At 70.6% G+C, this 57,671-nt stretch carries 45 protein-coding genes (1 of these 45 running past the window's edge); 13 read left to right on the top strand and 32 right to left on the bottom strand.

The window, feature by feature from the left end; translation table 11 throughout:
- Both rpsO and eccD read right to left on the bottom strand, forming a co-directional pair.
- Window positions 1-190, bottom strand: partial view of a 30S ribosomal protein S15 gene (rpsO, locus tag FCH28_RS37465; protein ID WP_128511718.1) — the 5' portion only. The gene continues 98 nt to the left of window position 1, outside the view; the window shows 190 of its 288 coding nt (coding positions 1-190); its start codon is at window positions 188-190; its stop codon lies beyond the left edge, outside the window.
- A 158-nt stretch (window positions 191-348) separates the two neighbouring features.
- A complete protein-coding gene (gene eccD, locus FCH28_RS37460) occupies window positions 349-1,812 on the bottom strand; it encodes a type VII secretion integral membrane protein EccD (protein ID WP_136744910.1) in 1,464 nt (487 codons plus the stop codon).
- 254 nt (window positions 1,813-2,066) lie between these two features.
- Here eccD and eccCa point away from each other — a divergent pair, with 254 nt between their 5' ends.
- On the top strand, window positions 2,067-6,023 hold the full coding sequence (eccCa, locus tag FCH28_RS37455; RefSeq protein WP_136744909.1) for a type VII secretion protein EccCa: 3,957 nt from the start codon (window positions 2,067-2,069) through the stop codon (window positions 6,021-6,023).
- An 86-nt stretch (window positions 6,024-6,109) separates the two neighbouring features.
- On the opposite strand, the gene FCH28_RS37450 is transcribed toward eccCa, so the two are convergent.
- Entirely contained in the window at window positions 6,110-6,790 is a 681-nt protein-coding gene (locus FCH28_RS37450) for a WXG100 family type VII secretion target (protein WP_136744908.1), read from the bottom strand.
- Window positions 6,787-7,098: a WXG100 family type VII secretion target gene (locus FCH28_RS37445; protein ID WP_136744907.1), complete on the bottom strand. Its 312-nt coding sequence runs from the start codon at window positions 7,096-7,098 to the stop codon at window positions 6,787-6,789. The genes FCH28_RS37450 and FCH28_RS37445 overlap by 4 nt, the downstream gene beginning before the upstream one ends.
- A gap of 259 nt (window positions 7,099-7,357) precedes the next feature.
- Here FCH28_RS37445 and FCH28_RS37440 point away from each other — a divergent pair, with 259 nt between their 5' ends.
- The 3 genes from FCH28_RS37440 to FCH28_RS37430 all read left to right on the top strand — a co-directional run bounded on the left by FCH28_RS37440 (window position 7,358) and on the right by FCH28_RS37430 (window position 11,853).
- Entirely contained in the window at window positions 7,358-7,765 is a 408-nt protein-coding gene (locus FCH28_RS37440) for a hypothetical protein (protein ID WP_136744906.1), read from the top strand.
- Between the two features lie 486 nt (window positions 7,766-8,251).
- Window positions 8,252-10,537 carry an ATP-binding protein gene (locus FCH28_RS37435; protein WP_136744905.1) on the top strand — a complete coding sequence of 762 codons (2,286 nt, stop codon included), beginning with the start codon at window positions 8,252-8,254 and terminating at the stop codon, window positions 10,535-10,537.
- The gene (locus FCH28_RS37430) at window positions 10,534-11,853 is read left to right on the top strand and encodes an SUKH-4 family immunity protein (RefSeq protein WP_136744904.1); all 1,320 of its coding nucleotides are present in this window, start codon (window positions 10,534-10,536) and stop codon (window positions 11,851-11,853) included. Before FCH28_RS37435 ends, FCH28_RS37430 begins: the two co-directional genes overlap by 4 nt.
- A gap of 274 nt (window positions 11,854-12,127) precedes the next feature.
- Here the strand turns inward: FCH28_RS37430 and FCH28_RS37425 are convergent, their stop codons facing one another.
- Window positions 12,128-12,445: a hypothetical protein gene (locus FCH28_RS37425; protein ID WP_136744903.1), complete on the bottom strand. Its 318-nt coding sequence runs from the start codon at window positions 12,443-12,445 to the stop codon at window positions 12,128-12,130.
- Window positions 12,446-12,822: 377 nt separating this feature from the next.
- On the opposite strand from FCH28_RS37425, the gene FCH28_RS37420 reads away from it, so the two are divergent.
- Both FCH28_RS37420 and FCH28_RS38600 read left to right on the top strand, forming a co-directional pair.
- On the top strand, window positions 12,823-13,158 hold the full coding sequence (locus tag FCH28_RS37420; RefSeq protein ID WP_169314354.1) for a hypothetical protein: 336 nt from the start codon (window positions 12,823-12,825) through the stop codon (window positions 13,156-13,158).
- Window positions 13,159-13,305: 147 nt separating this feature from the next.
- Complete coding sequence (locus FCH28_RS38600; protein WP_187364021.1) at window positions 13,306-14,322, top strand: WXG100-like domain-containing protein; 1,017 nt, start codon at window positions 13,306-13,308, stop codon at window positions 14,320-14,322.
- Window positions 14,323-14,440: 118 nt separating this feature from the next.
- On the opposite strand, the gene FCH28_RS37410 is transcribed toward FCH28_RS38600, so the two are convergent.
- The 9 genes from FCH28_RS37410 to FCH28_RS37375 all read right to left on the bottom strand — a co-directional run bounded on the left by FCH28_RS37410 (window position 14,441) and on the right by FCH28_RS37375 (window position 23,727).
- On the bottom strand, window positions 14,441-15,595 hold the full coding sequence (locus tag FCH28_RS37410; RefSeq protein ID WP_246103509.1) for a S8 family serine peptidase: 1,155 nt from the start codon (window positions 15,593-15,595) through the stop codon (window positions 14,441-14,443).
- Window positions 15,561-15,839 (bottom strand): hypothetical protein, encoded by a 279-nt coding sequence (locus FCH28_RS39610; protein WP_246103508.1) that lies wholly within the window; start codon window positions 15,837-15,839, stop codon window positions 15,561-15,563. Before FCH28_RS39610 ends, FCH28_RS37410 begins: the two co-directional genes overlap by 35 nt.
- A 177-nt stretch (window positions 15,840-16,016) precedes the next feature.
- Window positions 16,017-17,357 carry a S8 family serine peptidase gene (locus FCH28_RS37405; RefSeq protein ID WP_136744902.1) on the bottom strand — a complete coding sequence of 447 codons (1,341 nt, stop codon included), beginning with the start codon at window positions 17,355-17,357 and terminating at the stop codon, window positions 16,017-16,019.
- A gap of 96 nt (window positions 17,358-17,453) precedes the next feature.
- Window positions 17,454-19,061 carry a hypothetical protein gene (locus FCH28_RS37400; RefSeq protein ID WP_136744901.1) on the bottom strand — a complete coding sequence of 536 codons (1,608 nt, stop codon included), beginning with the start codon at window positions 19,059-19,061 and terminating at the stop codon, window positions 17,454-17,456.
- Between the two features lie 63 nt (window positions 19,062-19,124).
- Window positions 19,125-19,430, bottom strand: coding sequence for a hypothetical protein (locus FCH28_RS37395; protein ID WP_136744900.1), 306 nt, complete (start codon window positions 19,428-19,430; stop codon window positions 19,125-19,127).
- A gap of 2 nt (window positions 19,431-19,432) precedes the next feature.
- Window positions 19,433-20,701, bottom strand: a complete 1,269-nt coding sequence (mycP, locus tag FCH28_RS37390; RefSeq protein WP_246103507.1) for a type VII secretion-associated serine protease mycosin — start codon at window positions 20,699-20,701, stop codon at window positions 19,433-19,435.
- A 213-nt stretch (window positions 20,702-20,914) separates the two neighbouring features.
- Window positions 20,915-21,208 (bottom strand): WXG100 family type VII secretion target, encoded by a 294-nt coding sequence (locus FCH28_RS37385; RefSeq protein ID WP_136744898.1) that lies wholly within the window; start codon window positions 21,206-21,208, stop codon window positions 20,915-20,917.
- 125 nt (window positions 21,209-21,333) lie between these two features.
- On the bottom strand, window positions 21,334-21,657 hold the full coding sequence (locus tag FCH28_RS37380) for a WXG100 family type VII secretion target (RefSeq protein ID WP_136744897.1): 324 nt from the start codon (window positions 21,655-21,657) through the stop codon (window positions 21,334-21,336).
- 396 nt (window positions 21,658-22,053) lie between these two features.
- A complete protein-coding gene (locus FCH28_RS37375; protein WP_136744896.1) occupies window positions 22,054-23,727 on the bottom strand; it encodes a type VII secretion protein EccB in 1,674 nt (557 codons plus the stop codon).
- Between the two features lie 184 nt (window positions 23,728-23,911).
- On the opposite strand from FCH28_RS37375, the gene eccE reads away from it, so the two are divergent.
- From eccE to FCH28_RS37360, 3 genes are all read left to right on the top strand, one after another.
- Window positions 23,912-25,279, top strand: coding sequence for a type VII secretion protein EccE (gene eccE, locus FCH28_RS37370; protein WP_425472078.1), 1,368 nt, complete (start codon window positions 23,912-23,914; stop codon window positions 25,277-25,279).
- Window positions 25,279-26,115, top strand: a complete 837-nt coding sequence (locus FCH28_RS37365; protein WP_136744895.1) for a hypothetical protein — start codon at window positions 25,279-25,281, stop codon at window positions 26,113-26,115. The genes eccE and FCH28_RS37365 overlap by 1 nt, the downstream gene beginning before the upstream one ends.
- Window positions 26,116-26,468: 353 nt before the next feature.
- Complete coding sequence (locus tag FCH28_RS37360) at window positions 26,469-29,129, top strand: SCO5717 family growth-regulating ATPase (protein ID WP_187364020.1); 2,661 nt, start codon at window positions 26,469-26,471, stop codon at window positions 29,127-29,129.
- Window positions 29,130-29,206: 77 nt separating this feature from the next.
- Here the strand turns inward: FCH28_RS37360 and FCH28_RS37355 are convergent, their stop codons facing one another.
- Window positions 29,207-30,154, bottom strand: coding sequence for a bifunctional riboflavin kinase/FAD synthetase (locus tag FCH28_RS37355; RefSeq protein WP_136744893.1), 948 nt, complete (start codon window positions 30,152-30,154; stop codon window positions 29,207-29,209).
- 201 nt (window positions 30,155-30,355) lie between these two features.
- The gene (locus FCH28_RS39605; protein ID WP_246103506.1) at window positions 30,356-34,252 is read right to left on the bottom strand and encodes a serine protease; all 3,897 of its coding nucleotides are present in this window, start codon (window positions 34,250-34,252) and stop codon (window positions 30,356-30,358) included.
- A gap of 290 nt (window positions 34,253-34,542) precedes the next feature.
- On the opposite strand from FCH28_RS39605, the gene FCH28_RS37345 reads away from it, so the two are divergent.
- Window positions 34,543-35,799: a hypothetical protein gene (locus FCH28_RS37345; RefSeq protein ID WP_136744892.1), complete on the top strand. Its 1,257-nt coding sequence runs from the start codon at window positions 34,543-34,545 to the stop codon at window positions 35,797-35,799.
- 90 nt (window positions 35,800-35,889) lie between these two features.
- Here FCH28_RS37345 and truB read toward each other — a convergent pair whose 3' ends face one another.
- The 7 genes from truB to rimP form a co-directional block, all read right to left on the bottom strand.
- On the bottom strand, window positions 35,890-36,816 hold the full coding sequence (gene truB / locus FCH28_RS37340) for a tRNA pseudouridine(55) synthase TruB (RefSeq protein ID WP_136744891.1): 927 nt from the start codon (window positions 36,814-36,816) through the stop codon (window positions 35,890-35,892).
- A complete protein-coding gene (gene rbfA / locus FCH28_RS37335) occupies window positions 36,813-37,268 on the bottom strand; it encodes a 30S ribosome-binding factor RbfA (protein WP_136744890.1) in 456 nt (151 codons plus the stop codon). Before rbfA ends, truB begins: the two co-directional genes overlap by 4 nt.
- A 70-nt stretch (window positions 37,269-37,338) precedes the next feature.
- On the bottom strand, window positions 37,339-37,638 hold the full coding sequence (locus FCH28_RS37330; protein WP_136744889.1) for a DUF503 domain-containing protein: 300 nt from the start codon (window positions 37,636-37,638) through the stop codon (window positions 37,339-37,341).
- 178 nt (window positions 37,639-37,816) lie between these two features.
- Window positions 37,817-40,906, bottom strand: coding sequence for a translation initiation factor IF-2 (infB, locus tag FCH28_RS37325; protein ID WP_136744888.1), 3,090 nt, complete (start codon window positions 40,904-40,906; stop codon window positions 37,817-37,819).
- A gap of 182 nt (window positions 40,907-41,088) precedes the next feature.
- Window positions 41,089-41,367: a YlxR family protein gene (locus FCH28_RS37320; protein WP_136744887.1), complete on the bottom strand. Its 279-nt coding sequence runs from the start codon at window positions 41,365-41,367 to the stop codon at window positions 41,089-41,091.
- 130 nt (window positions 41,368-41,497) lie between these two features.
- The gene (gene nusA / locus FCH28_RS37315) at window positions 41,498-42,490 is read right to left on the bottom strand and encodes a transcription termination factor NusA (RefSeq protein WP_136744886.1); all 993 of its coding nucleotides are present in this window, start codon (window positions 42,488-42,490) and stop codon (window positions 41,498-41,500) included.
- 2 nt (window positions 42,491-42,492) lie between these two features.
- Window positions 42,493-43,044 carry a ribosome maturation factor RimP gene (rimP, locus tag FCH28_RS37310; protein WP_136744885.1) on the bottom strand — a complete coding sequence of 184 codons (552 nt, stop codon included), beginning with the start codon at window positions 43,042-43,044 and terminating at the stop codon, window positions 42,493-42,495.
- A gap of 118 nt (window positions 43,045-43,162) precedes the next feature.
- Between rimP and FCH28_RS37305 the strand changes: the two genes are divergently transcribed.
- The 3 genes from FCH28_RS37305 (at window position 43,163) to FCH28_RS37295 (ending at window position 45,395) form a co-directional block, all read left to right on the top strand.
- Window positions 43,163-43,744 (top strand): hypothetical protein, encoded by a 582-nt coding sequence (locus tag FCH28_RS37305; RefSeq protein WP_246103505.1) that lies wholly within the window; start codon window positions 43,163-43,165, stop codon window positions 43,742-43,744.
- Window positions 43,745-43,901: 157 nt separating this feature from the next.
- A complete protein-coding gene (locus tag FCH28_RS37300; protein WP_136744884.1) occupies window positions 43,902-44,417 on the top strand; it encodes a DUF4439 domain-containing protein in 516 nt (171 codons plus the stop codon).
- Window positions 44,418-44,483: 66 nt separating this feature from the next.
- Entirely contained in the window at window positions 44,484-45,395 is a 912-nt protein-coding gene (locus tag FCH28_RS37295) for an aminoglycoside phosphotransferase family protein (protein ID WP_136744883.1), read from the top strand.
- A gap of 336 nt (window positions 45,396-45,731) precedes the next feature.
- Here FCH28_RS37295 and FCH28_RS37290 read toward each other — a convergent pair whose 3' ends face one another.
- From FCH28_RS37290 to FCH28_RS37250, 9 genes are all read right to left on the bottom strand, one after another.
- Complete coding sequence (locus FCH28_RS37290) at window positions 45,732-47,441, bottom strand: proline--tRNA ligase (protein ID WP_136744882.1); 1,710 nt, start codon at window positions 47,439-47,441, stop codon at window positions 45,732-45,734.
- A gap of 134 nt (window positions 47,442-47,575) precedes the next feature.
- A complete protein-coding gene (locus FCH28_RS37285; protein WP_136744881.1) occupies window positions 47,576-48,112 on the bottom strand; it encodes a GNAT family N-acetyltransferase in 537 nt (178 codons plus the stop codon).
- Window positions 48,113-48,152: 40 nt separating this feature from the next.
- Window positions 48,153-48,998 (bottom strand): GNAT family N-acetyltransferase, encoded by an 846-nt coding sequence (locus tag FCH28_RS37280; protein WP_136744880.1) that lies wholly within the window; start codon window positions 48,996-48,998, stop codon window positions 48,153-48,155.
- A 173-nt stretch (window positions 48,999-49,171) separates the two neighbouring features.
- The gene (ispG, locus tag FCH28_RS37275) at window positions 49,172-50,329 is read right to left on the bottom strand and encodes a flavodoxin-dependent (E)-4-hydroxy-3-methylbut-2-enyl-diphosphate synthase (RefSeq protein ID WP_136744879.1); all 1,158 of its coding nucleotides are present in this window, start codon (window positions 50,327-50,329) and stop codon (window positions 49,172-49,174) included.
- A 171-nt stretch (window positions 50,330-50,500) separates the two neighbouring features.
- Window positions 50,501-51,802 (bottom strand): M50 family metallopeptidase, encoded by a 1,302-nt coding sequence (locus FCH28_RS37270; protein ID WP_136744878.1) that lies wholly within the window; start codon window positions 51,800-51,802, stop codon window positions 50,501-50,503.
- Window positions 51,799-53,064: a 1-deoxy-D-xylulose-5-phosphate reductoisomerase gene (gene dxr / locus FCH28_RS37265; RefSeq protein WP_136744877.1), complete on the bottom strand. Its 1,266-nt coding sequence runs from the start codon at window positions 53,062-53,064 to the stop codon at window positions 51,799-51,801. The genes FCH28_RS37270 and dxr overlap by 4 nt, the downstream gene beginning before the upstream one ends.
- Window positions 53,065-53,233: 169 nt before the next feature.
- The gene (locus FCH28_RS37260; protein ID WP_136744876.1) at window positions 53,234-55,153 is read right to left on the bottom strand and encodes an acyl-CoA dehydrogenase family protein; all 1,920 of its coding nucleotides are present in this window, start codon (window positions 55,151-55,153) and stop codon (window positions 53,234-53,236) included.
- Window positions 55,154-55,510: 357 nt separating this feature from the next.
- Window positions 55,511-56,968 carry an aldehyde dehydrogenase family protein gene (locus FCH28_RS37255; protein ID WP_136744875.1) on the bottom strand — a complete coding sequence of 486 codons (1,458 nt, stop codon included), beginning with the start codon at window positions 56,966-56,968 and terminating at the stop codon, window positions 55,511-55,513.
- 212 nt (window positions 56,969-57,180) lie between these two features.
- A partial coding sequence (locus FCH28_RS37250; RefSeq protein ID WP_169314353.1) for a PucR family transcriptional regulator occupies window positions 57,181-57,671 on the bottom strand: 491 nt, incomplete at its 5' end.

Below are 57,671 nucleotides of genomic sequence, written 5' to 3'. Positions count from 1 at the left end.
GGCGCTGGCCGACGAGCAGCAGCAGACCACGGCGGGAGTGGTGGTCGTGCTTGTGGGTCTTGAGGTGCTCGGTCAGGTCCGAGATGCGGCGGGTGAGCATCGCGACCTGGACCTCGGGGGAGCCGGTGTCACCCTCCTTGGTGGCGAACTCGGCCATGATCTGCTTCTTGGTAGCGGCGTCGAGCGACACTCGTACTCCTCTGGGTTCCGGCCCGTGAGCGCCCCTGGTTTGCTTCACAGGGAATCTTGGATGACTCGAATGGGCCGTCGGACAGCGTACCAGCTGGCAGACGGCCCCCCGACCGGGTGGTCGGGGGGCCGCTTGCGAAGGGTGGGCGGGGTGGGCCGCTAGTTGCCGGTGAGGCCGCGCACCTTCGCGTAGACATCGAGGACCGCCAGGCACAGCGGCACCAGGGACAGCAGGATCAGGCCGTCGAAGATGTCGAAGATCCGGCCCCAGAAGGGGGTGACGCCCTTGCGCGGGACGACCAGGCCGACGCCGACCAGGAGGGCGGCGCCCGCCGCGATGCTGCCGGAGAACCAGACGGTGCGGATGTTCAGCGGACCGGAGTCGGCGTAGCGCTCCAGCTCGACGAAGATGTCGAGCGGCGGGTGCAGCGCGATGCCCAGGATCAGCAGGACGATCGTGAGGATGCCCGCGATGGTGAGGCAGGCGACCTGGGCGGTGTAGTCGAACAGCCGGGCGCGGAGCATGATCGTGATGCCGGCGGCCAGCGCCAGGACCTGGGCCCAGACGTTGTCGGAGAAGCCGAGGACGACACCGGCCGAGCCGACGACCAGGGCGGCGCAGCCGCCGACGAGGCCGAGCAGCAGCTCGTGGCCGCGCTTGGCCTGGTTGCCGATCTTGACGAAGTCGACCGACTCGGTCTCGCTGCGCTCGCCGTCGTAACCCCGCGCGATCTGGTCGGGCGACTTGTAGCCGATGGGCAGCCGTGCGAAGCGGGCGGAGAGGCCGGGCAGCCAGGCGACCAGTGCGATGGCGACGACGGCGGTGACGGCGGCGACCTCGCTGGGCGAGGCTTCGGTGAGGATCGCGGCGAAGACCGCGAGGGTGCCGATGGCGGACAGGAACGCGGCGGCGACGAAGGGTGCGTCACCGCGCGGCAGCAGGACCACCAGCAGGACGGAGGCGATCAGTACGGTCACGGCGCCGACGAGCAGGTGCAGCCGGCCCGGTCCCTCGCCCGTCTCCACCGGGAAGATGCCGGAGCCGGCGATCAGCAGATGCGGCAGCGACGCGAGGCCGAGGGCGATGGACGATCCGTGGTCGTCGTAGACCCGGGCGCGGACTCCGGCGAGTGCGACCAGGACGATGCCGACGACGCCGGCGATGATGCCGGGCAGCCGGTGCATATCGCGGTCGACCGGGTTCGAGAACCACAGCGCGAACGCCATCATGACGAGCAGCAGCACGCCGGCGGTGAGGCCGACGAAGTTCATCAGGTCGTCGCTCCAGCGGCTGCGGTTGCGCTTGACCGCGGAGGCGACGGCGTCGGAGACGTCGTCGAAGACCGGGAGGGGGAGCGACTCGGCGAACGGCTTCAGGAGAAGGAGGTCGCCGTCGAGGATCTGCTGCTGCGCCAGCGACTGTCCGGCGTCGAGTACGGTGCCGTCGCGGCGCACGAGGTGGTAGCCGGTCGGGGCGCCCTCCGCCTGGGACTGTCCGGAGAGCCGCAGGATCTCCGGATAAATGTCGACCAGTGCGACGTCTTCCGGCAGAGCCACATCGATCCGTGCGTCCGGCGCGGCGACTGTGACCCGGCAAAAGCCGGTGCCTGTGGTCGTGCTCACCTGGCGGTTCCCCCTATCCGTTGGGCGTTTTGTCGCGTCGCGTGCCCTATATATAGGCCCGTCTCGACGGGGCTTCGGCAGGCTCGCGGTGCGTCAGCGTACCGCCCGATCGGGGGGCTGCCCCACCCACCCCATGACTTGACGCTTAACAGTAGGATCAACGCCTGCGTCGGGCCAAGGACTTGTGCCCGGGGGACCGTCAAACCAACGGGGGCGGTCCGAGACTGCGAGATGCATGAAGGACTGATGCCTCGGTGAGCGTTGTCATCGTCAAGCGCCCGCCCCGCGCGCTGCCACCTGAAGTCCCCTCCGAGGAGGTGACACTTGAGGCACCTCCGGAGCTGCCCCGCGAGGGCGAATCCGAGAACATGCTGATGAGCCTGATGCCCATGATGGGCATGGCGTCGTCGGCGGGTTTCCTGTTCATGGGCAACCAGCCGTTCATGAAGATCATGGGCGGCGTCATGGTGGTGTCCACCCTGGCGATGGCGATCGTACAGATCGTCAAGGCCCGTCAGGGGCCTTCCGGGCAAATGCTCCAGGAGCGCCAGGACTACCTCAAGTACCTGACGCAGAAGCGGAAAGAGGTACGCCGTACCGCCCGCAAGCAGCGGGACGCCCAGCTCTTCACCCACCCCGACCCGGGCCAGCTGTGGTCCATAGTCGCCGAGGGCAAGCGGGTGTGGGAGCGCCGGTCGACCGACCCGGACTTCGGGCAGGTACGTCTGGGGCTCGGGCCGCAGCAGCTGGCCACCCCTCTGAAGGCTCCGGAGACCGCTCCGGTCGATGAGCTGGAGCCGCTCACCGCGCATGCGATGAAGGAATTCCTCGACAAGCACGGACAATTGGACGACCTGCCGCTGGCGGTCTCCCTGCGCGCCTTCTACCACCTGACCGTGTCCGGTGACCCGGACACGGTGTACGGCAGCTCGCGCGCCATCCTCGCCCAGCTGTGCACGCTGCACTCGCCCGAGGACCTGGTGGTGGCGGTCGTCGCCTCGCCCGGTGCGCAGGCGGACTGGGAGTGGATGAAGTGGCTGCCGCAGGTCCAGGACAAGACCACGGACGGCGCCGGCAGCCGGCGTCTGGTCGTCGGCGACCTCGGTGAGATCGAGGAGCTGCTGGCGGACGAGCTGGAGGGCCGCGGGCGGTTCAACCCGCAGGGCCCGCCGGTCGTCGACACCCCGCACCTGGTGATCGTGCTGGACGCCGGCGAGGTGCCGATGGACTCGGTCATCGCCGGTGCGGAGGGTCTGCAGGGCGTCACCATCCTGGAGATCGTGCCGGGCGACCTGGACGAGATCCGCGGTGGTCTGGCCGTGCAGGTGTGGCCGGGCAAGCTGGTGCTGGAGTCGGCGAGCGGCGCGGTCTACAACGGCGTCTGCGACACCCTGTCGATCGCCGAGGCGGAGTCGCTGGCGCGCCAGCTGGCGCCGCTGCGGGCGGGTTCGGGTGCCGACGGCGAGGATCCGCTGCTGTCCGCCATGGACTTCACCGACCTGCTCAACATCCCCGACGCCGGTTCGCTGGACGTGTCGCGTACCTGGCGGCCCCGGACGCTGGCCGAGCGGCTGCGCGTCCCGCTCGGTGTCGACCGCGACGGCCAGCCGGTCATGCTGGACATCAAGGAAGCCTCGCAGCAGGGCATGGGCCCGCACGGTCTGTGTGTCGGTGCGACCGGTTCCGGTAAGTCCGAGGTGCTGCGCACCCTGGTGCTCGCGCTCGCCGTCACCCACTCGTCCGAGACGCTGAACTTCATCCTCGCGGACTTCAAGGGTGGCGCCACCTTCACCGGTATGTCGGAGATGCCGCACGTCGCGGCCGTCATCACCAACCTCGGTGAGGACGTCACGCTGATCGACCGCATGCGCGACTCGATCACCGGTGAACTCCAGCGGCGCCAGGAGCTGCTGCGCTCCGCGGGCAACTACGCCAACATCACCGACTACGAGAAGGCGCGTGCCGCGGGTGCCCCGCTGGACCCGCTGCCGTCGCTGGTGATGATCATCGACGAGTTCTCCGAGCTGCTCGCCGCCAAGCCGGACTTCATCGAGATGTTCATCCAGATCGGTCGTATCGGCCGTTCCATGGGTGTGCACATGCTGCTCGCCTCGCAGCGTCTGGAAGAGGGCAAGCTGCGCGGTCTGGACACCTTCCTGTCCTACCGGCTGGGTCTGCGGACGTTCTCCGCGGCCGAGTCGCGGACCGCGATCGGTGTGCCGGACGCCTACCACCTGCCGAACGTCCCCGGCTCCGGCATCCTGAAGTACGACACCGAGACGATGGTGCAGTTCAAGGCCGCGTATGTCTCCGGTACCTATCGCGGTCCGGGTGGCGGCGGTCGTGGCGGCAGCGGCGGCCGGTCGACGCGGCTGCCGGTGCCGTTCACCGCGGCCCCGGTCATCGAGCAGATCATCGAGGAACCGGTCGTCGTCGACGAGGCCGAGCCGGAGATCGACGACGCGCTCGCCGACACCGTGCTGGACGTCATGGTGCAGCGGATGCAGGGCCAGGGCCCGCCGGCGCACCAGGTGTGGCTGCCCCCGCTGGAGGAGCCGCCCACGGTCAACCAGCTGCTGCCGGCCCTCGCGATCACGCCCGAGCGGGGCGTGCACGCACCGGAGTACACCGCGCTCGGCAAGCTCGTGGTGCCGGTCGCGCTGGTGGACAAGCCGTTCGAGCAGCGGCGCGACGTGATGTACCTGGACTTCTCCGCCGGTGCCGGTCACGGTCTGGTCGTGGGTGGTCCGCAGTCCGGTAAGTCCACGCTGATCAGGGCCGCGATGGCCTCGTTCGCGCTCACCCACACCCCCTCCGAAGTGCAGTTCTACTGCCTCGACTTCGGCGGCGGCGGCATGCTCACGATGGAGGGCCTGCCGCACGTCGGTGGTGTCGCCTCGCGTCTGGACGCCGAGAAGGTGCGCCGTACGGTCTCCGAGGTCGTCGGCATCCTCAACGAGCGTGAGGAGTTCTTCCGGGCCAACAACATCGACTCGATCTCGACCTACCGCCAGCGGCGGGCCGCGGGCGCCTTCCCCGACCAGAAGTGGGGCGACGTCTTCCTGGTCATCGACGGCTGGGGAACGTTCAAGACCGACTACGAGCAGATGGACCCGGTGATCCTGGACATCGCCGCCCGTGGTCTCGGTTTCGGTGTCCACCTGATCCTCGCCGCCGCGCGCTACACCGAGGTGCGGCCGGCGCTGCGCGACCAGCTCCTCAACCGCGTCGAGCTGCGCCTGGGTGACGCCATGGAGTCGGAGTTCGACCGCAAGCGCGCGGAGAACGTCCCGATGGGCAAGCCCGGTCGTGGTCTGTCGCCCGAGAAGCTGGACTTCCTGGCGGCGCTGCCGCGGCTGGACGGCATGCAGGACCCGGAGACGATCAGCGACGGCATCGCCAACCTGGTCTCGACGGTCAGCGAGCACTGGCAGGGCGAGCCCGCCCCGGCGGTGCGGATGCTGCCGACGATGCTGCACGTCAACGAGCTGCCCAAGGGCAACGACTACCCGGAGCACGGCGTCGCGATAGGTGTCGACGAGATGACGCTGTCGCCGGCGTTCATCGACTTCGAGACCGACCCGCTGCTGGTCATCTACGGCGAGAGCGAGTCCGGAAAGTCGGCCCTGCTGCGTCTGATCGCCAAGCAGATCGCGGAGCGGTACCCGTCCGACAAGGCGCTCATGGTGGTCTCCGACTACCGGCGTGCGCACCTCGGGGAGATGCCGGAGAGCCACCTCTACAAGTACTGCGCTGCGGGCCCGCAGTTGCAGGAGGTCATCAGCGGTCTGGCGGGTTCGCTGGGCCGACGGATGCCAGGGCCGGACGTCACGCCGGAGCAGCTGCGCAACCGCAGCTGGTACGACCTGCCGGACGCGTTCGTGATCGTGGACGACTACGACCTGGTGGCGACCAGCAGCGGCAACCCGCTGCAGCCGCTGCTGGAGTACCTGCCGTTCGCCCGAGACCTGGGTCTGCGCCTGATCATCGCGCGCAGCTCCTCGGGCGCCGGACGGTCCTCGTTCGAGCCGGTCATGCAGCGTACGAAGGAGCTCGGCGCGCAGGGTCTGATCCTGTCCGCCGACCCGGGCGAGGGCCCGCTGATGGGCAACATCAAGGGCCAGCAGCTGACGCCCGGACGGGCCACGTTCATCACGCGTAAGCGCGGTGCGCAGCTGGTCCAGACGGGCTGGCTGCCGCCGAAGGGCTGACGGTCAGCACGGACAACGGCGGTGGGGCGTCCCTCTTCGGAGGGGCGCCCCACCGCCGTTTGCTGTGCGGGGGGGTGGGGGTTGTCTCAGCCGAAGGCGCCGCGCTCCGGCTTGTCCGCCTTGGACTCGTCCGCCTTGGACTGATCCGCCTTGGGCTGGTCCGGCTTGGACTGGTCCGGCTTCGACTCCTGGGCGTCGGGCGCGAGTTCGGCGGCCGCCGCCGGCTTCGTCCGTACGCCCTTGGCGATGCCCTCACCACCGCGCGTCTTGGCCGCCCCGTCCGGCACCGGCCCGAACGGATCGGTGCCCTGCACCGCCGTGGACGTCTCCCACTGGTGCGTGACGACGGGCCCCTGGCGCTGGCCGCCGCCCCCGCCCTTGCGGAACGCTCCGCCGAGGCCGTTGGCGAGCTGGCCGAGCGCCATGAAGCCGTAGGCGACGTTGGTACCGGACGACTGCGAGCCGCCGGAGGAGTTGTCAGCGGGCTTCGCGCTGTGGTCCTCGCCGTTCTTGTCGCCGGTTTGCGAGGCGGCGTTCTCCAGGTCCGCCGCGGCCAGTTCGAAGGCCGGCAGGGACTCGTCGACGGACCGCTTGAGACGGTGCCAGTCCGCCGCGAACGCCTCGCCCGCCGGGCCGTGCCAGTTGGCCGCCGCGGCCCTGCCGACGTGCCCGTCCAGATCCCGTACGAGCCCGTCGAGGTGCCTGCCCATGTCCCGCCAGCCGGCCGCCGCTTCGTGCAGGGCCTCGGGGTTGCGTCGCTCGGTCACTTCACGCTCCGCATCATCTCGGCCAGCTCGTCCTCGGCAGCCTGGGTGTTCGCGACGGTCTCCTTGATGCCGCTGCCGACCTCGGCGAGCCGCTGCTGCAGCTGGCCCAGGGCCTGCTCGGCCTGCTCGTACAGCTCCCGGAAGTGCCGGGCCGCCGCCTCGTCACCGCCGAATCCGTCCCGCAGCGCCTCGGCGTCCGCCCGTCGTCTGAATGCGCTCAACTGCCGGCCCAGATCTTCAGCGGATATTTCGAAGGTCGCACCGAGCTTGTCCAGCTCCTCGGTACTGATCCGGACCTCATCGGACATCATTTCTCCCCGAATTTGAATGACAGCGGCCTGCCGATCATCCCGACAGGTCTAGCACACCGGCATTCTTCCCGAAGCCGCAAGCGGAACAGCGTGACAACGGGGACGGCAAGGAACGGGAAGGAACGGGAAGGAATACGGATCAATATCCGGCAATGCCGACAACCCCGCCTTGACGTCCCGTTCGCACCCGTCATTACACTCATGACGCCGGTACAGCACGCGCGGTTGCTGTGCCACCACATTCATAGGGGGCAACATGAGCAGTGAGCGGCAGATCCAGGACGAGGACCTGATGGACGTCGCCGCGGATCCGGAGCAGGCGCACCGGCTGCGCAAGGCGCTGAAGACTCTGGCGGACAACCCCAATGTGGGCGGCAAGCTCCAGGAGATGGCCCGTGAGGTGCTCTCCGGGCGGATCGGCATGAAGGACGCCATCGACACACCCGCCTACATGGACGCGATCGGCGACCGGATGGGCGAGATCCGGCGGGCCGCGGAGAACCAGACGATGGCGGAGCGGGAGGCCTCGCGCGAGCAGTTCGCCACCTGGCAGAAGAAGCAGGAAGAGGAGGAGGACAAGGAGCGCGCCGAGCGCGACGGTCCCTCCCTCAACATCGTCACCGGCCCGCGGCGCTCCGGCCGGGGCGGCGGCCACCGAGGCTGAGCACCTGTCGGATCGCGTCGGATCACGCGCCGCTCCGTATGTCCGTATGGCCGTATGTCCGCTTTTCTCTCGGCGGAGACACGGACGACGACGGAGCGGCGTCCGTATTTACGGCGGCGCGATAAGTGCAAACAGTTTCAAACAGCCGATACCCGAGAATGCGGATCACCGGCCACCGGCATTCACGGCCGTCCGTTCGCCGCGTCCGCCGAAGTTGGCCGACGTCCGCAGAAGTTGCCTGACGTCCGCCGAAGTTCGCAGAAGTTCGCTGGCGTTCGCTGACGCTCGCTGACGTGTGCTGAGGTCCGTCGGCCGCCGTTCAGCCTCCGTCGACCTCCGTCGGCCGGGGCCCGGCCGCCGTGTCCCGGTTCCGGTACAGCGGGACCCCTGCGGTCCCTCGAACGCGCCCCGGATCATAGGATCGGCCAGGTAGACGCAGGATTCCACGACTGTGGAGGGCGGGATTTCATGGGGGACGAGGAAGTCATGAGCGCCGCAGGCGGAGAAGAGGCCACCGACGCCACCGGCACCGCCGGCAGCGCTTCGGCGGGTTACGCACCGCACCCATTCATCGGCGGCCGCACCGCCGTGCTCCGCGCGCTCGCGGCCTGGCGCATGCGGTGGCCCGGTGCGCCCCGCGTCATCGTGCTCACCGGAAGCCCCGGCAGCGGCCGTTCGCGTCTGATCACCGGCTTTCTGATGCTGTGCGACCCCGAGTACCGCAAGCGGCTGCCGCTGGACGACCTGGACCCGGCGACGGTGCCCCCGGACCTCCCCGCGCCCGCCGTCCCGAACCCCCAAGGGCTCACCGCGGCACAGCTGTTGTGGACCCTCGCGGACCACTACGAGCTGTCGGCCGGCCGCACCGATGACATCTTCACCGAACTCGGCGCCCGCGAGGAGCCGGTGACGATCGTGGTGCCGGACGTCGAGAGCGCCGGTCCCGTACGGGCGGCGGACGAGCCCGCCCGCCTCGTGCGCGACGTCCTCGAACCGCTCGCCGCCACCGAGTCGGTGTATCTGCTCGCCGACGTGCCCCGCGAACTGGCCACCGAGCTGGCCGGATCGCTGCCCCGCGGCCAGGTGCAGATCATCGATCTCGACGAGCCCGAGTGGGCCGACCCCGAGGGGCTGGTACTGCACGCCGAGACCGCGCTCCTCGCGGCCACCGAGTCGCCCGAGCGCCCGTACACCACCGACCCCGAGGCGCGCCGCACGCTCGCCGAGGCGATCGCCCGGCGCGCGAACGGCAACCGGCTGACCGTCCAACTCGCCGTGCAGTCGCTGCTCATGCAGCCCGAGGGCTTCGATCCGTCGGACGAGTCCCAGCTGCCGGCCGATGTCGGCGAGGCGCTGGACCTGCACGCCCGCCGCCTCGGCGCCGACCCGCAGACCCTGCGGCTGATACTGGCCCCGCTGGCGTTCGCCGAGGGCGAGGGCCTGCCCGTCCAGCTGCTGGGGACGCTGGCGAGTGCCATCGCCGGGCGGGACATGAGCCAGGACATCGCCGACGGCATGATGCTCGCGGCACCGTTCATCCAGCCGGTTGAGGCTGGGGACGGGGCGGACGAGGCGGACGCGGCGGACGGAGACGGCTCCGGGGAGTCCGGGACGTCCTCGGGCGCCGGCGGCCGTACGCTGCTGCGTCTGATCCACCGCGGCATCGCCGACGAGATCCGCGCCGGCCTGCCGGACACCCGCGACGCACAGACCAAGATCGCCATGGCGCTGCTGGAGGCGGTGCCGGAGCAGAACTGGTCCAAGGCCGATCCGTACATCCGCGACCACCTCGCCGCGCACACCCTCGAAGCCGGGCTGCTGCCCCAACTCCTCACCGACCCCGGCCTGTTCGCGCACGCCGACCCGGTGTCGCTGCGGACCGCCGTCGAGGCCGTACCGCTGGAGCAGCTGGGCGCGCCGGCCCGTACGTATCTGCGCATCGCTCCCCTGCTCACCCGCTCCCAGGCGCCGGTCGACATGCGGGCGGCGCTCCTGGAGACCGCCTTTGTGGAGGACGGGCTGGCCCCCTGGGCGGAGGCGCTGCACGGCCTCGGTTTCACGCTGCCGTGGCGCACGCTGTGGAGCCTGCCGTTGGCGGGGGCGGGCTCGGTGACGGTCGGTTCCCTGCCGCAGCAGGACGTGAGCGCACCGTCGGAGCAGGGCGGGAACGCGCCGTCGGAGCAGGACGCAAACGCATCGGCAGAGCGGGGCGTTAACGCATCGACGGAACAGGGCGCGAACATACCGCCGGAGCAGGGCGCGAACGACGTGACCGCCGAAGGCGTCCAGGGCGAGGCGCCCGGCGCGTCCGGCGGCGTCCGCCCCGTGGCCGCCATCCTCGTCCCCGAGGGCACTCCCGGCTCCCGTTCGCTGCCGCGCCCGGAGGGCGACGCCGGCGCGAGCGGCGGCTGGGCCCTGCTCCTCCACGATCTGCTGCGCCCCGGGTACGTCGACGCCGACCCGGCGCTGGTGCTCCGCCCCACGGAGGACGAGCGGGCCGCGGCGCCGTTCGGGATCAGCCGGGGCGCCGACTATCTGCGCGTGTGGGCCCGTGCGGACCAGGAGGTGGTGGCCGCCCTGATCTCCGACACTCCGTTCACCGGCGCCGACCTCTCGCCGGACGGTGTCCTCCTGGTCTCCACCGCGCGCGGCGTGACCGCCCGGCAGATCACCGCGGCCGCCCCGGCGGCGGCCGCCCCCACCGTGCCGGCCCAGGCCGCCGGCGCCCATGACGCTGACGCTTCCCACGGCCTCGAAGGAGACCACTCGTGATCACCCAGGCGCAGGCACACGCCACCGCCGCCCGCTGGCTCAACCCCGAAGGGCATCAGGGCCCGCCGCGCGAGGTGGCCATGCAGGAGTTCGACCTCGGCTGGGTGGTATGGGCCGTACCGCCGCCCCCGGAGGTCGACCCGCAGACCGGGCAGCGGCGCCCGCCCGCCGAGATCGGCACCGCGTGCGGCGTCGTCGACCGCGCCTCCGGCGAGCTGACGGTCTGGCCGTCCGTACCGGTCGACGAGGTCGTACGGATGTACCAGCAGAAGCACGGCGCCGGTGCGGGCGCCCCCGCCCAGCCGCCGGTCACCGGCCCCGGCAACACCGCCGTCGCCACCTACAACGACCCCACGACCGGCGAGGAGACCAGCCTCGCCAAGGTCTCGGCCCCCGGAATGCCGCCCGCCGAGTTCCAGTTGCACGAGGAGCTGCGGCGACTCGGCGTACGCGGCGAGGACGTCCGGGCCGTGCACACCGACCTGCGGCCGGCGCTGCTGCCCGGCGGCTATCCGGGCGACTTCATCTTCCGAGGCTTCCCGAACGCCTCGTTCTCCTGTACCGAGGGCTACGGCATGCGGCCCGAGGAGCGCGCGGAGGGCATCGCCGGGCTGCTGCGGCACGTCCAGATGATGCACCAACTGGCCGGCCAGCAGGCGCCGCCGCAGCCGCACCGGGTGCCGGTTCCGCAGAACGTCGAGGCCGCGCAGCCGATGCGCGATGTGGCGCTCGGCAAGCATCTGACCGAGGTCTTCGGGCCCGAGGGCGTGGTGCGTCCGGACGCCGACGACATCGCCGCGACCCAGCTGCCCGAGGCCGCGAAGAAGACGCTCACCTGGGCCGGACTGCCTCTCCAGGTCCCGTACTTCTTCACCGCCGACCAGGCCGGCAACCCGCCGGCCGGCGGCCTGTTCACCGATATGGCCACCTACCTGCGGGAGACCGGCACCGAGGCGCAGGACGCGACGCTGGAGACCCTCGCCGGCTACGTCCGGCTCGGCACCGACGGCCTCTACACGATCGCCGTGCAGTGCGTCGCCCCGGAGCAGAACCAGGGCCTGGTCGGCACGGTCTGGGCGGTCCAGCCGTCCTCGGGCGGCGGCCGCTTCGTCAACCGCACGCTCGCCGCGTATCTGCGCTCGCTGGCGCTGCTGGTGACCACCCGGCAGCGGATGCAGGGCATGGACCCGTACGCGGCGGGCGCCGCGGTCGCCGCCTTCCAGGAGCAGATCGCGGCGATCGACTCCTGGGCACTGGACGACGTGGGCAACTGGTGGTCGCTGATCATCGAGCAGATGTGGCACGGGTTGTTCTGATGTGGTGGTTCTGACGCCGGTTGTTCTGACGCTGTTGTTCTGAGCGGGGCGCGGGGCGCGGGGCGCCTAGGCGCTTCGACGTCTGGCATCTGATCTGGCGTCTGAACGCCGCACGCGACGGAGGCCGGCCGAGCCGGGGCCCGGGGAAGTCCGGGCCCTCATGGGGAGGCCGGCTTTCGTACGCCTTTCGTGCGCGCGGGAGGACGTCACCGCATCAGGGCGTCACGGGCCTCGGGCTCGTCACGGGCCTCACGGGCCTTCCGCCCCCCGGGCCTCACGGCAACAGCAGCCAATCCGCCGCCAGTGCCGCTGCCAGGCCTACGCTCAGCAGCCAGGTGCCCAGCCGGGTGCGCCCGTTCCGGCTGAGTTCGATCACAATGCCGCAGAGTACGAGCGCGGCCCCGTAGACCCCGACCACCAGCACCGACGTACGAGACGCCAGGCGCACCACGAGCACCACCGCCATCGCACCCATCAGAACCGAGGCCAGGACAATGCGTATTCGGCGTGCCTGACGGGGTGTCAGCCCTACTCGGCTCTCGGGAAGGGGCTCTTCGCTCTCGGGTGCGTCCCCGGTTTCCGGTGCGTCCATGAGCGGAAATGCTACGGGACCGATGATCGTCGCCGCGCCCCGATCCCAGGCATTCCCCGCCACGCCCCACCACTCCCCCACGATCAACTCGCCCCACAACGAACCGCCCCGCACCAACCCCCGCACCGTCACCAACAACCAAGAGTCATTAACCGCATCCCCAAGCCCACACCGCCCACCCCCGCCCCCGGATTCACCGAACATTCACGCACCGCCACCCCAGGTCAATTCCCCGCAATTTCAACCCAGTTGAATAGCCACGAACCCCACCGAGCCACCACATCCTCGCCTTGACACGCCCACGCTCAGGTCACCTAATGTGAGATCCTTAGAATCGACGAGCAGCGTCCGGTGAACCGGCGTAAACGGGGGTAGCAGTGGCAGGCAAGGCATTCGACGTCGATCCGGATGTGCTGAGGACACAGGGGGACGTTTTCGTCCATATCGGCACCGACTTCTCCAATGCAGCGAAGAAGTTGCGACAGGGTGTCGACAAGGACGCCGCGGAAAAGGCGTTCGAGGGCTGCGACTTCGGCGAGATCTTCCTGACGATCTACGAACCCATCGCGAACGGCATGTTCGACTCGATGGACTCCCTCGGCGAACGCCTCGAAGGCATCGGCGACAAGCTCGGCTCCATGGCGAAGCAGTACGCCGAGTCCGACGAGCAGGGCATCCACACCATCAGCGCCGTCGGCCGCCCGCAAATCTGAGGCACCACCGCCGCACCGAGGCAGCCACCCCCGGGCCAACCCGGATAACCCGCTGCCCCCTCCCCACCCCTGCCTCCACCTCCCTCTCCACCTCACGCTCATCCCACTCAGCACTATTCGGCTACCACTGCACGGGGGACGATCACTGTGTCACTGACGCTGCCAGGCGAGGTCTCCTGGGTCCTCGACCTTCTCGGATTCTCATGGCCGGACGCCGACGAGGACAAACTCTTCGAATGCGCCCAGATCTGGCGCGACTTCGCCGAAGCCGTGAACCAGGCGAACTCCGATGGCTCGACCGCGGCCAACGAAGTCTTCTCCTCCAACTCGGGCGAGGCGGTCGAAGGCTTCTCCAAGGAATGGGGCGCCTATAACGGCAGCGCGGGCGGCGACAACTACTTCCGCGACGCGGCCATGGCCGCCGAGGTGATCGCACTCGCCTTCGACGCGGCCGCGCTCGCGATCATCGCGGGCAAGATCGCGGTCATTGTCCAGCTCGTGATCACCGCCGCCGAACTCATCGCCGCCCAGGCCGCCGCCCCCTTCACCCTGGGCCTGTCCGAACTCGGCGCGGCCGGCGCCACCCAGCTGTCCCGCGTTGCCATCCGCCAGATCCTCGACAAGCTCAAGCGCGAGGTCATGGAGGCGGCCACCAAGGCGATGGAACACGCCACGATGGACGCCATCAAGAAGATGACCAAGGACCTGGCCAAGAAGGCGGTGTCCAAGGAAACCCGCAAGCTGGCGATGAACTACGCCAAGCAGCAAATCAAGGAAACGGTCAAGGAGACCGTGGTCGAGGGGGCCAAGGAAAAGGCCACCGAAGCCGGCAAGGAGATGGCGGCAAACGTCGCCGAGCAAGGCATCGAAAGCCACTTCGGCGCACGCGACGGCATCGACTGGGGCGAAACCGCGGACATCGCCAAGGAAAAGGCCGGCGATTACGTCAAGGAAACCACCGACGCCCTCACCGACCCCCAGACCTACATCGACCACACCAAGGAAGACCTCGCCAACCGCGCGGAAAACCACACCAACCGTGGCCTGGACGCCGCCCAACGCCACGTGGACAGCCGCACCGGCGGCGCCGCCACCCGCCACCAGGACGTAACAGACGAGGCCCGCTCGCTGGTCACCGACGAGGTCCGCTCAGTCTTCGGCTGACCCCGGCCAACAACGCCTAACGGCCAACGGCCGCCGCCTCACCCAAAATGCCCTCGGGTTCTGTGGATGATCACCAACCATCCACAGAACCCGAGGGCATCACACATCCGTCAAACCCCTACCGCCCCGGCGGCTGATTAGGCGAAGCCGGCGGATAGTAACCAGGAACACCCGGCTGCTGCTGATACGAGCCGGGCGCCTGATACTGCCCAGGCTGCTGGAACGGAGCCGGCTGCTGCTGATAGGCGCCAGGCTGCTGCTGGTACGGACCGGCCTGCTGCGGGAACCCGGGGCCACCAGGACCGCCGTAGCCGCCGGGGGGCGGGCCGTTACGGCCGTTCTTCTTCCGGGCCACGACGATGACGATGGCGATAATCGCGACAACAGCGAACGCGCCAGCCGCGATACCCACAATGGCACCGGTACCGAGCCCGCTGTCATTCTCCTCGCTAGCCTGATCCCCGCTGTTACCGGATGCGCCAGGAGCGGTGGTTGCATTCTTGCCTGCTGACGGCGCCTCGTTGGGAATCCTCAGCGGACCGTTCTTGGGCCCAGCAGGAATGTCCGTCGTCAGCGCACGGTACGGGCGGATGAAGCCATACCCATAGTGCGGATCCGGGAGCTTCAGTCCTTTCTGACCTCTCGGCAGGCCGGCCGTCTTCACGAGACGATTGGCGATCTGACCGGCAGTGAGGTTGGGAAACTTCGAACGCAGAAGAGCTGCGGCAGCCGAGACATACGCTGCAGAGTCAGACGTCCCATTCGCGAGCCGGTACGGCTTACTTGCCGCCGCAGACCTGATGAGCGTGCCCGGTGCCGTCAACATGGTCTGCGGGCCGTAATTCGACTTATCCCAGACCCTGCCAGTCGCGTTGACTGCACCAACAGCAACTATTCCCGGGTAGGAAGTCAATTGATCAAGGTGCCCCACCCCCTCGTTGCCCGTTGCAACGACGAGGAAGACATCCTTCTTGACCACGTAGGCAAGGGCCTTCTTGTCTTCCTCCCTTAGAACAGCTTGACCAAATGACATGTTGATGACAGAAGCGCCGTTGTCACCGGCATACTTTACCGCCGCTGCCACGCCACCCGAGTCTGCGTCGTGAATTACATCGTCACCAAGAGGGATACTAACTGGCAAAATCTTGGCGTCCGGGGCCAGCCCTTTCACACCTGCTGAATTTCCAGCGCCATGCCCATGGCCGGCAATGATAGAAGCCATTGCCGTGCCGTGATCATCAACATGTTCTTGGTTGGCAGGCCCGCCGTTCAACGTCCTTCCCTGGCAGGACATTACCTCGCAAGTCAGGGTGATCGCCGTTGACGGGATCATCGATCACAGCGACTGTGACGCCTTTACCTGTTGATACCTTCCACGTGCTTGCAGCGTCGAACGATTTCAACGGCCACTGGTCATCTCTGATCTGATCCGCCAAAGCAGTCGGCGCGGAGCCGAAGAGCAGTGCTCCCGCCACCAGCGCGCCACCCACCGCACGCAACGTCCGCGTGAAGCTCATGCCGTAATCCCCCTAGACAGACTTGGGTCCGCAGCCCGAAGGCTGCGGACCTAAGTCGTTTCTGTCGATTGACTATCGCGAGCTAAGCGTCATCCTTGATCAACCACGGATCAGACCACGATGCTCGAGACAGCCACAGTCAAAAACCTGACTGCATCATGTGCTCAATTCCGGCCCTCACTGGCCCGGGGGCTGAGTCGGCGGCGCCGGCGGGAACCCCTGGGCGCCAGGCTGTTGCTGATACGCACCGGGCTGCTGCTGGTAGGGGCCAGGCTGCTGCGGGAACCCAGGGGCGCCAGGACCGCCATAACCACCAGGGCCACCGGGGGGCGGGCCGTTACGGCCGTTCTTCTTCCGGGCCACAACGATGACGATGGCGATGACCACAACAACGGCGAAAATGCCGGCGACGATGCCCACAATGGCACCGGTGCCGAGCCCACTGTCCTCTTGCTCGCTTGCCTCATCGCCACCCGATGCGCCAGCGGTCGATCCTCCGGCATCCGCGGTCGGGTCCGCCTTAGGAGTCTTCAGCGGGCCGTTCTTGGAACCAGGCGCAATGTCCTTGGTTAGTGCGCTGTAGGGCCGGATGACGCCATAACCGTAGTGCGGGTCGGGCAGCTGGAGGTTTTCCTTACCTTTGGGGAGCGCAGCCGTCTTGACGAGACGATTGGCGATCTGACCGGCGGTGAGGTCAGGAAACTTCGAACGCAAGAGTGCTGCGGCGGCGGAAACATAGGCCGTGGAGTCAGAAGTACCATCGGCCCGCCGGTAGGGGTAGTCAGACCTCGCTGCAGAAGCAGACGTGATCTGTACGCCGGGAGCCGAAAGCATCATCTGGCTACCCGCGTTGGACTTCGACCAGATGGCCCCAGTCTTTTCCACCGCTCCCACGGCAACAACCCCGGGGAATGAAGCCAAGGGGCCTAGGTCGGTCATCCCGTCGTTCCCTGCACCCACTACAACCAGGACGTCCTTCTGCCTCGCGTAGGTCAGCGCTTCCTTATCGGCATCTGAGAGAGACGGCACTTCAATCGACATGTTGATGACTGATGCACCCTGATCGACTGCATACTTGATCCAATCGCCAAGGTCGGTATCTTCCGCTCCTGCTCCGAATTCCGGCGTCCCAACGGGGAGGATCTTTGCATCCGGCGCTAGGCCCATCACGCCATCGGATTTGCCTCCACCATGCCCATGCCCGGCGATGAGTGACGCCATCGCGGTCCCGTGATCTTTCGTGCTCTCCTGATCACCAGGCCCACCATCAACGAAACTCTTACCCGGAAGCACATTGCCTTTCAAGTCCGGATGGTTTCCGTAGATGGGTTCATCGATTACCGCGACCGTGACGCCCTTGCCCGTCGATTCCTTCCATACGCTCTCAGCGTCAAACGCCTTCAGCGGCCATTGAGCGTCCCTGATCTCGTCTGCCAAAGCGGTCGGGGCGGCGCCGAAGAGCAGTGCTCCCGCCACCACCGCGCCGCCCACTGCACGCAGCGTTCGCGTGAAGCTCATGCCGTACACCTCTCCCTAACAAGGCGGGGCCCGCAAACCGAAGACTGCGGGCCCCGCTTCGATTCCGCCGATCACTTGATCTTGGCTGGCAGGTCCCTACTCGATGACCTTGGGCGCCACATTACGCTCCTTGGTCCAGGTCTCCTCATCCTCGACCAGGTAGTCAGGACGCTGCCCGCCGTTCTCAGCCTTGTCCTTACCCTTGCCGCCGTGAGCACCGGGAGCACCGGCCATACCCGCCGGACGGCGACCGCCAGTTGCGCCCTTCTGTGTGCCGCCACGGCTGCGGTGCAGGCCGGATCCTCCCTGCGCGCCAGCTCCGGCCTTGCCGGCCTTGCCGACGACACCGCCCTTCTGCCGCGCCATGGCACCGCCCTTGCCGCCGGCCCCCTTGGCTCCGGCGCCCTTTCCTGCGCCGGCAGCACCACCGGCCATGCCTGGCATACCGGCACGGCCGGCGCCCCGGGCACCCGCTCCGCCGCCAGCACCGCCCATACGGCCGGCAGCGCCGCCGACCATGCCTGGCATGCCGCCGCCACCGCCAATGCCCGAACCTGAGCCGCCACCGACACCAGAACCCGAAAGACCGCCGGTGCCTACGCCGCCACCGGCGCCGCCGCCAATTCCCCCGCCGGCGCCGCCGCCAGTGCCAAGGCCGCCTGAGAAGCCGTCAAGGCCCGTCCCGACATGCGGCGCGGGAGTCTTGGGCATGCTGCCGATCCCGCCGTCAATTCCGCCCGGACGCGGCGGTTCCATCGGGTTCGGGGTTGTGTATCCGCCGCCCTTCATGCCCGGGATCTTCGGTGCTGGCGCACCGCCCTTGGGGCCGGTCGGCGTCGGACCGAATGCCCCAATGCCTCCAATAGCCCCGCCGTTATCAGTGTCTTCTGGCCGCTGGATGCGGCCACCGTCATCAACCACATCCCGGTTCTTCTTCAATACATTTGCGCCGGCCCGATACGTCGTCGCCAGCTGCTCCATGTAGTGACCAGCCAACAGCGAAGCCTGCTTATCAGGATCGATGTTGCTTGCGTTCTTGGCAGCGGCATCCCCGATGGTCATGTTCGGGTTCTTGAGGTCAGCCTTCAGCTGCGAGTCATCGCGCCCGCCAGAAAAGAAGCCCACAACCCCGCCGATCACGGTGCCGGCACCCGGTCCGCCGAAGAAGGTTCCGACTACTGAGCCCTTTAGCATAGATCCCGCCGAGTCACCGACCTTGTCTCTCAGGTCATCAAGCCAGCTAGGCTCTTCGATCTCCTCAACGGCTTTCTTGGCTGCCGAGAGGTTTTCGCTGACCTGCTTCAGGACGTGGCCGGTGAGGTGCGGGTACGACGCGAGGTTCCCGAAGTCCTCGCTGATCCCTTGTGCCGCCTTAGCGAACTGATCAGCAGAGTGACCGTGCCAGGTTTTCAGGACCTTCATCACTGCATCATCGAAGTGCTTCTTGATGCCACTGTGCCAGTCCTCGCCGACGAGGGAGACGCGGACCTTCCTCCAGCCCTCGGCGACGTTGCCTACTTCGCCCGGGTTGGCCCCTACCAGCATCGTCTTGAGGTCCGCGAGCTCCTTTTCAGTGAACTGCGGGCGGCTCTTGAGGATCGCGGGACCTTGTTCTTGGGCCTCACCCGACCCCTTGGCCGGCGCAATACTTGTCTTTGGCTGATGAACCTGTCCCGGCTTGAACTCAGTTTCCTTCGATGCCATCTGCTGTCCCCCACTCCATCATCGAACATGTCCCATCTGTCACCTGTAATCCGCCGGGTGACGTCACTTCATGTTCATGCTGTTGTCCGCTTCCGCGTCCTGGTACGCGTCCCTGACCTTGGCCGACTTCTTCCCGAACGTGTCGATAAGGCCCTCGACCCTTTTCATCATCTTGTTGATGTCAGCCTTCACCTGGGCGTGAGCGCCATAGAGCTCGCTCACCTCGCTGAACCCTTCTCCCAGGACCCCCTGCGGCAGGTAGGTGCTGCTCTCAGCCGTGCTCGTCTCGTCGCCCATCTGCTTGAGGACGTGGTTGAGCTCCTTGACGACCTGGTCCAAGGCATCCAGGTCTACGCCGTACTCAGCCATGTTTAAGCCTCCCCGTGTGTACTGAAACCAGTCTTACGTCGCCAGTCGCGGATCGCGATGGCGGAGCCAACTACCGCGCCGACGGCGAGGAGTCCGCCGCCGATGATGTAGATGGCGATGCGGGCGCGTCGGTCCTCCGGGCTTTCCCCGATGTCCAGGACGGCCGGTTCGATGTTGGCGTCGGCTGCCGAGTTGTCCTTGTCCGGCTGCGGCGAGGCCGTGGGCTTGGTGTCGTCGTTCACCGCTGCCACCGGGTCCACGACGCCCCAGCCGATGTGCTTGTCCGGGCCCTTGTTCACGCGCTCCGCGGTCTGCTCGAGGTGCCAGATGACCTGTTCGGGCGTCCACTTGGGCTTCTCGTCCTTGTGCTTCGCCATGAGGAGGGCCGCGGCTCCCGCGGCGTATGGAGCGGCGAAGCTGGTGCCCTGGTCGACGCAGTTGCCGCCGTCCGGGACGGTGGAAACCATGGCGACGCCCGGTGCGGCGATATTGACGAAGCGACCGGACTGGGAGAAGGGCGCGCGTTCGTTGTTGCGGTCGGAGGCGGCTACGGCCAGGACGTTGCTGTACTTCTCCGAGTAGGCGGCGGGGTACATCTCCTTTTCCCCGCCGTCGGCGCCGCCGTTGCCCGCCGAGGCGACGATGAGGACACCTCGCTGTTCGGCCAGCGCTACCGCCTGCTCGAGTTGGGGCAGAAACTTCGGATTGGCGCCTGTGCCCTGGGAGATGTTGATGATGTTGACATCGGCATCAAGGGCCTGCTTGATGGCCTTGGCGAGGCTCTCTGCGGTTCCGGGCTTCTCTTCGGAGGTCTGCTGGAAGGGGATGACCTTCGCCCCGGGCGCGATGCCGACGAAACCGGAGCCGGGCTTGGGGCGGGCGGCGATGATGCCTGCGACCTTGGAGCCGTGGCCGACCTTGTCCACGGTCGCGTTTCCGTCCTTGACGAGGCTCTTGCCGCCCTCGCCGATCGCGGGTGCCAGCTGCTTGTTGCCGGCGTCGATACCGGTGTCGATGACGCCGACCCGTATGCCCTCGCCCTTGCCGAACTCCCACATCTGATTGGTCAGGAGGCGCTGCAGGGACCAGGGGGTCTCTTTGATGTCATCGGTGTTGAACTTGCACTCGCTGCCGTTCAGCGGCACGTTCTCGTCCGCGACCGCAGGTGCCGCGGTGGCGCAGGAAAGGCCGACGGCGCACACCGCCGTAACCAGGGCGACCGCCGCTCGTCGGCGATGCCCGGCTCGGTGACCAATGGCGCGAGATCCCACGGGTTGTCTGCTCTCCATGTGTGGCGGAATGGACGGAACGAGGGGTGAGGGAGGAGGGAGAAGTCTTGGGGCCGGGAGGCCTGGGTGCATATGTGGACGGCAGAAGGGCGAGCGCACCGTTGCAGCGCGCTCGCCCTCATTGACCACTGTGCGAGCCGTCGGGGCTGCTCAGCCGTTTGCCATCCCTGTCTGCGCTGACGCGCAGATGCTGGGTCAGCCTGCCCAGATACCGGCGTTCTTGCTCTCAGTGCTCTGGTAGTTCTGAGCCGCCTGGTCCAGCGCCTTGGCGATGGCCTCGAGCGTCGAGTGCAGAGAAGCGGCGCGCTGGTCCCACTCGCGCTGGCGGGCCTGGTAGCCCTCCTGCGCCGAGCCTTCCCAGCTCGCGGCGATCTTCTTCACGCCCGCCTCGAGGTCGTCGAGCTGCTGACGGATGTTGTTGGCCGTGCCACGCACGTCCTGGCTCGCCTGCTGGATCGTCGCAAAATTGACGAGGATCTGGCCACCCATGGTGTCCCCTCCGGGAGTTGATAAGGCCTGGTCGATTCAAATGCCGCAGCGGGCCCGGCAGGACTGGCCTGCTGCCCGTGCTGCGGCGGCTGGGCCGGTGCGCCGCGGGAGGCGGCGCGGCCCCATCATCCGAACGGGGAAGCCGAGGCGGAGACGTGCGAGATCGACTGAGCCTGCTCCTCTTCGGAAGCAGCGTAGTTCTTCGTGGTCGAGTCGATCGCTTCCTTGATCTCGCTCAGAAGCTGGTTGAGACGGTTCGCGTCCTCGTTCACCTGCGTCTGCAGCTGGTTGTACGAGGAGGCCGCAGCACCCTTCCACCCGGACGTGATGGTGTCGACGACCGTGTTCAGGCGCGAGATCTCACCCTGGATCGACTGGTTGACCGAGGAGATCTTGCCGCTGAACGCGACCATCTCCTCTTCAGTGGTTGTGTACTGCTGACCAGCCATAGTCAACGTCCCCCATGAGACTTGTACGTCGTACCGAGCTGTGCCGGTGAAGGCACTCGCGCCGGTCGGCATCTGTTGCTGATGCCTTAGGCCACTTTAACCACTCCACACGTCTGTTCCCAACAGGGTGCGGGGTCTTGTGACGGGATCACAACATTGTCAACTACCCGTCGCCGAAACGTTGTTCAGGGAAATCGGGCAGATATGACGCTATCGGTCAATAAGTGGAAGAGGTGCCGGCGGGGCGAAGATCACAGTGAGAAGTTTCGGTGCGGAAATCGGAAGCCATGTGGTATCGGTTCCCAGCATGTGTGGTATTGGCTCCCTGTATGTGCGGAAGGCCGCGCCGGCGCCCGATTTTTCCGGGGTTCGGCGCGGCCTCCGTGCGTCAGCGGGTCAGGAGCTCTGCGGCTTCTCGGCGTCGCTGACGGCCAGGTTCGGGCCCGCGGAGAGCAGGCTGGACCATGCCTTGAGGATCAGCGGCGGGTGGGCGCCCTTGTAGCCGAGGTGGATCTGCGCCTGGTCCACTTCCTGGTCGCCCTTGCCGGTGTGGGTGTTGCTGTCGTTGCCCTTCGGAACGGAGTAGCGCAGTCCGGTGTCGGTGACGAGGAACAGGCTGCCGTCACCGGCCTTCTGCGCGCCGGTGTTCACCTGGTTGAACAGCAGGCCGCTGCCGGGGGTGACGTACGAGTTGGAGCCGGCGGCGATCTTGGCCGGGTAGTCCTTGCCGACCCAGGTCTGCATGTTCGGCACACCGTTCGGGAAGCCGAGCGCCTTGCCCGCGTCACCCGGGTACTTGGTGCTGGTGCCCGTGTAGACGCTGCAGCTCACACCGTTGGGGGTGGGGCTGGTCAGACCGCCGGTCATCGAACCGGACTTGAAGTTGTTCGCGGCGTCGACGGCCTCGGTCGGCCAGGGCATCTCGATGTCGGTGTAGCTGCCGAAGGGAATGTTGCCCAGGTACTTCGCGGTCTTGTCGGGGTCCTGGGAGTCGGGCATCGGGTCGAGGGAGCCGGACGCCACCTTGGGCGCGATCACGCTGTCGCCGCCGTTCAGCTTCTGCCCGGTCGGCCCCTGGAGCAGGAGCTTGGCGACGAAGTTCGAGACCTGCTGGACACCCTGCGGGAGCACCACGTACTTCTGCCCCGACGAGCCGTCTTCGACCACCGTGCCGACCTTGTTGTACTTCTCCGGCACGCCCTTTCCGCTGCCCGGCTGGCCCACGCCCTCGATGGTCGGCATGTAGATCGGGAGCGGGCTCTTGATGAGCGTGTCCATCCAGTCCTGGGTGACCTTCTGCGGCACCGCCTCACCGAAGATGATCCGGCGCAGGGTGCTGTTGGCCTGTACGGGGTCCACGCCCGGCTGCTTGAAGCGCCCGTTCGCGAATTCGGCGAGGGTCGCGTCGAACTTGAACGCGATGCCGTTGGAGTCGACCAGCCACTTCTCGTCGTTCTCGTCCTCGACGTAGAGCGCCTGGTCCAGGTCGAGCTTGCCCTGGCCGTCGACCTTGCTCTTGTCCTTGTCGCCCAGGACGAACACGGCCTGCTGGGGCTTGCTGTTGGTGTTACCGCTGCTGCCGGGACGGTTGCACACCGCCCAGACCTTCGGCTTGTCGACGTCGTCCGTGCTGGGCAGCCGGTCCGGGGCATACGGGATGCCGACGGCGGCGCCGTGCGGGAGCTTTCCGTCCAGCTCCGCTTCCTTGACCGAGACAACCTTGAATTTGTCCGGGTCGAGAAGAAGCTTGGCCGATGCCAGGTTCAGGATGGGGTGAAGGAGTTTCTGGCCGTTCTTGTTTTTCAGAACGACATAGCGCGTGGTCGATTCGCTACCGACGAGGACATTTGTCCTTACCGCGTCCCACCCCTGCGGAGCGACCGGCTTGAGAATGCCGCACGCTCCGAACCCCACGAGGATCAACAACGCCACCATGATGCTTGGCATCACCGCCTTCAGCGGCTTCGGCGCGCTCTCGATCGAGCCGTTCGGCAGCGGCTTCAGAAATGCCGCATTCGTTCGCTTTCGCGCGAATGAATACGCATTCAGCTCGTCCCGACGTGATGCCATTGATGCTTTCTCTCCCCGATTGTTGGATCCACATCGACCGCCCCCGGCACTCCCGCCGTAGCGCCCTCTACTATGCCCTGTGTCGATCGACCCGTACGGTACGGGTGCCACCTTCCAACGCACCAGTCTCAGCGGCGACCGATACGCCTAGAGCCACACCACCAGTAGAGGAGCAGGCCGGGGGATGTCCAGCGCCACCAGGGCTCGACGCCGCAATGGGCGGCAACAGCAGCAACAGCCTTCCGCTGCACCGCAATACGCGGGCCAGAACGGTAACGGCGGCAGAGGGAACGGCGGCCGGCGCGCGGCCGCCCGCCCGGCCGGGCCGGTGTCGCCTCGTCTGCGCCGACAGGCCGGCAACATCGGCGGGGTCCGCGTACAGCAGCTGGCCATCATCGAACTCGCCGCCGCACTGGTGCTGGTGGGCTGGTCGATCAACTACGCCGCACTGACGGCGGCCGTCGTGGTGGCCGCCGTCCTCGTCATCTTCGCGCTCGGCCGACGTCGTAAGATTCCGCTCCCGGAGTGGATCACGACCGTGCAGGCCATGAAGCGCCGCGGCAAGAACACCGCGTCCGCGGTGGGCGCGACGCAGGGCGTCGACCCCGCGTTCGCCCCGGTCGTGGAGTGCGAACCGGCGCTGCGCACCTTCGAGTACACCGATATCGAGCAGCGTCCCATCGGCTTCGTCGGCGACGGTACGTTCCTGACCGCCCTCGTGCAGGTGGACGCCCGCGACGAGCCGCTGCGGCCGCAGCGCGGCAGCCACATGCTGCCGCTCGACGTGCTGCACACCGCGCTGGACATCGAGGACATCCACCTCGAGTCGGTGCAGTTCGTCCAGTACACCCAGCCCGCTCCGGCACCGCATCTGCCCGAACAGGCCGTCGCGGCCCGCTCGTACGCGCCGCTCCAGGCGCAGGCACAGACGCCCGCCGTTCAGCTGACGTGGATCGCGCTGAAGCTCGACCCGGAGCTGTGCGCGGAGGCGATCGAGGCGCGCGGCGGCGGCATGGACGGTGCCCAGCGCGCGTTGCTGCGCGCCGCCGACCAGCTCGTCAGCCGGCTCACCGCGCACGGCGTGCGCGCCAGGGTGCTCGACGAGCGCGAGGTCGTGGCCGCGATCGGCACCGCGGTCTGTGTCAGCCCGCGGGCCGCCAACGGCGCGATGGGCCGGGACGGGCGGGCCGCCCGCCGCACCCAGGAGACCACCCGGGCCTGGCGCTGCGACGACCGCTGGCACTCGACGTACTGGATCGGCCGGTGGCCCCAACTGGGCCAGGGCGGTGCGCCGTTGGCGGCCGTCACCCAGCTGCTGACCAGCACCCGGGCGATGGCGAGCACCTTCTCGCTGACCGCCTCGCACGGTGGCGGCCGCACCCCGGCCATCACCGGCTACGTCCGTCTGTCGACCCGCAGTGAGAACGAACTCTCCGCCGCGCAGAACGAGTTGGAGCGCCGTTCCGGTTCGGTGAAGGTCGGGCTCGTGCGGCTCGACCGCGAGCAGCTGCCCGGCCTGCTGGCCACGCTTCCCCTCGGAGGTACCCGCTGATGGCAACTCCCACCTATCAGCCCCGTGGTGTCAGCGTCAGCAGCGAAGGCTGGCGCACCCCCACCGGCGGTGCCAGCCACCGTATGGCGCACCAACCGCGTCCGGACGAGGAGGAGTCGGGCCCGACCGGTCCGAAGCCGAGGCCCGGGTTCGGGCTCCGCGGCCCCCGGCGCAGCCCGCATGTGCTGACCGCCGAGTCGCTCTCCGCGCTGACCCTGCCGGTCGGCGACGACGGCGTGATCATCGGCATAGACCCGCAGAACCAGCCCGCCGTGCTGAGCCTGCTGCGGCCGGCTCCCATGGAGATCGCGCTGGTCGGCAGCATGTGGATGGCGCAGGTGCTGGCGCTGCGTACGGTCGCCACCGGCGCCCGGGTCGCGGTGGAGACCGCGCGGCCGCCGGCCTGGGGCCAGATGGCACAGGCCGCGGGCGGCGGGCAGCAGTGTGTGTCGGTCCATGAGGTGCGTCAGATCGCGCCACAGGGACCGTCGGTTTCCAGCCCTGTTCTCGTCGTCCGGGACATGGGTGCGCGGCCGCCGCGCAATCAGCTGGCGCCGAGCCCCTGGCAGTCGGTGCTGACCGTGCTGCCGTTCCTCGGGCCGCGGTCGCCGCAGATGCTCAGCCGGGCCGACCTGGTCGGTCTGCAGCGGCTGTCGCCCGAGGAGGCCGAGGTTGTGACGCGAATCATGCGGCTGCCCGAGCAGGTCGGTGCGGTACTGCCGACGCTCAGCGACAACGCCATGCTGTGGTGCTCGCGGGACGGCCACCAGTTCGTCATGACGCAGCCGACCGAGGCGGAGACCAACCTGCTCGGCGGCCCGCGCCGCATGGACTGAACCGTATTTCCCGGTATTCCCGGTTTTCCGGGCCGGATTGCCCGCGGTGCGCCCGAGCGCCGTGCGGAACCGGTCCGCGAGGGCACGACCTACGGGCGCATCCATGGGTGCGCCCGTAGGTGCGCCCACGGGGCTTGAAGACGACATCACACCGACTGCCGTTCTGGGCCGACTCTTGATTAGGCTGTGCTGAGAGCCGCAGGAGCACCTCACGACGGCCGACCGGTACGGGGATGGAGAACGTTAGTGTTGGTACAACCCCGGGTGGTGTGTTCCGACTTCCGCTACATCCGATCGATCCGCCTGTATCCGGTCCTGCCGTTCAGGTGCGTTGCAGTACACCAGGAGGCACAGTGAACGAGCAGGAGGCTTTCCGTCCGGACGGCGATCCTGACGATGACCAGTCCGAGTTCGACCTGACCGGTGAATTTCAGATCGACTTTGCCGCACCGTCCTGGTACGCGAGCAACGACACCAGTGGAGGCGGCTCGGCTGCCGCGGCCTCCGCTGCGGCTCCTCCTGCGTCTGCCCCCGCAACTCCCCCCGTAGCGCAGCCGCCCGTCGGCCAGCCGCTGCAGGGGCCCCCTCAGGGCGCGCCGCAGGGTGCGCACGGGCAGGGGGCGCCCGCGCCGATGGCTCCGCCGCCCGCGGACGCCGGACCGCCCGGGTTCCCGATGCTGCGCCCCAACGACGCCGAGGAGGCACCGGCCGCCGCGCCGGCCCCGGCCGAGCCGGTGGCCGCCCCTGAGGCGCCGCCCGCCGACGGTGCGGCCGGCAATGTGCGCTCGGGCAGCGGTGTCGACCCGTCGGCCGGTCTCTGGGACGACGACGATGACGACGATGCCGATGCCGGCTCCGAGCCGGCGGCGGAGGCCGCTGCCGAGCCCGAGGCCCCGGTGGCACCGGCGCCGCAGCAGGACGCCGCCGCGGCCAACTCCCCGGCGGAGGGCGCCGCCACGGCCCCTCAGGCGCCCGCGCCCGAGCCCACCGCCCCGGTGGCCTCCCAGTCCGCCGCGCCCGCCCAGGGCCAGCCTCAGCAGGCGCCGCAGGCCCCGCCGCAGCAGCAGGCTGTTCCGCAGCAGGGAATGCCGCAGCAGGGTGCGCCCCAGGGCGCTCCTCAGCAGGGCGCTCCTTGGGGTGCCGCGGACGGTCAGCAGCAGGGTGCGCCCGCACAGGGTGCGCTGCCGCCGCTGCCGCCGGAGTTCCAGCCGGCCGACCCGCGTACCGCTCAGGCCCAGGCCGGTCAGCCGCAGCAGCCCCAACAGCCGCAGCAGCAGCCTCAGCAGGTCCAGCAGCAGGCGCCCGCGCAGCAGCCGCAGGCCGGGTATCCGCAGGGCCAGCCCCAGCAGGCTCCGCAGCAGCAGGGCTATCCGCAACAGCAGCAGGGCGCACCTGCGCAACAGCAGGGTGCCTACGGCTATCCGCAGCCCGCCTACGGCTACCCCCAGCAGGGCCAGCCGCAGCAGGCGCCGCAGCAGCCGCAGAACCCCAACGTGCCCGCGCAGCAGCCCGCTTACGGCTATCCGCAGACCGGAGCGCAGGGGTACCCTCAGCAGGCACAGCAGGCCGGCTACGACCCGCAGCAGGCGGCACAGGCCCAGCAGGCGGCACAGGCTCAGCAGGCTCAGGCTCAGGCGCAGGCCCAAGCGCAGGCACAGGCCGCCCAGGCGCAGCAGGCCCAACAGGCCGCCCAGCAGCAGCCGCAGGCGCCGCACCAGCCGTTCCCCGGTCAGCAGCCCGGCGACCCGAACGCGGCGGCGAACTACGCCTCGTACTCGCAGCCGGGTCAGCAGCAGCCGCAGCAGCGTTCCGCTCCCGGTGCGCCGCTCGGCTACAGCGCCGCGGTCGAGCTGACCTCCGACCGACTGCTGCGCAACCAGCCCAAGAGGCGCAAGCCGAACGCCAACGCGCAGCCGTCCAAGTTCAAGCTGGGCGCGAAGAAGGAGGAGGCCGAGCGCCAGCAGAAGCTGGCACTGATCCGGACTCCGGTGATGTCCTGCTACCGGATCGCGGTGATCAGCCTCAAGGGCGGTGTCGGCAAGACCACGACGACCACCGCGCTGGGCTCCACCCTCGCGTCCGAGCGGCAGGACAAGATCCTGGCGATCGACGCCAACCCGGACGCCGGCACGCTCGGCCGACGGGTGCGCCGCGAGACCGGTGCGACCATCCGTGACCTGGTGCAGTCGATCCCGCATCTGCACAGCTACATGGACATCCGCCGGTTCACCTCGCAAGCTCCCTCGGGTCTGGAGATCCTCGCCAACGACGTCGACCCGGCCGTCTCGACGACCTTCAACGACGACGACTACCGGCGGGCGATCGACGTCCTCGGCAAGCAGTACCCGATCATCCTCACCGACTCGGGTACCGGTCTGCTCTACAGCGCGATGCGCGGAGTCCTCGACCTCGCCGACCAGTTGATCATCATCTCCACGCCGTCCGTGGACGGTGCGAGCAGCGCCAGCACCACCCTGGACTGGCTGTCCGCGCACGGCTACGCCGACCTGGTGCAGCGCGGTATCACGGTCATCTCGGGTGTCCGCGAGACCGGCAAGATGATCAAGATCGATGACATCGTGTCGCACTTCGAGACCCGCTGCCGCGGTGTGGTCGTGGTGCCCTTCGACGAGCATCTCGCCGCGGGTGCCGAGGTCGACCTCGACATGATGCGGCCCAAGACCCGCGAGGCGTACTTCAACCTCTCCGCCCTGGTGGCCGAGGACTTCGCGCGGCGGGCTCAGCAGCAGGGCGGTTGGGGCGACCCGAACGCGCAGCAGCAGATGGGCGGCGACCCGTACGCCCAGCAGCAGTACCCGCAGCAGGGTCAGCAGGGTTACCCGCAGCAGCAGGGCCAGCCGGCCCAGCCGCCGGCCGGATACCCGCCGCAGCAGGGCGGCTGGCAGCAGCAGGCTCCGCAGCAGCCGCCGGCCGGCTGGCAGCAGCAACAGCCGGCTCCGGACGCCCCCCTGCCGGACGGCGGCGGCTGGACGCAGCAGCCACCGCCGCAGTGAGCGGGGCGCAGGCGTGAAGAAGGGGCGGGGCCCGGTACTTCGGTACCGGGCCCCGCCCCTTCGGTTGTGCTCTGCGCTCAGCCCGCGTCGGCGATCAGCCCGCGCGCCTGCTTCACATCGATCGCCATCCGCTCCAGCAGGGCGTCGAGCGTGTCGAACTTCTCCTGGCCCCGGATGTACGCGAGGAAGTCCACGCCGACGTGCAGCCCGTAGAGGTCGAGGCCGACGCGGTCGATCGCGTACGCCTCCACCGTGCGGATCTTGCCGTCGAACTGCGGGTTGGTGCCGACCGAGATGGCCGCCGGCATCGCCTCGCCCTCGACGTTCAGCAGGCCCGCGTACACACCGTCGGCCGGGATCGCGGTGTGCGGCAGGGTCTCCACATTGGCCGTCGGGAAGCCCAGTTCGCGGCCTCGCTGCGCACCGCGCACGACGATGCCCTCGACCCGGTGCGGCCGCCCCAGGACCTCCATCGCGCCGGCCACATCGCCCGCGGCGACCAGGCGGCGGGTGAGCGTGGAGGAGAACGGCTCGCCGCCGCCCGCCTCCCCGCGCTCGAAGAGGTCGACGACCTCCACCGTGTAGTCGTAGGTGGCGCCGAGCTCGGCGAGGGTGTCGACGTTGCCGGCGGCCCGGTGCCCGAAGCGGAAGTTGGGGCCCTCGACGACGACCTGTGCGTGCAGCTTGTCGACCAGCACCTTGACCACGAAGTCGGCCGGCGACAGCTTCGAGAACTCCTTGGTGAACGGGAGGATCAGCACGGCGTCCACCCCCAGCTCGGCCATCAGCTCGGCGCGGCGGTGGTGGGGCGCGAGCAGCGGGGGGTGGCTGCCGGGCCGTACGACCTCGCTGGGGTGCGGGTCGAAGGTGACGACCACGGCCGGGATGCCCAGCTCACGGGCGCGCGCCACCGCCTTGCCGATGATCAATTGGTGGCCGCGGTGCACACCGTCGTAGGAGCCGATGGTGACGACGCTGCGTCCCCAGCCCTCGGGGATGTCCTCCAAGCCACGCCAGCGCTGCACTGTGCCCGCTCCTCGCCCGAACTCTTGTCCGTCCATTGCGCCAATTCAGCATGGCGCAGGTCTAAGACTGCCATGCCGGGAAGGGTGTCACGCGCGAAGGGTGGCCTCGCCACTGTTGCATAGGACACCCCTGGAGCCGGGGGGCCGTCGAGGGTGCGCCGGCCGTCCCGCACGGGGCGGCGGCCGGCTGTCGACGGCCGGTCAGCCGGGGCATCCCGCGAGCGTGGCGCGGGCGCCGGGCCCGACTATGGCCGCCCACTCCCCCGGCTCCGTCGCGACCCATTCCCGCACCCGCCGCGCGAAGCCGGGCACCCGCCGCCCCAGCTCCCCCAGCCGCCGGTCGAAACAGGCCGCGCCCTCGGGCGTACGGGCCAGCAGCAGCCCGGTGCGGTGCACCAGCTCCCGGGTGCGGTCCTCCGGCCGCTGCTCGGCGTCCTCGGCGGCCGCCCGCAGCACCGCTTCCAGCACCCGGGTGCGGCCCTTGGCGTGGCAGGTCTCGCCGGCCAGCAGTATGTCCAGGAGCACCCGGCGCAGCGGGGCCGAGTCGCCGGATCCGGCCGCGGCCAGTACAGGCGCGAGCGCGCACCGGATCGGAGCGGAGCGGGTCATCAGAAGCTCCACCACGAGGGGGCGGACCGCGGCGCGGGCGCCGGGGCCGTGTTCAAGCCGCCGGTCGACGGAGTCGGCGATATGCCGCGCGGCGTGGTCCGGGTACTTCTCGGCGTACTCGCGGACCAGGTCGGCGGCACGGTAGGCGAGCGTCGGGGGCACGGGAGCTGAGCCGTCGAGCTCGACCAGGACGCGCAGTACGGCGGTCGCCGCCGACGAGCCGGCGCCGCCGAGCAGCCGGGTCCGGAACGCGTCCAGCACCTGGTCGGGGTGGCTGGCCAGGGCGTCGGCGAAGGTTACGGGCGGCAGCCGGGGATCACCCGCGACGAAGCGGGCCAGCGCCCGCTCCAGCACCTGGGAGCGGGTGGTGCGGTCTCCCACCAGCAGGGCGAGCGCGGGGCCGTGCTGGGCGCCGTCGGCGCTCCGGGAGAGCAGGGTGAGGGCCCCGTAGCGGAGCAGGGCGCGGTCGGCGTCGGTGGCGGCGTACGGGGCGACCCGCAGGCCGTAGGAGGCGGCGGCCTGGCGGCGCTCGGGGCGTGCGTCATGGGCCCAGCGGTCCACGGCCCGGCACACCGCCGACGGCTCGTCCTCGGCGAGCGCGTCCAGCAGCTCGTCGGCCTTCGGGTGCGCGGCGGCGACGAGCGCCTCGGCCAGATCGTCGAGGGCGCGCCGGCGGTGGGTGTGGAGGAGGGCCTGGGCGGCGGAGGCGACGGTGACGGGGTGTGCGGGGGCGGGCGGGGCGTCGCCGGCCGGGGCGGCGTGGTGCAGACGGCGGGTGTCGTCGAACCAGGCGCACAGCAATGGCTGGATCCGTACGGGGTCCGCGCGCAGCAGTTCCGCGGTGGTGTCGAGAAACCGCTGGGGTTGCGGGGAGTCGGGGACGTGGGGGGAGGCGTTGCCCTCGGGGGGTGGCGTCGCACCCGCGTCGGCCGGGTGGACACGGACCCGCGGCGGCTCCGCGAAGGGCCGGGCGTGGCGCCCGTGGCGCGGCGCTGCCCGGCCGGTGGCCGCTTCCGCGCCGCCCGCCGCGGCCGGTGGCCCGTCCGCCGGCAGGAGGACGCGCAGCAGCTCCATCCGGTCCTCGTCGGCCAGCCGCAGACGCCGCCAGAACCCGGGCCCGAAGGCGCACAGGCCGGTGTGCGCGAAGCCGCCCGCCCGGACGGAACGTTTCGTGATCCGGTCGGCGAGCAGCCGCAGGACGCCGGTGTACGGGGTGGCGTCCGGGACGCGGAGCAGCGCCTCGCCCAGGAGGTGGGCGGCCCACCAGCGGGGCTCACCGTGCGCCGGCGGGGGTCCGGCGGCGGTCGCGGGCGGCACCAACTCCGCGAGCCGGCGGGTGAGTTGCACCGTTCCCTCGCGCCGGGCGAGGAGCAGCAGCGCCTGGACGACCGGCCCGATGCGGTGTCCGGGGACGGGCTGGGCGCGCGCGGAGGGGCCAGATCCGGCCAGGTGCTGCCCGCCGAGGGACGGCAGCCGGCCGGACCGCCCGACGCACCCCGACCCCGGCTCCGTGGGCGCCCCTTGCCCCTCGCGCCCCTCGCGCCCTTCGCGTCCCTCGTGCACCAGCATCCGCAACGCCCCGTCGAGATCGAGATGCCCGCCCTGCAGCCACTCCGCGAACTCCTCGTGCGCGAAGCGGTATCCCGTGCCCGCCGGCACCAGCAGCCCTTCTGCCAGCACCGCGGCACCCCAGCCGGGCTCCGGCGGAAAGACCTTCTCGAACGCCTCGCCGTCCAGCCCGCCCTGTCCGGGGCCCAGACACCGGCGGGCCGCCTCGTGCACCTGTCCGGCCACCCGCGCGGCGAGCCGGCGCACGTCCGTACCGCGCGGCGGTGGCCGGCGCCCGGCGGCGATCCGTACGGCGATACGCAGGCAGGACAGGTCCAGGTAGGCGTCGAAGATCTCGTGCCGGCCGGGTGCGCCGACGGGGCGGGGGCCGCCCTTCGGCAGCGCCGCCCGTACCTCCGCGAGCAGCCGCAGCGCCAGCGGATGGCAGGCGTCAGGCGCGGCCCGCCGCCCCGGGTTCCCGGCCGCGCCCGAACCGGGGAGTTCCCAGTCCTCCGGCAGGCCGTAGCGGCCGCGGGCGCGCGCCGCCTGCTCCTGCGGGAGGTCGCCGAGCCGTACGCAGGCGGGCAGGTCCCAGGCCGGGGGCGCGCCGGGCGGCGACGCGGGCTCGGGGCGGTGCAGCAGACCGGGCGGGAAGAGCGCGCCGGCCCGCTCCCAGTACTCGGGGCGACAGGCGATGACCAGCCGCACCCCTGCGGTGTGCAGCCAGGCGGCCGTCGCGTCGGTCCAGTCGGCCAGCCGGTGTGCCAGGCCCGTCGGCATCTCCTCGGGTCCGTCGAGGAGCAGGAGCAGCGGGCGCCCGGCCGCGGCCACCCGCCGGGCCAGTTCGTCGGCCGTGGTGTCCAGCGGGTCGCCGACGGTCCGCCCGGCCGCGGTGAGGCCGCGGCCGGCGGAGTGCAGCGCGCGCTCCACCGCCGTGCGTACGCCGTCGTCGCCGTCCCGCAGATCCGCGCCGCGCAGCCAGAGGGTAGGGGCCGCGGCCTCGCCCTGGGAGCGGCGGGCGGCGAGACCGGCCAGTTCCGTGCTCCGCCCGGTTCCCGGATCGCCCACCAGCCCCAGGACCAGCGCCCCGTCCGCCCAGCCGGGAACCCGCTCCCGAGCCGCCCCGAACCGGCTGAACTCCCTTGCCACATCGGGCCGTTCGACCGGTTCCCGCCAGTGTCCCGGCCGCCCGGCGCGCGCCGCGGAGGGTGCGGTGAGCCGCAGCGCGCCGGCCGGATTCAGCGCGCTGCCGTACGCGGGCACGGTCGCCGCGTTGCGCTCCAGCAGCCCGGCCAGCGCGCCCCGCGGCGTCGCGTCGGCCACCGCGCGCAGCGGAACCGCGAAGCCGCCCACCCGCCGCCGCGAATGGAGCGCGGTGCCGAGCACCCCGAGCACCGCGCCGGTCCGCGCGTCCAGCACCGGCCCGCCCGCCGCCGGACCGCCCAGCCGGAGCGCGTCCCTGCCACCGGCGGAGAGCGCCAACTCCAGTGTCTCGCCGAGGAGATGGAAGAGATCGGTCGCCGTGTACGTCACCCCGGAGTCGGTCCCGGCGACGATCCCGTTGCGCCAGCCGCCCGCCCAGAGCCGTACGGGCGTGCCCGGTGCGGGGCGGTCGGGGGCGACCGGCAGCGGCGAGAGCCGGGGAAAGCCGAACCCGTCGGTCCGTACGAGGGCGAGAGCGGCCTCCGGGAGGGGCGTGACGGCGTCGGCGTCCACCAGGCAGGCGGGCTCGTCGTCCTGCGGCGCGACATCGGCCGGCACTCCCCCGGCCCCGGCGCCGTGCATCGGCTGCAGGACCACCCGGGCCAGCCCGTCGACCGCTTCATGGCTGGTGACGACCGTGCCGAGGTGGTCCGCCAGGAACCCCGTGCCGCGCAGCCGGCCCGCCAGGTCACGGATGCGTACCAATGCCCTGTCCGCATCGGCATCCAGCAACGCCATGGCCGATTCCTCCCCGCCGCTCCCCTTGCTCCGACCGTAGGGAGGTGGTGATCTTCGCAACAGGTGCCCCCTGGGAAAGCGCCCCCGTCCGCGCCTTGATTCACCCCGAGCGCCTCCCTGATGGAGTGAATTGCCGGATCCGGATGGACAGACGGAGAGGGAGGGGGAGGGTGGAGCGCGGGCCAACGCCCCGCGCCCGTACGGGCGTTCCGCGTTCCACCGCCTCCGCCGCCGCCCCGGCCCCGCCCCGGCCTTGGGCCCGGCGCGCCCCTCCCGTAGGGTGCGCGCTCGTGACCAGCCACCCGGCCCAGCAGGCGGAGCCGCCGAGCGAACAAAATCAGCTGGCCGCGACCGCCGCCACCGAACCGCCCACCGCCCGCGCGGCCCGCCTGCGCATCCTCGCCGCCGCCGCGTCCGCCGTGCTCCTGCTGGGCCTGGCCGGCGCGCTGAACCTCGGCCTCGACCACCTCCCCGCGTCGGCGGTGAGCTGGGGCTTCCCGCTGCTCTACGTCCTGTCGTGCGCCGCTCTGGCGGGCTCCTGCCGGGCGTTCGCACAGACGGCCGCGGCACGCCACCGGGCACGCGTACTGCGGACCTACCCCTGGCAGCGGCTGCACGGCGTGCTCCGGAGGGACGACGGGGGACGTCACCATCTCGTACTGCCCGACCCCGGCCTGCACGGGCGGGAGATCCGGCTCCCGGTGGACGGCCGCTTCGCGACCGGGGCGACACCGCCCGACGAGGTGTGGTTCGCCGGCGACCCTCGCTTCCTGGGCGTCCTCGCGCTTCCCGGCCCCCGGCGCATGACGACGCTGGCCCAGCCCGCCGCCCGCGACACCCGGCTACGTGCCTATGCCGGTCCGCTCGACGACACGGCCCGCGCCCGCGCGCTGGCCGTGGGCGCGCGGGTGGCCGTGCCGGACGGCGCCCTGGACCGCGGCCCGGTCCCGGTGGACGGATCCGCGAAGACCGCCCTGCACCACCCGGACACCGCGGCCGACTGGCGACGCTCGCTCCTCCGCCGCCGGATCACGCTGTACGGCCAACTGGCCCTGCTGGCGGGCTTCTTCGTGACCATCGGCCTGCGGGCCGACCCCGATCCGCTCATCCCGGCCGCCGTCGTGCTGATGCTCGTCGCACCGTTCACCGTGCTGGTGTCCGCCCTCTCGGTCGGCGGGGCACGGCGGCTGGGCCGGACCCTGCGGACGTACCCCTGGCAGGAGATGTACGGCGAGCCCGAGGCGACGGGGACCGGGCGGGACGGCGAGATCCTCGCCCTCAAGCCGGCGCGGGGGCAGGTGGTCCGGCTGCGGTCGGTCCCGACGCGCAGGCGGTTCGCGGTCACCGAGCGGTACTGGTTCGCCGGTGACCTGCGCTACGGCGGCGCCGTGTCCGGGCCGGACGGCGGCGATCCGGTCCGGGTGCTCCGGGTGAAGCCGGCGAAGGCGAAACCCGGCAGGAAGCGGCAGGAGTCCCCCGAGCAGGACGCGCTGGCCGAACGGGCCGGCCTCACGAAGAACGGCCGCCCCAGGAACTGGGCGTACTGAACGGCACCCCCGCCGCACACGGCAAGGGCCGGGCCGGAGCGGATCACCGCCCCTGGCCCGGCCCTGTGCCGTCAGCCCCTGGTCCGCCCCTCAGGCGAACACCGCCAGGCTCTTGGCCTTCCCGCCCTGGTTCTCCACCAGGGCCAGGAACGTACCGTCCGGCCCGAACGCCGCCACGGGACCGTCGCCGTCGAAGAGCGGCATCGGGATCCGCGCACCGTTGAGCAGCAGCCGCACCTGCGGTTCTGCGACGTCCCAGCGGGTGAACGCGGCGGCCGCCGCCTCGCCGATCGGCATGACCGGCAGCCCGCCGCCCTCGGGGTCGTCCACCGCGGCCTGGAGCTGCTCCAGGGTGCGCGCCTGGTCCAGCTTGTACGGGCCGACCCGGGTGCGCCGCAGCGCGGTGAGGTGCCCGCCGACGCCGAGCCCGGCGCCCAGGTCGCGGGCCAGCGCGCGGATGTACGTACCGGACGAGCACACGACGGAGACCAGCAGATCGGTCACCGGGGTGCCGTCCTCCGCCTCGGTCTCATGCGCGGAGTGCAGCACGAACGAGGAGACGGTGACCGGCCGGGCCGGGATCTCCACTTCCTCGCCGTCGCGCACCCGCGAGTACGACCGCTTGCCGTTGATCTTGATGGCGCTGACCTTCGACGGGATCTGCATGATCGCGCCGGACAGCGCGGCGACCCCGGCGTCGATGTCGGCGCGGGCCAGGCCGTGCGCCGCCTTCGACGCGGTGATCTCGCCCTCCGCGTCGTCGGTGATCGTCGTCTGACCCAGCCGGATCGTGCCGACGTACTCCTTCTCGGTCAGCGCGAGATGGCCGAGCAGCTTCGTGGCCCGCTCGATGCCCAGGACGAGCACGCCCGTGGCCATCGGGTCGAGCGTGCCGGCGTGCCCGACCCGGCGGGTGCGGGCCATCCCGCGCATCTTCGCCACCACGTCGTGCGAAGTGAAACCGGACGGCTTGTCGACGATGACGAGACCGCCCGGCTTGTTGCTCTCACGCTTCATTCTGCCGCTGCGCCCTCGTCGTCCTCGTCCTCACCCGGCTTGCGGTACGGGTCGGCGTCGCCGGCGTACTGGGCGCCGGAGGACGCCTCGCGCACCTTGGCGTCCGAGGCCCGCGCCTTGTCGAGCAGGTCGTCGATGGTCTTGGCGTTCTCCGGCAGGGCGTCCGCCACGAAGGCCAGGGTCGGCGTGAACTTCGTCCCCGCCGCCGCCCCGACCGCGGAGCGCAGGATGCCCTTGGCGCTCTCCAGCCCGGCGGCCGCGCTGGCACGGTCCTCGTCATCGCCGTAGACCGTGTAGAAGACCGTCGCCTCCCGCAGGTCGCCGGTGACCCGGGTGTCCGTGATGGTCACATGCGTGCCGAGTCGCGGGTCCTTGATTCCGCGCTGCAGCTTCTGGGCGACCACCTCCCGGATGAGGTCCGCCAGCTTCTTCGCCCGCGCATTGTCGGCCACTGGTCCGTCTCCTTCTTGTCTTCCACAATTGTGCTTCCACCGGCGAGGACCGCCTGTCGTGATCCAGTGATCATGACCAGTCGTCCTCGCCGTGCAGCCGCCGCCGTACCGACAGCAGCTCCACTTCGGGCCGTGCGGCGACCAGGCGCTCGCAGCGGTCCATGACTTCGGTGACATGCCCCGGGTCCCCGGACACCACCGCCAGGCCGATGGTGGCCCTGCGGTGCAGATCCTGGTCCCCGACCTCCGCGACGCTCACCGCGTACTTGCGGTGCAGCTCGGCGACGATCGGGCGGACGACGGAGCGCTTCTCCTTCAGCGACCGGACGTCGCCGAGAAGCAGGTCGAAGGACAGCGTCCCTAGATACATGCAAGACGGGTCAAGCCACCCGCGGGGCCTTTGGGGATTCGAGTCATTTCGAACCGTACACGGAACGGCCGGGGCCGATCGACGGAGTTTACGCTCCGCCGACCGGCCCCGGTCAGTCGCTCCCGCCCGTCGCCCGACCACCACCCCTGGTGGACCGCGCTACGCGCGGGCTGCGCGATCAGCCGCGCGGCTTCTCGCGCATCTCGTACGTCGCGATGACGTCGTCGACCTTGATGTCGTTGAAGTTTCCGAGGTTGATACCGCCCTCGAAGCCTTCGCGGATCTCGGTGACGTCGTCCTTGAAGCGGCGCAGACCCTCGATGTTGAGGCTCTCCGCGATGACCTTGCCGTCGCGGACCAGGCGGGCCTTGGTGTTCCGCTTGACCTCGCCGGAGCGGATGATGACACCCGCGATGTTGCCCAGCTTGGACGACTTGAAGACCTCGCGGATCTCCGCCGTACCGAGCTCGACCTCCTCGTACTCCGGCTTGAGCATGCCCTTGAGGGCCGACTCGATCTCCTCGATCGCCTGGTAGATGACCGAGTAGTACCGGACGTCGACGCCCTCGCGGTCGGCCATCTGCGTGGCACGGCCTTCGGCGCGCACGTTGAAGCCGATGACGATCGCGTCGGAGCCGGACGCCAGGTTGATGTCGGACTCCGTGACCGCACCGACGCCGCGGTGCAGCACCCGGATGTCGACCTCTTCGCCGACGTCGAGCTGGAGCAGCGAGGACTCCAGAGCCTCGACGGAACCAGAAGCGTCACCCTTGATGATGAGGTTGAGCTGCTGGACCTCGCCGGCCTTGAGCACCTTGTCCAGGTCCTCCAGGGAGACCCTGCGGGTGCGCTTGGCGAAGGCCGCGTTGCGCTCGCGCGCCGCGCGCTTCTCGGCGATCTGACGGGCCGTACGGTCCTCGTCGACGACCAGGAAGTTGTCGCCGGCGCCCGGGACGTTGGTCAGACCCAGGACCAGGACGGGGGTCGACGGACCCGCTTCCTCGACGTGGTTGCCCTTGTCGTCGAGCATCGCCCGGACTCGGCCGTACGCGTCGCCGACGACCATCGTCTCACCGACGCGCAGCGTGCCGCGCTGGACGAGGACGGTCGCCACGGCGCCGCGTCCGCGGTCGAGGTGGGCCTCGATCGCGATGCCCTGCGCGTCCTGCTCCGCGTTGGCGCGCAGGTCGAGCGAGGCGTCCGCGGTGAGCACGACGGCCTCGAGCAGCTGGTCGATGTTCAGACCCTGGCGGGCGGAGATGTCGACGAACATGGTGTCGCCGCCGTACTCCTCGGCCACCAGACCGAACTCGGTGAGCTGACCGCGCACCTTGGTCGGGTCGGCACCCTCGACGTCGATCTTGTTGACCGCGACCACGATCGGCACATCGGCCGCCTTGGCGTGGTTCAGCGCCTCGATCGTCTGCGGCATGACACCGTCGTTGGCCGCCACCACGAGGATCGCGATGTCGGTCGACTTGGCACCACGGGCACGCATGGCGGTGAACGCCTCGTGACCCGGGGTGTCGATGAAGGTGATCCGACGCTCTTCGTCGTTGACCTCGGTCGCGACCTGGTAGGCACCGATGTGCTGGGTGATGCCGCCGGCCTCGCCCGCGATGACGTTCGTCTTGCGGATCGCGTCGAGCAGTCGCGTCTTACCGTGGTCGACGTGACCCATGACGGTCACCACCGGCGGACGCGCGACGAGCATCTCCTCGCCGCCCTCGTTCTCGCCGAAGTCGATGTCGAAGGACTCGAGAAGCTCGCGGTCCTCCTCCTCCGGGCTGACGATCTCGACGACGTAGTTCATCTCTTCGGCGAGCAGCTGCAGCGTCTCGTCGGAGACCGACTGCGTCGCGGTGACCATCTCACCCAGGTTCAGCATGACCTGGACGAGCGACGCCGGGTTGGCGTTGATCTTCTCGGCGAAGTCCGTCAGCGAGGCACCGCGCGACAGGCGAACCGTCGCACCGTTGCCACGCGGCAGCATGATGCCGCCCACCGACGGGGCCTGCATGGCCTCGTACTCCTGACGGCGCTGCCGCTTCGACTTGCGGCCACGACGCGCCGGACCGCCGGGACGGCCGAACGCACCCTGCGTGCCACCACGGCCACCGGGACCGCCGGGACGGCCACCGAAGCCGGGACGACCGCCGAAGCCGCCGCCACCACCGGGACCGCCGCCACCGGGACGACCGGCGAAACCGCCGCCGCCACCCGGACGACCGCCGCCGCCACCACCGGGACGGCCGGCGAAGCCGCCGCCACCACCGGGACGACCGCCGCCACCGGGACGACCGGCACCAGCGGGACCGCGACCGCCGCCGCCACCGGGGCCCGGACGCGGGCCGGCAGCGGGACGCTGCGGCATCATGCCCGGGTTCGGGCGGTTACCGCCGCCGCCACCGGGACGCGGAGCGCCACCGGGAGCCGCGCCCTGCGGACGGGGCATGCCACCGGGGGTCGGACGGGCGCCGCCCTGGCCCTGCGGCCGGGGACCGCCCTGGCCGCCCTGCGGACGCGGGCCGCCGGGGCCGCCCTGGCCACCGGGACGCGGGGCGCCACCGGGACGGGGGGCCTGCGGACGGGCCATGCCCGTGGAGCCGCTGGACGTGAAGGGGTTGTTGCCCGGACGGGGGCCGGACGGACGGGCACCGCCGGGACGGCCGCCCTGGCGGTCGCCACCGGGACGCGGCGCACCGCCGCGGCCCTGACCACCCTGCGCGGGCGCCGGACGGGCCGGACGCGGGCCGGGGGTGGCACCGGGACGGGGAGCCGACGGGCCGGGGGCGGCCGGCGCGGACGGCGGGGCCTGGAACTCGGGCTGCGCGGGCGCGGCCGGAGCGGGCTTGGGGGCCGCCGCGGGCTTCGGAGCCGGCGCGGGGCGCGGGCCCGGGGTCGGGCCTGCGGCGGGAGTGCTCTTGGGGGCCACCGGCGTCACCGGGGCCTCGGGGGTTGCCGGAGCCGCGGGGCCCGGCTTGGGGGCGCCCGGCTTCGGGGCAGCCGGACGAGCCGCCTGCGCCGGCGACGGGGCCGCCGGGGACGGCTTTGCGGGGGCCGACTTGCGCGGCGCCGCGGGCTTGCCAGAGGCGCGGCCACTGCCGCCGCCTGCCTGGAAAGCGTCGGTCAACTTGCGAACAACCGGCGCCTCGATCGTCGAGGACGCCGAACGGACGAATTCACCAAGTTCTTGGAGCTTGGCCATGACGACCTTGCTCTCAACGCCGAACTCCTTGGCGAGTTCGTATACCCGGACCTTAGCCACTTCGCTCCTTCTAGGTCCGGGTTGTCCACCGGACCGTCGCTACTTCATGGGCGTACTCATCGCGTACTCATCGAGTGCTCATCGCAATCTCGACCTACTTCCGACTCGCGAGGTACCTGACCGCACGGTTTTCCGTGCGCTGTGCGTTTTCTTGCTCTGCGTTATTGCAATGGCGGCACTGCTCAACATGCGCCCCGTTCGATGAACCGACGCAATTCAGTCGTGTCGAACGGTCCCCGGCCCCGAAAGGCCCGGGGAAAGGCCCGGCGGCGAACCGCCAGGTCGAGGCAGACCAGTGTCGGGTGCACATAAGCACCCCGGCCGGGCAGCGTACCGCGAGGATCGTGGGCACACTCACCCTCGATCACCACGATGCGCAGCAAATCGCCCTTGGCCGCTCGCTCCCGGCATCCCAGACAGGTGCGCTCAGGGCATGCGCGGGCATGCGTCCGGCCAGACACTGCTTAAGTCTACCTCCCCGCGCCGGCCTCACCCCTGCATGGGGTAATGCCCGAACGGCTGCTCAGAATTCCCGGCGGGCCGCCTCGGCGCCACCCTTTTTCGGTGCGCCGCGACGGCCCGGCGGCTGGTTCAGTCCTGTGGTGCCTGGTGCTCGGTGTCCGGGCGGATGTCGATCCGCCAGCCCGTGAGACGGGCGGCGAGCCGGGCGTTCTGCCCTTCCTTGCCGATGGCCAGTGACAGCTGGTAGTCGGGCACGGTGACCCGGGCGGAACGCGCCGCCAGGTCCACCACCTCGACCTTGCTGACCCGGGCCGGCGACAGCGCGTTCGCCACCAGGTCGGCCGGGTCGTCCGACCAGTCCACGATGTCGATCTTCTCGCCGTGCAGCTCGGCCATGACGGCGCGCACCCGGCCGCCCATCGGGCCGATGCAGGCGCCCTTGGCGTTCAGCCCTGAGCGGGTGGAACGGACCGCGATCTTGGTGCGGTGGCCGGCCTCCCGCGCGATGGCGGCGATCTCCACCGAGCCGTCCGCGATCTCCGGCACCTCCATGGCGAAGAGCTTCTTCACCAGATTGGGGTGGGTACGCGAGAGCGTCACCGACGGGCCGCGTACGCCCTTGACGACGCGCACCACGTAGGAGCGGAGGCGGGTGCCGTGCGCGTAGTCCTCACCGGGGACCTGCTCCTGCACCGGCAGGATCGCCTCGAGCCGGCCGATGTCGACCAGGACGTTCTTCGGGTCCTTGCCCTGCTGCACGACGCCGGTGACGACATCGCCCTCACGCCCGGCGTACTCGCCGAACGTGATCTCCTCCTCGGCGTCCCGCAGCCGCTGCAGGATGACCTGCTTGGCCGTGGTCGCCGCGATCCGCCCGAAACCCGAGGGGGTGTCGTCGAACTCACGCGGCTCCTCGCCCTCCGCGAGGTCCTGCGGGTCTTCCTTCGCCCACACCGTCACATGCCCGGTGCCGCGGTCCAGCTCCACCCGCGCGTGCCGACGGCTGCCGTCGGTGCGGTGGTATGCGATGAGGAGGGCCGACTCGATCGCCTCGACCAGCAGGTCGAACGAGATCTCCTTCTCCCGCACCAAACCCCGCAGGGCACTCATGTCGATATCCACGGCTACGCCTCCTCCTTGTTCTCGTCGATCTTCTCGTCCTGCTGCGCGTCGCGCTTGTCCGACTTCTCGGGCTTCTCGGGCTTACGGCTGAATTCCAGCTCGACCCGCGCCTTGGCGATCTCGTCGAACGCGACCCGCCGGGCGGTCGGCTTACGCCCCTTCACACCCGGCACTTCGAGGTCCAGACCCGCGTCGTCGACGCCGGTGATCCGGGCGACCAGCTCGCCGCCTTCGTGGAGTTGGGCCTTGATGAGGCGGCCTTCGGCGCGGCGGTAGTGCCGCAGCTCGGTCAGCGGCCGGTCGGCGCCGGGCGAGGTCACCTCGAGGGTGTACGGGGCGCCGCCCATCGCATCGGAGTCGTCCAGGACCTGGGAGGCCTCGCGGCTCAGCTCGGCGCACTCGTCCAGCTGGACGCCCTCGTCGGAATCGACCACGATCCTCAGCACCCGCCGCTTGCCCGCCGGTGTCACCTCGATCTCTTCCAGATCCAGGTCTCGCGCGGCGACGAGCGGTTCAAGCAGTCCGCGCAGCCTCTCGCTCTGGGTGGTGCTCATCCGGGTGACTCCTCGGCCGCGTGTGCTGTTGTGGGTAGGTCGCGTGTCGGGTCAAAGCCTATCGGTTCCGGCGGGGTACTGACGATTCCGTGGGTGGTCACGGATACTCTCGCCTGCGGTGATCACATCGGAAGACCCCTGGAAGTGGAACGTGCCGAACGAGGCGCTCACGCGCAGAAGGACCCTGCTGGCCGGCGCCGCCCTCGGGGGCGCGGCCCTGGTGGCGGGCTGCTCCGACGATCCCGGCCCCGGGCGGGCCGAACACTCCTCCGCCGCCGAACGGCTCCGCGGGCGCGCCGCCCGCGACAGCGCGGCGCTGCTGGCGCGCTATGACGCGACGCTGGCCGCGCACCCGGATCTGGCGGCGCGGCTGCGGCCGCTGCGCGCCGAAGTCGCCCGGCATGCCGAGGCGTTCACCGGTGACAAGGCCGGCGACAACAAGAACGGCGGGGCGACCTCGTCCCCCGGCGGCGCGCCCTCCGGCCGTCCTGTGCACCACTCCGGCGCGCCCGCCTCCGGGCCGGCGGTGCCCGAGGACCGGAAGGCGGCGCGTACCGCGCTCGCCGACGCGGAACGGAAGCTGGCCGACGCGCGTACGAAGGCGCTGGCCGACGCGCCGCCGGAGCTGGCCCGGCTGCTCGCCTCGGTGGCGGCGGCGGGCGCGGCGCATGCGTATCTCCTGACGGAGGCCGGGGCGTGAGGCCGGGCGGGCGCGGTGGGAACAGGCCGGGCGGGCGTGGTGGGAACAGGCGAGCCGGGTGTGGTGGGAACAGGCGAGCCGGGTGCGGTGGGAGCCGGCACAGCCCGGCGGGGGCATCGGGAAGCCAGGACATGAGCAGCGAAGGAGCACGCCCCCGATGACGGGAACCACGCGCGACAAGGACCGTGCCCACGACGACGAGCTGACCGCCGTACAGGCGGCGCTGGCCGCCGAGCATGCCGCCGTGTACGGCTACGGCGTGGTCGGCGGGCGGATCGCCGGCGCCCGGCGCGGGGAGGCGCAGGCCGCGTACGACGCGCACCGCGCGCGCCGGGACGCGCTGCGCCGCGCCGTGCTGGACCTGGGCGGCAGGCCGAAGGCCGCGGCCGCCGCGTACGCGCTGCCCTTCCCGGTGCCGGATTCCGCCGCCGCGGCCCGGCTCGCCGCGGAGCTGGAGGACCGGCTGGCCGCCGTCTACGCGGATCTCGTACGGGCCGGCGGGAAGGCACGCCGCAACGAGGCGGCGGCCGCGCTGCGGGAGGCGGCAGTGCGGGCGGTGCGCTGGCGCGGCAGCGGCGTAGCCTTCCCTGGTCTCGTGGAGCGGGCCGCGGCCGGCGCTGCTCCGTCCGGCGCCCCGTCCGGCTTCGCGAGTCCCCCTTCGAACGCGCTCTGAACGACCGGCCGGCCACGGCCACCGCCCCGGCCACGGCCACCGCCCAGGAAAAGGACAGCTCACAGCATGGCAACGGCACCCATCGAACCGCCGCAACGGTTGGTGAGCTCGCTCGGCGGCGATCAGGACGGTCCCGTACGGAGCTGGCTGGAGGGCCTGCCGACGCTGGTTCAGCAGCGTCTGGACGCATGGGAACTGACGCTGGAACGGGTGCACGCCCCCGGTGGCCGCAGCAGTCTGGTCGCGTTCGTACGGCAGCAGGACGGGACGCCGGCGGCGCTGAAACTCCCGGTCCCGGGGCGGGCGTCCGCGCAGGAGGGCGCGGCGCTGACGGTGTGGGACGGCTGGGGCGCGGTGCGGCTGTTGCGGTCCGACGACGCGAGCGGTGCGCTGCTGTTGGAGCGGCTGCGGGCCTCGGTGTCGCTGCGCTCGCTGCCGGAGGCGAAGGCGTTGCTGGAGGCGGCGGGTACGGTGCGCCGACTGTGGGTGCCGCCGGGCGAGGGGCACGCGTTCGCGACGCTGGCGGGCCGCACGGAGGAGGCCGCGGAGGCGCTGCGGAGCGCGGGCGCGGCGGCACCGGCGGCCGGGCCGCTGGTCGACGAGGCGGTGGAGCTGCGCCGTACCCTGCCGGCCGCATCCGAGGAACGGTTCCTGCTGCACGGCGCGTTCCGGCAGGGCAAGGTGCTGGCCGGCGAACGGACGCCGTGGCTGGCGATCGGCCCGGCGCCGGTGGTCGGCGAGCGGGCGTACGACCTGGCGGGTCTGGTGCTGGACCGCTTCGAGGACCTGGTGGCCGGTTCCGGCGCGGCCGCGGCGGCCCGCCGCAGGGTCGCCAAGCTGGCCGACTCCCTGGACGTGGACCGGGACCGGCTGCGCGGCTGGACGCTGTACCGGGCGGTGTGCGCGGGCATACGCGAATCGGCGACCGGCGACCGGCAACGCGGCGAGCTGCTGCTGGAGTTCGCCGCTTGGCTTTAGGGGCGGGGGGCTGGGCCTGGGGGCTTGGGGGGCGGGACCCTTAAGGGTTGGTCGAACAGATCCCCTAGGGGATGCGAAGGCCCCCTGCGGGTCCACAACGCGGCGGGCCGGGCGGCTATTCCCCGGCCGGAGCCTCGGATGCCCGGATGCGCCCGGCGGCGCGTGCGTCGACGCGTTCATCGGCGCGTGCGTCGACACGTTCGTCGACACGTTCGTAGGCGGGTTCATCGTCGCGTTCGTCGACGCGTACGCGAACGGGCCGGCCGGGGTGTTCGTCCCGGCCGGCCCGTCTGTAACGGCGTTACCGGCGCTACCGGCGTTGCTCGTGTGGCGGTATTACGCGCTGAGGCGTGCCACCGCCTCCTCGACCGTCAGTTCCTCGCGCTCGCCGGTGCGGCGGTCCTTGACCTCGACGACGCCCTCGGCGGCGCGGCGGCCGGCGACGACGATGGTCGGCACGCCGAGCAGCTCCGCGTCGGTGAACTTCACACCGGGCGAGACGCCGGCCCGGTCGTCGACGAGGACCCGCACGCCAGCGGCACCGAGCTGTTCGCCGATCTCCAGGGCGAGTTCGGTCTGCTTGGCCTTGCCGGCGGCGACGACATGCACATCCGCCGGGGCGATCTCGCGGGGCCAGCAGAGGCCGGACTCGTCGTGGGTCTGCTCCGCCAGGGCGGCCACCGCACGCGAGACGCCGATGCCGTACGAACCCATGGTGACCCGGACGGGCTTGCCGTTCTGGCCGAGCACGTCGAGCTCGAAGGCGTCCGCGTACTTGCGTCCCAGCTGGAAGATGTGGCCGATCTCGATGGCGCGGTCGATGCGCAGGCCGGCGCCGCAGTTCGGGCAGGGGTCACCGGGCTCGACGACGACCACGTCCAGGTAGTCGTCGACCTCGAAGTCGCGGCCTGTAACGACGTTACGGGCGTGCTTGCCCTCCTTGTTGGCGCCGGTGATCCAGTCGGTGCCGGCGGCGATGCGCGGGTCGGCGATGTAGCGGAACGCCTTGCCGGCCAGGCCCTGCGGGCCGACATAGCCGCGGACCAGCTCGGGGCGGTCGACGAAGTCCTCGGCGGTGACCAGCTCGACGACGGCCGGCGCCAGGTGCTCGCCCAGCTTGCCCATGTCCACCTCGCGGTCGCCGGGCACGCCCACCGCGACGATCTCGCCGTCGACCTTGACCAGGAGGTTCTTCAGCGTGGCGGACGCCGGTACGCCGAGGTGCGCGGCGAGCGCCTCGATGGTCGGGGTGTCGGGGGTGTCCAGCTCCTCGATCTCGCCGACGGCCGAGCCGTCCACCGGCGCCACCTTGGCCGTGACGGCCTCGGTGTTCGCGGCGTAGTCGCACTCGGGGCAGTCCACGAAGGTGTCCTCGCCGGCCGCGGCGGGGGCCAGGAACTCCTCGGAGGCGGAGCCGCCCATCGCACCGGAGACGGCGGAGACGATGCGGTAGTCCAGGCCGAGGCGCTCGAAGATCCGCTGGTAGGCCTGGCGGTGCAGGCCGTAGGACTCGGCCAGGCCCTCGTCGGTGGTGTCGAAGCTGTACGAGTCCTTCATCTGGAACTCGCGGCCGCGCAGCACGCCGGAGCGGGGACGGGCCTCGTCGCGGTACTTGGTCTGGATCTGGTAGAGGATCACCGGCAGGTCCTTGTAGGACGTGCACTGGTCCTTGACCGTGAGGGTGAAGATCTCTTCGTGCGTGGGGCCGAGGAGGTAGTCGGCGCCCTTGCGGTCCTTGAGGCGGAAGAGGAGGTCGCCGTACTCCTCCCAGCGGCCGCTGGCCTCGTAGGGCTCCTTGGGCAGCAGGGCCGGGAGCAGGACTTCCTGGCCGCCGATGGCGTCCATTTCCTCGCGCACGACGCGGGAGACGTTCTCCAGGACCTTCTTGCCCAGCGGCAGCCAGGTCCAGATGCCGGCGGAGGAACGGCGGACGTACCCGGCGCGGACGAGCAGCTTGTGGCTTGCGGTCTCGGCGTCGGCCGGGTCGTCGCGCAGCGTCTTGATCATCAAGCGGGACATGCGCTGGACCTGTGCGGCGTTGGCCATGGGAGTTTCTCCTGCGTAAGAAAGGTGACTCACAGGAGGTTAGCGGGTTCGCCGCACTGGGCGTGAACGGGTTCTTCGCGGCGCCTGGCCCGAGCCGATGGGGGTGCCCGTACGGCGCCGCGGCCCGCACCCCCTCAGCGCCGTTTCAGGGGCAGCGGTGCGCCCATGACCGCGTACGGAATGGGCGCGCTGGGGAACAGCACCCGGCGGGCGATGTCCATGTAGCCCAGGGAGCGGTAGAGGGCGCGGGCCGGGCTTTCGGTGTCGATGGCGGAGAGGATGCTGCGGGGTTCGGTGGCCTCGTCGGTGATGCGGGTGATCAGGGTCCGGCCGATGCCCCGGTTCTGGTAGGCGGGGTGGACGTGCAGCTCGGTGATGACGAAGGAGCCGTCGAGCCAGTGGTCGAGGCCCTCGCCGCGCAGATAGGGCTCGACGACGGTGGACCACCAGTGGGCGCGGTCGTTGGGCATGCCGTAGACGAAGCCGATGAGCCGGCCGGCGGGGGTGGTCGCGCCGAGCGCGCGGGCGCCGGGGCAGCCGAGGTGGCGCAGGATGATGTGCCGGCGGACGGCGATCTCGTCGTCGGTCAGTCCGAAGGCGAGCGCTTGGACGGCGAGTGCGTCGTCCACGCGGGCAGCGAGATCGAGGGGGCCGACCGCGACGTCATCCATGGTCGGAGCGTACAAGGCGGCAGGTGACATCGGTGGCGGGTCAGAAGAGAACGCTCATGAACGCGCCGACTTCCTTGAAGCCCACCCGGCGGTAGGAGGCGCGGGCGGCGGTGTTGTAGTCGTTGACGTAGAGGCTGACGACGGGGGCGACATCGCTGAGCGCGTAGCGCAGTACGGCGGCCATACCGGTCTCGGACAGGCCCTTGCCGCGGTAGGCGGGGTCGACCCAGACGCCCTGGATCTGGCAGGCGTGCGGGGTGGCGGCGCCGATCTCGGCCTTGAAGACGACCTTGCCGTCCTCGATGCGGGCGAAGGACCGGCCGGAGCCGACGAGTTCGGCGACCCGTGCCTGGTAGAGGAGTCCGCCGTCGCCGGCCATCGGGGAGATGCCGACCTCTTCGGTGAACATGGCCACGCACGCGGGCATGATCACGTCCATCTCGTTCTTGCGGATCCGGCGCACGTACGGGTCGGGCGCGATCTCCGTGGACGGCGAGCTGGTGACCATCAGGGGCTGGTGGGCGCGGACCTCGCGGGCCGGTCCCCAGTGGGGTTCCAGCAGCTCCCACAGCTCGGCGGTGGGGCCTGCCGGGCCGACGATGGAGGAGCAGCGGCGGCCCTGGCGGCGGGCGCGCTCGGCGAAGCCGCGGACGGCCTCGGGGGTGGCGCAGACGGGGACGAGGTTGGCGCCGGCGTAGCAGAGGGATTCCAGTCGGCCGCCGACGTACCAGCCCCACATCTCGCCGCCGAGCCGCCAGGGGTCGAGGCCGGCGATCTGGACGCGGGCGGCGACGAAGGCATTGGCGACCGGTTCGCGGTCCAGGACCGCGAGGGCGTCGTCGAGCTCCCCGGGCTCGAGGACCTTGATGGTGGTGGTCGTCAGCACGTGTCGGAATGCCTCACCGGTGCGGGCCTGGGAGGCCAGGCGGGAGCAGGTCTTGGCACTTTACCTCCACCTGCGCGGGAGCACCCGGGGCCCGCTGCGGGCGGCTTCGTCGGGGATGCGCGCGAGCCCCGCGGCCCGGGGCGGGCGGCGGGGCTCGGCGGCGGTGCGGTGGGTCAGCCGGCGATGGCGACGGTCGGCTCGCCGGAGGCCACGCCGTCCTTCTCCATCTGCTCGGCGATCTTCATGGCCTCTTCGATCAGGGTCTCGACGATCTTCGATTCGGGGACGGTCTTGATGACCTCGCCCTTGACGAAGATCTGGCCCTTGCCGTTGCCGGAGGCGACGCCGAGGTCGGCCTCGCGGGCCTCGCCGGGGCCGTTGACGACGCAGCCCATGACAGCGACGCGCAGCGGCACCTCCATGCCGTCCAGGCCCGCGGTGACCTCGTCGGCGAGCTTGTAGACGTCGACCTGGGCGCGGCCGCAGGACGGGCAGGAGACGATCTCCAGCCGGCGCTGGCGGAGGTTGAGCGACTCCAGGATGGAGATGCCGACCTTGACCTCTTCGGCGGGCGGCGCGGAGAGGGAGACCCGGATGGTGTCGCCGATGCCCTCGGAGAGCAGGGCGCCGAAGGCGACGGCGGACTTGATGGTGCCCTGGAAGGCCGGGCCCGCCTCGGTGACGCCGAGGTGGAGCGGGTAGTCGCACTGGGCGGCGAGCTGGCGGTAGGCGTTGACCATCACGACCGGGTCGTTGTGCTTGACCGAGATCTTGATGTCGCGGAAGCCGTGCTCCTCGAAGAGGGACGCCTCCCACAGGGCGGACTCGACGAGCGCCTCGGGGGTGGCCTTGCCGTACTTCTGGAGCAGCCGGCGGTCCAGGGAGCCGGCGTTGACGCCGATCCGGATGGGGGTGCCGGCGTCGGCGGCCGCCTTGGCGATCTCCTTGACCTTGTCGTCGAACTGCTTGATGTTGCCGGGGTTGACGCGGACCGCGGCGCAGCCGGCGTCGATGGCGGCGAAGACGTACTTCGGCTGGAAGTGGATGTCCGCGATCACCGGGATCTGGGACTTCCTGGCGATGACGGGAAGGGCGTCGGCGTCGTCCTGGGTCGGGCAGGCGACCCGGACGATCTGGCAGCCGGAGGCGGTCAGCTCGGCGATCTGCTGGAGCGTGGCGCCGATGTCCGAGGTGCGTGTGGTCGTCATCGACTGCACCGAGACCGGTGCGTCTCCGCCCACGGCGACCGTACCGACCTGGATCTTGCGGCTGACCCGGCGGTCGGCGAGCTTGGTCGGTACGTCCGGCATTCCCAGTGAAATGGCAGTCATCTGGCGAGCAACCCCAAGGTGTGGATCTAGGTCCCGGCTTCGGCGGGCTCCGGCCTCCGAGATTACGGCACGGAGATTGCCAGGGGCACATCGAGCCCGCGCGGCCCCTCAAACGGAGGTGGCCGGGCACCCATGTGCGCTCACGGGTACCCGGCCGGGGCTTTTGGCCCGCTATGTCAGCTTCACCGGATTCACCACGTCCGCGACCAGCACCAGCAGCGTGAAGCAGATGAAGATCCCGGCGACGACATAGGCGACCGGCATCAGCTTGGCGACGTCGAAGGGACCGGGGTCGGGGCGTCGGACGATCTTGGCGAAGGCCCGGCGGATCGACTCCCACACGGCGCCGGCGATGTGCCCGCCGTCCAGCGGCAGCAGCGGCAGCATGTTGAACAGGAACAGCGAGAGGTTGAATCCTGCGACCAGGAAGAGCATGGTCGCGACCCGCTGCTCCGGCGGGATGTCCAGGGAGAAGACCTCGCCGCCGACCCGGGCCGCGCCGACCACACCCATCGGGGAGTCCTGCTTGCGTTCGCCGCCGTTGAAGGCCGCGTCCCACAGGTCGGGGACCTTGGCGGGCAGGTTGACCAGCGATTCGACGCCCTGCTGGACCATGTTGCCCATGCGGTCCACGGACTGGCCGAAGGTCTGCGGGACGACGCCGCTGGCCGGGGTGAAGCCGAGGAATCCGGCGGTGACGTACTCGCCGGGGACATAGCCGCCGTGGCCGTCGGTCTTGGCGACCTTGTTCTCGATCAGGTCGGCGTGCAGGGTCTGCCGGGCGCCGTGCCGTTCGATGACGATCGTGGCAGGTCCGGTGGTGTCGCGGATCTGCTGCTGGAGGGTGCCCCAGTCCGGGACGGCCCGGCCGTTGAACGAGAGGATCTTGTCGCCGGCCCGCAGCCCGGCGGCCTTGGCCGGGGAGTCCTTGGCGTCGCCGGGGCATTTGTCGGTCTTGGCGGCGGCCGAGATGACGCAGTCCGAGACCGAGCCGACCTGGGTCGTCTGGGTGTTGATCCCGAAGCCCATCAGGACGCTCATGAAGATCACGACCGCGAGGATCAGGTTCATGAACGGCCCGGCGAACATCACGATGATGCGCTTCCAGGGCTTGCGGGTGTAGAACAGCCGCTTCTCGTCGCCGGGCTGGAGCTCCTCGAAGGCCGCCGAGCGGGCGTCCTCGATCATTCCGCGGAACGGCGAGGAGGAGCGGGCCTGGAGCTTCCCGTCGTCGCCGGGCGGGAACATGCCGATCATGCGGATGTAGCCGCCGAGCGGGATGGCCTTGATGCCGTACTCGGTGTCGCCCTTCTTACGGGAGAAGAGCGTCGGCCCGAAACCCACCATGTACTGCGGCACCCGGATGCCGAAGAGCTTGGCCGTGGAGAGATGGCCGAGCTCGTGCCAGGCGATGGAGAACAGCAGGCCGACGACGAAGACGACTATGCCGAGGATGGTCATCCAGGTCGTCATGCGCGCACCTCCGAAGGTGTACGTGCCGCACGGGCGGCCAGTTCGCGGGCGCGGGCGCGCGCCCAGGTTTCCGCCTCCAGGACGTCCGCGACGGTCAGGGAGGTTCCCTGTGCGGGCGTGCCGTGCTCGGCGACCACTTCGGCGACCGTATCCACAATCCCGGTGAATGGCAGCCCACCCTTGAGGAACGCGTCCACGCATTCCTCGTTCGCCGCGTTGAAGACGGCGGGGGCGGTGCCGCCCAGATCACCTACGTGGCAGGCCAGCGGGACGGACGGGAAGGCTTCCGCGTCCAGCGGGAAGAACTCCCAGGTCTGCGCCTTCGTCCAGTCGATGCCGGGCGCGGCGTCCGGGACCCGGTCGGGCCAGCCGAGGCCGAGCGCGATCGGCATCCGCATGTCGGGCGGGCTGGCCTGGGCGAGGGTCGAGCCGTCGGTGAACTCCACCATCGAGTGGATGTAGGACTGCGGATGGACGACGACCTCGATGCGGTCGAAGGGGACGTCGTAGAGCAGATGCGCCTCGATGACCTCCAGGCCCTTGTTGACCAGGGTCGCGGAGTTGATGGTGATGACGGGGCCCATCGCCCAGGTGGGGTGGGCCAGCGCCTGCTCGGGCGTCACCTCGGCCAGCTCGCGCTTCGTACGGCCGCGGAACGGGCCGCCGGAGGCGGTGACGACGAGCTTGCGCACCTCTTCGCGGGCGCCGCCGGCCAGCGCCTGGAAGAGCGCGGAGTGCTCGGAGTCGACGGGGATGATCTGGCCGGGCTTGGCGAGGGCCTTGACCAGCGGCCCGCCGACGATCAGGGACTCCTTGTTGGCGAGGGCGAGCGCCCGGCCGGCCGTGAGGGCGGCGAGGGTGGGGGCGAGGCCGATGGAGCCGGTGATGCCGTTGAGGACGGTGTGGCAGGGCGAGGCGGCGAGTTCGGTGGCCGCGTCGGGGCCCGCCAGGATCTCGGGCAGCGGCTCTCCCGTCCCGTAGCGCGCGGTCAGCGCCTCGCGCAGCGCGGGCACCGCGTCCTCGCGGGCCACCGCGACGGTGCGGACCCGCAGCCGGTGCGCCTGCTCGGCGAGCAGTTCGACCCGGCCGCCGGCCGCGGAGAGCGCGGTCACACGGAAGCGGCCGGGGTTGCGCAGCACGAGGTCGATCGCCTGGGTGCCGATCGAGCCGGTCGAGCCGAGGATCACGACCTCACGCGGGCCGCCGGGATCGCCGGGGGCCGGATCGAAGCGCAGGTGCGGGTGGGCGAGGGAGTCCGTCATGTGGTCCATTGTGGCCGGTCGGCGGGGCGCTCCGGGCACCGAGTCGGCGACGCGATGATCACGAGCGGCTCACGTTTTCGCCGCCGGGGCGGGGCGGCTCGTACGGGCGGCGGTGCGTGTGCCCGTACGAGGCGCCCGTGGGAGACCTCGTGGAGCCGGCCTGCGGCCCTCAGCGGATGGGCCGGTGCACATTGTCCTTCGCGCTCGGGCCCGGGGTGGCGTCGGCGATCCAGGGGCCGTCGCCGCTGGGGTCGACGACGCCCTCCTCCAGCCAGGTGTAGCTGCCGTCGAGGACCCCGGAGACGACCTTCCGGTCGACGCTGTCGGTGTTGGTCCACAGGCGTGCGAAGAGTTCCTCGACGCGGATCCGGGACTGGCGGCAGAAGGCGTCGGCGAGCTGGTGCGCCTCGCGGCCGTGCTCACCGGTGATCCGCAGATGCTCGGCCCGTACGCAGGCCGCGCTCATGGCGAAGAGTTCGGCGCCGATGTCGACGATCCGGCCGAGGAAGCCCTGTTTGGTCTCCATCCGGCCCTGCCACCGGGACATCGCGTAGAAGGTGGACCTGGCGAGCTTGCGTGCGGACCGTTCGACATAGCGCAGATGCCCCGCCAGGTCGCCGAACTCCTGGTAGGTGCGCGGAAGTTGACCCGGTCCGGTGACGAGCTTGGGCAGCCAGCGGGCGTAGAACCCGCCGGCCTTGGCCGCCGCCCGGCCCTTGTCGGCGAGGCTCTTGTCGGGGTCGATGAGGTCACCGGCGACCGACAGATGGGCGTCCACCGCCTCCCGCGCGATCAACAGATGCATGATCTCCGTCGAGCCCTCGAAGATCCGGTTGATCCGCAGATCGCGCAGCAGCTGTTCGGCAGGGACGGCGCGTTCGCCGCGGGCGGCCAGGGAGGCGGCGGTCTCGAAGCCGCGGCCGCCGCGGATCTGCACCAGCTCGTCCGCGATCAGACAGCCCATCTCGGAGCCGAAGAGCTTGGCGAGGGCCGCCTCGATACGGATGTCGTTGCGGTTCTCGTCGGCCATCTGGGAGGAGAGGTCGACGACGGCTTCGAGGGCGAAGGTGGTCGCGGCGATGAAGGAGATCTTGGTGCCGACGGCCTCGTGCCGGGCGATCGGCTTGCCCCACTGCTCACGGGCCGCGGACCACTCGCGGGCGATCTTCAAGGACCACTTGCCCGCGCCGACGCACATCGCGGGCAGCGAGAGCCGGCCGGTGTTGAGCGTGGTCAGGGCGATCTTCAGGCCCGCGCCCTCGGGGCCGATACGGTGCCCGGCGGGGACCCGTACCTGGTGGAAGCGGGTCACCCCGTTCTCCAGGCCGCGCAGGCCCATGAACGCGTTGCGGTTCTCGACGGTGATGCCGGGCGAGTCCGCCTCGACGACGAAGGCGGTGATGCCGCCCTTGTGGCCGTCGGAGGCGGGCACCCGGGCCATGACCACCAGCAGATCGGCGACGACCCCGTTGGTGGTCCACAGCTTCACGCCGTCCAGTACGTAGCCGTCGCCGTCCGGGACGGCGGTGGTCGCCAGCCGGGCCGGGTCGGAGCCCACGTCCGGCTCGGTCAGCAGGAACGCGGAGATGTCCGTACGGGCACAGCGCGGCAGGAAGGTGTCCTTCTGCTCCTGGGTGCCGAAGATCTTCAGCGGCTGCGGTACGCCGATCGACTGATGTGCCGACAGCAGCGCGCCGATGGCGGGGCTGGCGGAACCGACCAGGGAGAGCGCCCTGTTGTAGTAGACCTGGGTCAGGCCGAGGCCGCCGTACCTCGTGTCGATCTTCATGCCCAACGCGCCGAGTTCCTTGAGCCCGTTGATCGTCTCGTCCGGGATCTGGCCCTCGCGCTCGATGCGGGCGCTGTCGATCTTCGTGTCGCAGAACTCGCGCAGGGTGGCCAGGAACTTCTCCCCGCGGCGCACGTCGTCCGCCGCCGGGGTGGGGTGCGGATGGATGAGGTCGAGCCTGAAGCGCCCCAGGAACAGTTCCTTGGCGAAGCTGGGCTTACGCCAGTCCTGCTCACGGGCCGCCTCGGCGACCTGCCGCGCCTCGCGCTCGGAAACCTTTCGGATGGACGGAGCGGTCATCAGGAGCTCACCTCACCGCGGATCGGGAGTGCTGCACCGGCAGGCCGGTCGGCTACCGGTCAGTGCTACTTGTGAGGGTTCCCGATCCACGCGGGTTGCACCAGTGGTGGCGCGGGGCTGCGGCGGCGAGGGTGCGAATACCCGCCACGAGTGGTAGGCGGGCCCTGTGCCGGGGGGAGAACGGGGGACGCGGCGCGCTCCGGAACAGGGTGCCGGAGCGCGCCGCGACCGGGGCCGGCGCCGGGGGGTGCGTCGGCCGGGGGCCTGGCGGGCGGTACGGCCCAAGGGACGGCCGTCGCTGTCCACCGGTCCAGGCCGGTCGGCTGGTGCCGCGGTCGCCCGCGGCACCGGTGACTCCTACAGGTCAAGGCCCGTGAGGACCATGACCCGCTCGTACGTGTAGTCCTCCATCGCGAAGCGGACGCCCTCGCGGCCGACGCCGGACTGCTTGGCGCCGCCGTACGGCATCTGGTCGGCGCGGTAGGACGGCACATCGCCGATGATCACGCCGCCGACCTCCAGCGCGCGGTGCGCACGGAACGCGGTCTGCACGTCGTGCGTGAACACACCCGCCTGGAGGCCGTACTTGGAGTCGTTGACGGCGTCGAACGCCGCGGCCTCGCCGTCGACCTTGGTGACCGTGAGCACCGGGCCGAAGACCTCCTCGCAGGCCAGCGTCGTGTCGGCGGGCACATCGGCGAGCACGGTCGGCGCGTACGAGGCACCGTCCCGCTTGCCGCCCGCGAGCAGCTTCGCGCCGCGGTCCACGGCCTCGTCCACCCAGGCCTCGACGCGCTTGGCGGCGTCCTCGCTGACCAGCGGGCCGACCTCGGTCGCATCGTCGGACGGGTCGCCGGTGACCTGCGCACCGACCGCCTCGACGATCTTCGGCACCAGCCGGTCGTAGACGGAGGCGTCCGCGATCACCCGCTGCACCGAGATGCAGGACTGGCCGCCCTGGTAGTTGGAGAAGGTGGCGATGCGCTGCGCCGCCCAGTCCAGGTCCGCCTCGGAGGAGAAGTCCGGCAGGACGACGGCCGCGCCGTTGCCGCCGAGCTCCAGGGTGCAGTGCTTGCGCGGCACCGAGTCGAGGATCGCGTAGCCGACCTTCTCGGAGCCGGTGAAGGAGACGACCGGCAGCCGCTCGTCCTGGACCAGGGCCTCCATCCGGTCGTTGGGCACCGGGAGGATCGACCAGGAACCGGCCGGCAGCTCGGTCTCGGCGAGCAGCTCGCCGAGGATCAGGCCGGAGAGCGGGGTGGCCGGGGCCGGCTTGAGGAGGATCGGGGCGCCGGCCGCGATGGCCGGGGCGATCTTGTGGGCGCACAGGTTCAGCGGGAAGTTGAACGGCGCGATGCCCAGGACCGTGCCGCGCGGGATGCGGCGGGTCAGCGCGAGCCGGCCGACGCCGCCCGCGTCGGTGTCCAGTCGCTGCGCCTCTCCGCCGTTGAAGCGGCGTGCCTCCTCGGCCGCGAAGCGGAACACGGAGATGGCGCGGCCGACCTCGCCGCGCGCCCACTTCATGGGCTTGCCGTTCTCCGCGGAGATCAGCCGGGCGATCTCCTCCGTACGCTCCACCAGCCGGCGATGTACGTGGTCCAGGGCGGCTGCCCGGACATGGGCCGGCGTCGCGGCGAGCTCGGCCTGCACGGCGACGGAGGCCTCGATGGCCTCCTCGACCTGGGCCTCGGTGGGGACGCTCACCGTGCCGACGAGACGTCCGTCCCAGGGGGAGGTGACATCGAAGGTGGCCTCGCCGGTGGCCTTGCGGCCGGCGAGCCAAAAGGCGGTGGGGGCTGCAGCAGTGTTCGGCACAGTGGATCCCGGCCCTTCCGAAATGGTGGGTGGTGCGCATGGCTCTGGGAGCGGCTGCGTTTTCTGCCCCCACCGTAGGGGCGCGAGCCTCCGGTGGCGTTTGTCCGAAGCGGCGTAATCCGTCCGCGTGTCTCTCCGCGGTGGAGGAGGCGTGCGGTCTCCCCGCCCTCTCTCACTCCACTCCTGTCTCCCTCACTCCTCCCCCGCCGTTCTCACTCCCCCGGTGGCGCCGAGCTGGCCTTGAGGGCCAGCCACAGCTCCATCCGCACGTCCGCGTCGTCCAGGGAGCGGCCCAGGATCTCCTCCACCCGCCGCATCCGGTAGCGCAGGGTGTGGCGGTGTACGCCCAGGTCGGCGGCGGCCGCGTCCCACTGCCCGTGCCGGGACAGCCAGGCGCGCAGCGAGGCGACCAGATCGCCGCGGCCGGTGGCGTCATGCTCGCGCAGCGCGCGCAGCAGCCCGTCGGCGAAGGCGCGTACGGCGTCGTCGGCGAGCAGCGGCAGCACGGATCCCGCCGCCACGTCCTCGTGCTCCACCAGCGCGCCGCCGCGCCTACGGGCCACCGAGAGCGCCTGTTCCGCCTGGCGGTGGGCGGTCGCGGCGGAGGCGGGGCCGGTCGACGCGGACAGCCCCACGGCGAGCCCCTCGGCGCCGCGCCCCGCCTCCGCGCGGCCGCGCCCCGCCTCCGCGCGGCCGCGGCCCC

Source organism: Streptomyces piniterrae, assembly GCF_005048155.1.
Taxonomy (GTDB): Bacteria; Actinomycetota; Actinomycetes; order Streptomycetales; family Streptomycetaceae; genus Streptomyces; species Streptomyces piniterrae.
Note: the sequence above shows the minus strand (reverse complement) of the source record. Positions and strands in the feature narration are given on the sequence as shown.

Bases quoted from the DNA above. Each gene is read 5' to 3' on its own strand.
- FCH28_RS37380 (WP_136744897.1), bottom strand. From the start codon at position 21,657: ATGGCTGGTCAGCAGTACACAACCACTGAAGAGGAGATGGTCGCGTTC.
- FCH28_RS37295 (WP_136744883.1), top strand. From the start codon at position 44,484: ATGGCAACGGCACCCATCGAACCGCCGCAACGGTTGGTGAGCTCGCTC.
- FCH28_RS37425 (WP_136744903.1), bottom strand. From the start codon at position 12,445: ATGGACGCACCGGAAACCGGGGACGCACCCGAGAGCGAAGAGCCCCTT.
- FCH28_RS37270 (WP_136744878.1), bottom strand. From the start codon at position 51,802: ATGACGACCTGGATGACCATCCTCGGCATAGTCGTCTTCGTCGTCGGC.
- rimP (WP_136744885.1), bottom strand. From the start codon at position 43,044: ATGAGCACCACCCAGAGCGAGAGGCTGCGCGGACTGCTTGAACCGCTC.
- FCH28_RS37445 (WP_136744907.1), bottom strand. From the start codon at position 7,098: ATGTCCGATGAGGTCCGGATCAGTACCGAGGAGCTGGACAAGCTCGGT.
- FCH28_RS37290 (WP_136744882.1), bottom strand. From the start codon at position 47,441: ATGGCCAACGCCGCACAGGTCCAGCGCATGTCCCGCTTGATGATCAAG.
- FCH28_RS37330 (WP_136744889.1), bottom strand. From the start codon at position 37,638: ATGTATCTAGGGACGCTGTCCTTCGACCTGCTTCTCGGCGACGTCCGG.
- FCH28_RS37365 (WP_136744895.1), top strand. From the start codon at position 25,279: ATGGCAACTCCCACCTATCAGCCCCGTGGTGTCAGCGTCAGCAGCGAA.
- dxr (WP_136744877.1), bottom strand. From the start codon at position 53,064: ATGACGGACTCCCTCGCCCACCCGCACCTGCGCTTCGATCCGGCCCCC.
- FCH28_RS37435 (WP_136744905.1), top strand. From the start codon at position 8,252: ATGAGCGCCGCAGGCGGAGAAGAGGCCACCGACGCCACCGGCACCGCC.
- FCH28_RS39605 (WP_246103506.1), bottom strand. From the start codon at position 34,252: ATGGCGTTGCTGGATGCCGATGCGGACAGGGCATTGGTACGCATCCGT.
- FCH28_RS37395 (WP_136744900.1), bottom strand. From the start codon at position 19,430: ATGGCTGAGTACGGCGTAGACCTGGATGCCTTGGACCAGGTCGTCAAG.
- truB (WP_136744891.1), bottom strand. From the start codon at position 36,816: ATGAAGCGTGAGAGCAACAAGCCGGGCGGTCTCGTCATCGTCGACAAG.
- FCH28_RS37385 (WP_136744898.1), bottom strand. From the start codon at position 21,208: ATGGGTGGCCAGATCCTCGTCAATTTTGCGACGATCCAGCAGGCGAGC.
- FCH28_RS37440 (WP_136744906.1), top strand. From the start codon at position 7,358: ATGAGCAGTGAGCGGCAGATCCAGGACGAGGACCTGATGGACGTCGCC.
- ispG (WP_136744879.1), bottom strand. From the start codon at position 50,329: ATGACTGCCATTTCACTGGGAATGCCGGACGTACCGACCAAGCTCGCC.
- FCH28_RS37300 (WP_136744884.1), top strand. From the start codon at position 43,902: ATGACGGGAACCACGCGCGACAAGGACCGTGCCCACGACGACGAGCTG.
- FCH28_RS37285 (WP_136744881.1), bottom strand. From the start codon at position 48,112: ATGGATGACGTCGCGGTCGGCCCCCTCGATCTCGCTGCCCGCGTGGAC.
- eccE (WP_425472078.1), top strand. From the start codon at position 23,912: ATGTCCAGCGCCACCAGGGCTCGACGCCGCAATGGGCGGCAACAGCAG.
- FCH28_RS37260 (WP_136744876.1), bottom strand. From the start codon at position 55,153: ATGACCGCTCCGTCCATCCGAAAGGTTTCCGAGCGCGAGGCGCGGCAG.
- FCH28_RS37400 (WP_136744901.1), bottom strand. From the start codon at position 19,061: ATGGCATCGAAGGAAACTGAGTTCAAGCCGGGACAGGTTCATCAGCCA.
- FCH28_RS37405 (WP_136744902.1), bottom strand. From the start codon at position 17,357: ATGAGCTTCACGCGAACGCTGCGTGCAGTGGGCGGCGCGGTGGTGGCG.
- FCH28_RS37375 (WP_136744896.1), bottom strand. From the start codon at position 23,727: ATGGCATCACGTCGGGACGAGCTGAATGCGTATTCATTCGCGCGAAAG.
- FCH28_RS39610 (WP_246103508.1), bottom strand. From the start codon at position 15,839: ATGAGCTTCACGCGGACGTTGCGTGCGGTGGGTGGCGCGCTGGTGGCG.